Source organism: Mesorhizobium sp. M1312, from assembly GCF_040318115.1.
Lineage (GTDB): Bacteria > Pseudomonadota > Alphaproteobacteria > Rhizobiales > Rhizobiaceae > Mesorhizobium.
This window is the reverse complement of record NZ_JAMYLQ010000002.1, coordinates 112072-169742: the sequence shown is the minus strand read 5'-3', so window position 1 is coordinate 169742 and position 57671 is coordinate 112072. Positions and strand designations below refer to the sequence as shown.

Genomic DNA, 57671 nt, shown 5'->3' with positions numbered 1-57671 from the left:
GCTGGCTCAGCCATTCGGCGGCGCCCGGACCGTCGAAATTGAAGCGGGAAAAACCAGGCAGGTCCAAAATGCCGGCGGCATCGCGCACGGCGAGGCATTCTTCGCGGACGCGATGCTGCCAGGGCCCATCGCGGCGGAAGGTCAGCGTCGCGGCTTCCGAAACATCGTCGCCGGCCTGCGCGTACCAGGTGGCGCGCTCCCAGCCATTATAGGCGTCGAAGCAGGCGCCGAGCGCCTTGATGCGATCATGGATCGGCGACAGTTTGCGGTCGCGCCCAGCCGGCCAGGCATGGCGCGGAAACTGGATGGCGTATTCGTTGCCGTAGATTTCCATGCCCTTGGCGACGCAGTAATCCGGGGCCGAGGCAAAGCTGGTGAAGCGGCGCGGATCGCAGGACCACATGTCCCATTCGGTCTGCCCCTCAGTCACCAATTCGGCCAGCACCTTGCCGGCGCCGCCGCCCTGGGCGATGCCGAAGGTGAAGACGCAGGCCTCGAAGGCGTTCGGCACGCCGGGCATCGGGCCGATCAGCGGATTGCCGTCCGGCGCGTAGGGGATCGGGCCGTTGATGACCTTGGACAGGCCGGCGGTGCCGAGAATCGGCACGCGGGCAACGGCATCGGCCAGATAGTCCTCCAGCCGGTCGAGATCGTCGGGGAACAGCTGGAATGAAAAATCGTCTGGCATCGGGTCGTTGTGGCCGACCCAATGCGCACGGCAATTGCGCTCATAGGGGCCGAGATTCATGCCGTTCTTTTCCTGGCGCAGATAATAGGAGGTGTCGACATCGCGCAGCAGCGGCAGTTTCTTGCCTTGCTCCTTCGACCATGCGGCCAGTTCGGGGATTTCCTCGAACAGGATATATTGATGGCTCATCACCATCATCGGCACGTCGCGGCCGAACATCTTGCCGATCTCGGCGGCGCGGTAACCGGCGGCATTGACGACGATCTCGCAGCGGATCTCGCCCTGCGCGGTCTCGACCACCCACTCGTCCTTCTCGCGGCGCACGCCGGTGACTGGACAGAACCGGATGATCTTCGCACCCATGTCGCGGGCGCCCTTGGCCAGCGCCTGGGTCAGCTGCGCCGGATCGATATCGCCGTCGCTCGGATCGTAGAGCGCGCCCTTCAACTCATGCGTTTCGATGAACGGGTAGCGGCGCTTGATCTCGTCGAGCCCGACCACATCGATGTCCATGCCCTGATAGCGGCCCATGCCCTTGGCGCGCTGGAACTCCTGCATGCGCTCCTGCGTATGGGCAAGACGCAGCGAGCCGGTGACATGATAGTTCATGGGATAGTCGACTTCGTCGGCCAGCCCGCGATAAAGCTCCGTCGAATAGCGCTGCATGTTCATCAGCGACCACGACGAGGAGAAGGTCGGCACGTTGCCGGCTGCATGCCAGGTCGAGCCGGAGGTGAGCTCGCTCTTTTCCAGGAGCACGCAGTCGGTCCAGCCCGCCTTGGCGAGATGGTAGAGCGAGGAGGCGCCGACGACACCGCCTCCGATGATCACCACACGTGCCGTGGTCGGCAAACCGGCCATGCTCTTCTCCAAACCTCTAGTAAACAGGCGGCGAAACCACCCAGATGACTACCGCTGGCTCCGCTCCAGGATTGCGCCAGCGGAACGGCTTGCCGTCGAAGCGAAAGGAGTCGCCTTCGCCAAGCCGATGCCAGACGCCTGATATCTCGATGTCGAAGCTGCCGGAAGCGACATATCCGGCTTCCTCCGTCGGCCGGCGCGCCTCGGTCTTCAACTCCGCACCCGGCGCGAAGACCGAACGCAGCATCTCGAAGCTACCGCCGAGATCGGGCGAAAGAAGCTCCTCCACCAGGCCGGAATCGCTTGTGCCAAGCGTGCGGCGGCTGCCGGCGCGCACGACCACGCCGCGCTCGTTCTCGACGGGCACGTCGTGGCTGAAGAACAGGCTGACCGGCACGCCGAACAATTCCGCGAAGGCTCTGAGATCGCTGAGCGATGGTATCGACAGGCCGCGTTCGACCTGACTGACCCAGCCGACGGAGCGGCTGAGCTTCAGGCCGATCTCGACAAGCGTCAGCCCGCGCGCCCTACGCAGCGCCCTGATATCGCCGGCCAGCAGCCGTTCGCGGTTTTCCTGCTCCGATCTGACGGCGGTTGAGGGCAAAGCCATGGTGAAAATTTCTCTGGTGAAAATTTGGGGCAAATTTCATGAGAGATCAGGATCGTGAAAAAATCAAGAGGATTTTCATGAGGCCACAAGATTTGCTTGCACCGTTTCGGCGGTTCAGGCAAAGGCTCGGCCACGAACGGCGAGTGAGGGCGCCCGGTCGAGGCTTGCGATAGAGCGCCACGCGTCAAATTGGACCCGTAGTGGTGCTCTCTCATTTTCTGGACGGCGCATGATCCTTTCCGGAATCGATTCCGGTTTCCGGGTCACGCGCAAAGGGACGCCCATGCTGGAAAACAGGACTACAATTACAGATGGTGCAGCGATCGTAGACGAGGCGATCACGTCGCGCCGTTCGGTGCGCGCCTTTCTGCCCGATATGGTCGACGATGAGACGATCCGCGCCATTCTCTCGGTTGCCGCGCGCGCGCCTTCGGGCACCAACATGCAGCCCTGGCGGGTCTACGTCACCAAGGGCGAGGTCAAGCAGCGGATCACCGACGCCATCCTCAACTCCGGCATCCGCGCCGAAAAGGCCGAGTGGGATGAGTATCGCTACTATCCCGACCAGTTCTTCGAACCGTATCTCACCCGGCGGCGGGCCAACGGCTTCGGCCTCTACAGCGTGCTCGGCATCGGCCGGCGCGAAGTGGACAGGATGCGAGCGCAGCACGACCGCAACTTCGTCTTCTTCGATGCGCCGGTCGGCATGATCTTCACCGTCGACCGGCGGCTGAACAAGGGGTCGTGGATCGACTACGGCATGTTCCTGCAGAACATCATGGTGGCGGCGCGGGGCAGGGGCCTGCATACCTGCCCGCAGGCGGCCTTTGCACCCTATCACAAGCAGATCAGGCCGGTGCTCAACATTCCCGACGAGGAGATCGTCGTCTGCGGCATGGCGCTCGGCCGTGAGGACACATCCAAGCCCGAAAACGAGTTCCGCACCGACCGTGCGCCGCTGCAAGAGTGGGTGACGTTCGCCACGTGAGGCAACGATACGCCGTCTCGGTCTACTGTACCTCGTAACCGACTTCCTCGCTGGCATGGCAGAGCGCCTTCCAGAACGAGCGCGCAAACGAGCGGAATACATAGATGTCGAACTGGTCGGCGCCGGTGCGCTGGATCTGGGCGAAGACGTCATGATGCATGGTCGAGCGGCCGGCACCGACCGGGAACGCCGGCAGCGCGAAGTCGATGGCGAAGAATTTCGCCAGCACCCATTCGGCCTTCGGTCCGGCGATGCGGATCGCGGTGCGGCCGTGCGACAGGTCGGTCACCGTGCCGATCGCCGGGGTGACGACATTGGCAAAGGCCGATGCCAGGCCTTCTGCCTCATCGACCACAGTGAATTTTCCAGGCGCAAAGCCGAACACCGACCTCACGCCGTCGGTGCTGCCAGCGCCGGCGCCATCGGGCAGTGCAAGGCCGGTAACGGTGCGGATACCTGATATCAACTCCTTCTCCTGGCCCGGCCAGGCAACGAGCTGCAGGATCGATCCCGGCCTGGTTTCGGAGAGGATGACCTCGATGCCGTGTTCGAAATCGCCGTGCGAGCCGGTGCGCAGTTCCGGCTCAAGTGGAGCCGGCTCAAGCGGTGATTGGCGCTCAACCATGCATGCGGCTCCCGTCCGGATCAAAGAAGTGGTTGGAGACGATCTCGACCGGGCCGAACCGATTGCGCAGCGGATCGGAGATATGGGCGCGCGTGCCGCGCCGTGCCTTGCCGTCCTTGACCAAAGCGAGCGCGATGTACTTGCCGAGCGCCGGCGAATAGCAGCAAGCGGTGATGTGGCCGATGGAATCGTGCGGATTGGCTTCGTCAAGCGCCTCGACGATATGCGCGCCGCCGTTGAGCGGCTGGTTGTCCAGCGAAATCAGCCCGACGAGTTCCAGACGGCCGGGCGCGATCAAGCCCTCGCGATCCATCATCGCCGAGCCGATGAAGGGCTTCTTCTTGGACAGCATCCAGTCGAGATGCAGGTCGCGCGCCGTGGTGCGGCCGTCAATCTCGGCGCCGGTGACGTGGCCTTTCTCGATGCGCATCGTTCCCAGCGCCTCAAGCCCGTAAGTCACCAGTCCGAACGGCTTGCCGGCTTCGATCAACGCTTCCCAGACATGGGTACCGTAGCCGGCGCCGGAGTAAACCTCGAAGGCCATTTCGCCGGAGAAGGAAAGCCGGCAAATCATCACCGGCACGCCCGATATCTTGCCGTGCACGATGCCCATGAAAGGCAGGGCGGCGTTGTCGACGGCAGTGCCGGTGACGCAAGCGGCAAGAATGGCTCGCGCCTTTGGCCCGCCGATCGCCGCACCCGCCCATTCGTCGGTCACCGAAGTGACATGGACCATCAGCTCCGGCCAGATGACGTCGAGGAAATACTCCAGATGCTGCATCACCTTGCCGGCATTGGCCGTGGTGGTGGTCATCAAGAAGTCCTGTTGGCCGAGCCGCCATGTCGTGCCGTCGTCGAAGGCGAGGCCGTCCTCGCGCAGCATCAGCCCGTAGCGAGCCTTGCCGACGGCCAGCGTCGAAAACATGTTGGTGTAAACCCGGTCGAGGAATTCCGCGGCGTCCGGGCCCTGCACGGCGATCTTGCCCAGCGTCGAGACATCGACGATGCCGGCGCTCTCGCGCGTCGCCCTGGCTTCGCGCACATAGGCCTGCTCGATCGTCTCCCCTGAAAGCCCGCAGATCATCGGGCGATACCAGAGGCCGGCCGAATACATGGTCGCGCCGTTGGCGACGTGCCAATCATGCATCGGCGTCAGCCGCTCGGGCCTCAGGTCGCCGAACCGTTCCGCGGCCAGCGAGCCGATCGACACGGCCGAAAAAGGGGGACGAAAACGGGTCGTACCGACTTCGGGGATCGGCTTGCCCAACGCTTCGGCCATGATGGCTAGACCGGCTATGTTGGAGCTCTTGCCCTGGTCGGTCGCCATGCCGAGCGTGGTGTAACGCTTCAGATGCTCGACCGAGATGAAGCCTTCGCGATGCGCAAGCCGCACATCCTCCGCCGTCACGTCGTGCTGGAAATCGACGAAGCTTTTTCCGTCGGCCCTGATCTCGAACACCGGCGCCGGATCGGGATCGCCGGGTGCGGCTTCGACGACCGGCAAGGCCGCTGGCGTGCCCGTTCCACCCGCCGCGGAAAGGCCGGCGGCGCGGCCTTCGGCGATTGCCTCGGCGGTGGAAAAGCTGCCGGTGAAGGCGCCGGCGCCAATCCATCGCTGCGTCGCCTTCGGTGGCAGGAAGGCCTGCCGGGCGGCATTCCATTCCGCCTTGGCGCCGGCCTGACTGGCCAGATGGATGGTCGGCGACCAGCCTCCCGACATCAGCAGGCAGTCGACTTGAATGCTGCGCGGATCGCCGGCAAGCGCGCCGTTGACCATGTCGAAGCGCTGCACCTTGAGGCCGGACAGCGCCTTGCCGCCTTCGGTGGCGACCACGGCGTGACCAGCAAGGCTCTTGGCCTCCGCTTCATCGGCGAGCTCGCGCATCTCGCTCGAAAGCTCCGGCCGGACGTCGATGATGGCGACGATCGCCGCACCGGCTTTCTTCAGCGCAAGGGCGGAGCGATAGGCGCTGTCATTGTTGGTGAAGAGCGCAATCTTGTTGCCCGGCAGCACGCCGTACTCGTCGGCGTAGCGCTCTGCGGCATGCGCCAGCATCACACCCGGCCGGTCGTTGCCCGGAAACACCAGCGGCCGCTCGAAGGAGCCGGTGGCCAGCACCACCGATTTGGCGCGGATGGTCCAGTAGCGATGGCGCGGTTCGCCCTTGCCGGGCCTCTCCTTATGATCGGTGACCCGTTCGAGCGCGGCGAGCGTGTTGCCATCGTAGTAGCCCCAGACCGTGGTGCGCGGCAGCAGGCGGATATTGTCATAGCCTTCGAGCTGGCCGGCGGCTCGCGCTGCCCAATCGGCGGCCGGCATGCCGTCGATCGTCTCGCCCGACCAATTGGCCGAGCCGCCGAAATGCGGTTCGAGCTCGCTGAGGATGACACGCGCGCCCTGATCGGCCGCTGCCCTGGCGGCCATCAGTCCGGCCGGACCGGAGCCGACCACCAGCACATCGCAGAAGGCGTTCATCCGCTCATAACGTGCCGTGTCGGCAGCGGTCCCGGCGCGGCCGAGACCGGCGGCGCGGCGGATGAAATGCTCGCAGAACATCCAGAAACGCGTGCTCTTCAGCGGGCCGATCGCTGGTCCCATGAAAGTCTTGTAATAGAAGCCGGCGGACAGAAGCTTGCCGCCGAGCTGGTTGGCGGCGCTGACATCCCAGGCCAGCGATGGAAAGCGGTTCTGGCTGACAGCAGTCAGCCCGTCATAGATCTCGACCATGGTCGCGGCGATGTTGGGCTCTCGAACCTCGCCCCGCAGCACCGTCACCAGGGCATTCGGCTCCTCGACGCCTGATGTCAGCACGCCGCGCGGGCGGTGATATTTGAACGAGCGCCCGAACAGTGTGACGCCATTGGCCAGCAGCGCTGAGGCAAGCGTGTCGCCGGCATGGCCGGTGTAGGGCGCGCCGTCGAAGGTGAACCGGATGGTTCGCAGCCGGTCGATCCGGCCGCCGGCATCGGTGCGACGCGGGCTCATATCTTGCCCTCCGCCTTGTGCCGAGCCGCGCCTTTGTGCTCGCCGCGCGTGAAGGCGACGCTGGAGATCTCGTGTGTCAGCGTGTTGCGCACGACCCTGAGATGGGCGCGGCAGCCGCCGGAATGCTGCCAGATCTCGTTGTGGTCACCCGCCGGGTTCAACCTGTTGTAGACATAGGCGTTCCAGGCATCGAGGTCCTGCGAGGCAGGCTGAGGGCGCTCGCGGTTGCCGTCACCCTGATAGGTGAACTCGATGACGTCGCGCGGGCCGCAATAGGGGCAGGTGATGAGCATCGAGTTCCTACCTAATGCAGCCGCGGCGTCGCGCCCTGGCCCTTGTCGTCGATCATCAAGCCGCGATGGAAGCGATCTAGCGTGAAGGGCGCGTTGAAGTCGTGCGGTTCATCCTTGGCGATGGTCCAGGCAAAGCACCAGCCGGAGGCCGGCGTCGCCTTGAAGCCGCCGTAGCACCAGCCGCAATTGAGATACATGCCCGGCAGCGGACCGGTGGTGATGATCGGCGAACCGTCCATCGACATGTCGCAGACGCCGCCCCAGGAGCGCAGCATGCGGACGCGGGCGAGACCCGGAAATAGCGCCAGCATCTCGCTCATCACCTCATCGACAACAGGCAAACTGCCGCGCTGGGCGTAGCTGTTGTAGCCGTCGAGGTCGCCGCCGTAGACAAGGCCGCCCTTGTCCGACTGCGACATGTAGAAATGGCCCATGCCGAAGGTCAGGACGGTATCGATGAACGGCTTCAGCGACTCCGTCACGAAGGCCTGCAGCACATGGCTCTCGATTGGCATCGTATCGATGCCGGCGAGCCGCATGACTTGCCCGGTGCTGCCGGCCACCGCGACCGCCACCTTTTTGGCGCGGATCTCGCCGCGCGAGGTCGCGACGCCGATGATGCGGTCGCCGTCGCGCAGGAATCCGGTGACCTCGCAGTTTTCGATAATGTCGACGCCACGGCGGTCGGCACCGCGCGCATAGCCCCAGGCGACGGCATCGTGACGGGCGGTGCCGGCGCGCCGCTGCATCAGGCCGCCGACGATTGGGAAGCGCGCTGTGGCGGTGACGTCCAGCGCCGGCACCACGCGCGCGATCTCGGCCGTGGTCATCAGTTCGGCGTCGACGCCGAGATGGCGCATGGCGTTGCCGCGGCGGGCAAAATCGTCGAGCTGGGCGGGTGTGTGCGCGAGGTTGAGGCAGCCGCGCTGCGAGAACATGACGTTATAGTTGAGGTCGTGCGACAGGTTCTCCCACAGCTTCATCGAATGTTCGTAGAAGCGCGTGTTGGCAGGCAGCAAGTAGTTGGATCGGACGGCCGTCGTGTTGCGGCCGACATTGCCGGAGCCGAGCCAGCCTTTCTCCAGCACCGCGACATTGGTGATGCCGTGCTCCTTGGCGAGATAATAGGCAGTCGACAGGCCATGGCCGCCGCCGCCGATGACGATCACGTCATAGGACGCCTTCGGGGCCGGCTTGCGCCAGGCCGGTTTCCAGTCCTTGTTGCCGGTCAGCGCGTTTTTGAGAAGCGAGAAGGCCGAATATTCCGCCATTCTTTTTGTTATCCGTTCTGGCTTTTTTGTCGTCCGTTTTGGGCGATGCGGCACACTATAGAGCAGGCCGCTACCGCAAAGCCAATATTGCGCCATCGCTTTTCGACTGGCCGACGCCGAGATCGACGAGCAGAGCGGGACGGCTTGCTCCCCGGTATGAGCGTCTTTATCAAGGACGAGCTTTAGAACGCCTTGCCGCCTGTGAGTCGCCAAACGATCATGCTTTTCCGACTGCTCCGCTTCGTTCTGGTCCTGGCGATCGTTGCCTCGGCGCCGCTGTCGTTTGATGCGGCGGCGCAGGGGCTTGACCAGGCTGCCTCCGGGGTGGTCGCCGACCAGCAGAAAATCCTGCAGGACCTGACGACGAGGACCGACAATCTCGAAAAGAAAATCCAGGAGGACGGTGACGACGACGCCAGCCTTGTCGATATCCGCCTGCAGCTCGAGGAAATGTCACGAGGTGCGCTGAACAGTGCGCTTGCCTTCCGCCCGCGCCTTTCGGAGATCAACGCAAGGCTCGATCAGCTCGGGGCGCCGCCGGCCGCGGGCCAGCCGCCCGAACCCGAGATCGTGACCAGCGAACGCCAGGCGCTGGCGTCCGAAAAGGCCGAGATCAATGCTGTCATCGCCGCGGCGCAAAATCTGTCGATCCGTATCAGCGGCCTCATCGACAGGATCGCAAACATGCGCAGCGAGCTGTTTCGCAATCTGCTCACCAAGCGCTACGTGCTATCCGATGCGTTGAGCCCTAAGGTCATTTCCGATGCCAACGATGAATATGCCGGCTTCTACAAGGCGGTGTCGTCCTGGCTGACCTTCGCCTTCAAGTTCAAGTTCCAGGCCGTGCTGGCCGCGACCTTGACGGCACTTTCCCTGGCGGCGGTGCTTTTTGTCGGTGGGCGGCGCCTGTTCGGGCGCGTCTTCGAAGCTGACCCTTCCGTCGAAGATCCCTCCTATCTCAGCCGGCTGTCGGTGGCGTTCTGGTCGACATTGCTGCCGACGCTGGCGGTTGGCGTCTTCCTGGTCTCGACCGTCTTCTTTTTCAACTACTACAATGTATTGCGCGGCGACATTGGCGTTTTCCTGAATGCGCTGGTCGCGGTCATCGCGGTCGTGTTCTGCGTCAACCGGCTGGCCAATGCGGCGCTGGAGCCGCGGCTGCCGAACTGGCGGCTCATACCCGTTGAAACGGGTCCGGCCCGCTGGCTGGTGCGGCTGACGACCGCGATGGCGGTGGTGATCGGGGTCAACAATTTCCTGTCGGTCGTCAACGACAAGATGGGCTCACCGCTGTCGCTGACCATCGCCAGAAGTTTTGTCGCCACCATTATCGTCGGCGTCATCCTGATCCTGATGGGGCTGCTGAAACCGTTCAAGGCCGCCGACGGAAGCTGGCGTCCCTGGCCGATGTGGCTGCGCTACACGGCCGTCGCGCTCGGCGCTTTCACCATCGCCACGGCGTTGCTCGGCTATATCGGCCTCGCCATCTTCGTCTCGCTGCAGGTCGTGGTCACCGGAACCATTCTGGTCACCGCCTATATCGGCTTCCTGTCGGCGCGGGCGATCAGCGAGGAGGGCGGCTTTGCCAACACGTCGATCGGGCGCTGGCTATCGACCAATTCCAGTTATGAGGAGTCCGCGCTCGACCAGCTCGGCCTGGTCGTCAGCGTCGCCATCAACCTGATGATCGTGCTCGTATTCCTGCCGCTGATCCTGTTGATGTGGGGCTTCCAGCCCGGCGACATCCAAGCCTGGGGCTACAAGCTGGCGACGGGCCTCACCATCGGCTCGGTGACGATCTCGGTGACCGGAATCCTGAGCGGCATCGTTGTCTTCATCATCGGCTATTTCCTGACGCGCTGGTTCCAGGGCTGGCTCGACGGCTCGGTGATGGCGCGCGGCAAGGTCGATACCGGCGTGCGCAACTCGATCCGGCTGGCGGTCGGCTATGCCGGCGTCGCGCTCGCAGCACTCGTCGGCGTCTCGGCGGCGGGTATCGATCTCTCCAATCTGGCGCTTGTCGCCGGCGCCCTGTCCCTCGGTATCGGCTTTGGCCTGCAGAATGTCGTCTCCAACTTCGTCTCCGGTCTGATCCTTTTGGCCGAGCGGCCGTTCAAGGTCGGCGACTGGATCGTCGCCGGTGACATCAGCGGCACGGTCAAGAAGATCAGTGTTCGCGCTACCGAGATCGAGACGTTCCAGCGGCAGTCGGTGATCCTGCCCAATTCAAACCTGATCAACAATGCCGTCGGCAACTGGACGCACCGCAACAAGCTCGGTCGCATCGACATCAAGGTCGGCGTCGCCTACGGCAGCGACGTAAAACAGGCCCATGCTGCGCTCTTGGAGATTGCGCGCGGCCATCCGCTGGTGCTGAAGAATCCCGAACCCTTCGTGCTGTTCACCAATTTCGGGCCGGCCGCTCTCGAATTCGAAATCCGCGTGTTCCTGGCCGACGTGATGAACGGCAACGTCGTGCAGAACGACATCCGGTTTGCCGTCCTCGATGTGTTCGCCGACCAACATATCGAAATTCCATCGGCGCCGCGCGCCGTCGTCGAGACCAAGAAGCATGAGGCGTGGCCGATCGATGACGACAAGATCGAAGTCGATTTCGCCGAACAGGAGCAAGCGAAGGCGGAAGCCGTGGCCGAGGCGAAACGCCTGGCTAGATCCGGGCGTAAGGTCCGCAAGCCGGATCCCGATTAGGATCTATCAAGATTCAGCTGATGCCGGCTCTCGGCACAGCGAAAAGCAATTGCGGCATGAATGCGGCATTCAGTTGCCGTTCAGCTTGCATCTCATATAAGCTCACATGCAAAGGGCGAGAATGCCTTGCGAAATGCAACAGAGGCGGTGGAAACACCGATACTGCAAATGTGGAAGTCTCTCGTCGCCGCCATCGCTTTTCTTGCCGTGGACGGTTCAGCCTTCGCCGCCAGCGCGACCAATAAGGACGCCGAGACCCGCACACTGGTCGTGACCGAAGGCGGTGGCAAGACGGAGCTGGCGCTGGCCGCCGGCGAAACCGCGGAATTCTGCCCGACCGGCTGTTTCGTTACCATGCCGAATGGCGACCTCGAGGCGCTGACCGGTTCGGAAACGATCGAAATCTCGGGTGGCGTCGCCCGCATCAAGTAACCGCGCCAAGCAACGTTGACGACTTGTTTTCGAAGGCCGGGCAACTGCCCGGCCTTTTACCGTTTCGGGTCATCGAAACTTAACGATGAAGGGGAAATACCGTCACGCAAACCAAGCCAGGCTGGGCGTTTTAACGTTCGCTGCGCTGTTCCCCGATATATCGGGCCGAAGACGCCTAAGCACGGCGCGGGTTTTGGATCGGCGCATGATCCTTTCCGAAAAATCGGTTTTCGGGGTCAAGCGCTTTTAGGCAGGGCAACGGAAAATGGACGCGCGGTCGGACAGGAACGCAATTCCGCTTGCGGTCGATCTCGACGGCACGCTGATCGCGACGGACCTGTTGTGGGAAGGCCTGTTCATCCTTCTCAAGAAGAATCCGCTCTATATTTTCCTCGTGCCGTTCTGGCTCGCCGGCGGGCCGGCGCGGTTGAAGCAGGCCATCGCTCGGCGCATCGACATCGATCCCGCGTCGTTGCCTTACCGCGAGGCGCTGCTTCAGCGCCTTCGCACCGAACATGGCGGAAGGCCGCCAGATCGTGCTGGCGACCGGTACGCCGCGCAAATTCGCCGAGGCGATCGCCGCACATCTCGGGATATTCGATCGCGTCCTAGCGACCGACGGCCCCCACAACATGAGTTCAGGCAGAAAGCGCGCTTCGCTTGTCGCCGCCTATGGCGATGGCGGCTTCGACTATGCAGGCAACAGCCGGCACGACCTTAGGGTATTCGACGCCGCTCGCACGGCGATCGTCGTCGCGCCCGACCGTCATGCCGCGCGCTGGCAGGCCGCGCACGATGCCGAAATGATGCCGGCGCCGCAGCCGACTTTCAGAACCATCGTCAAGATGTTGCGCGTTCATCAGTGGCTGAAGAACTCGCTGATTGCGGTGCCGATGGTGCTGTCGCACGAATACTTCAACGCCGACATGATCTGGAAATGCTTGCTGGCATTCGTATCGTTCAGCGCAGTCGCTTCCGCCATCTACATCCTCAATGATTTCTTCGATCTCGCGCTCGACCGCAAACACCTGGCCAAGCGCAACCGGCCATTCGCCAGCGGCGCGCTGTCGATCCCGTTCGGCCTCGGTTCCATGATGGTGCTGCTGGCAATAGGCGTTGGTGCAGGGCTTCTGCTGCCGATCGAATTCCTCGGCGTGCTCGGCGGCTACATAGTCATCACCACCGCCTATTCGCTGTCGTTCAAGCGCATGCTGCTGATCGACGTGCTGACGCTGGCCGGTTTGTACACGATCCGCGTTCTGGCGGGCGCCGCGGCGACCGGCGTCGACGTCTCGTTCTGGCTGCTGGCCTTCTCGATCTTCTTTTTCCTGTCGCTGGCGCTGGTGAAGCGTTTCGTCGAGCTGCGCACGACCGCCATTTCGGCCGGCGAACGCATTGGCGGCCGCGGCTACCGCACCGAAGACCAGGAGATCGTTGCCCAGGCGGGCATGGCCTCGGCCTTTTCCTCGGCGCTGGTGCTGGCGCTCTATATGGACAGCGTTGCGGTGCGCGAACTCTATCCCCACCCGTGGCTGGTCTGGCCGCTGGCCCCGATCGTGCTTTACTTGACCATACGCGTTTGGATCCTCGCCCGCCGCGACGAGATGCACGACGATCCGGTCGTCTTCATCATCCGCGACTGGCGCAGTCAGATCGTGGTGCTCATCGGTGCCGTGTTTCTGGTCGCCGGAGGCTGGTAGGCGTGGCGAAGGAGCGATTCCAAAGCTTCGGCCTTGCCACGCCGCCGGCACTCGATGTGATCCCGGCGGACGAGGCTATTGCGCTGCTGAAGAGCGGCAAGACGACAAGAAACGCCTTGCTCGCCTATGGCAATGGCCGCTCCTACGGCGATTCCTGCCAGAATGGGGCCGGCACGGTCGTCGATATGCGGCCGCTGGACAGGATTCTTGCCTTCAATGCCGAGACCGGCGTGATCGAGGCCGAGGCCGGCGTTCTTCTGTCCGAAATCATCGCCCATGCAGCGCAATACGGCTTCTTTCCGGCGGTCGTTCCGGGCACACAGTTCGTCACGCTCGGCGGCGCCATCGCCAATGATGTTCACGGCAAGAACCATCACCGGCGCGGGACCTTCGGCCGCCATGTCGAATCCTTCATGCTGCTCAGATCGGACGGACAGGCCCATTACTGCTCGGCCACCGACAATGAACGCCTGTTTGCGGCGACGATCAGCGGCATGGGGCTGACCGGACTGATCCTGTCCGCATCGATCCGGCTGATGCGGGTGCCATCGCTCGATATCGTCGAGAAGGCGACGCCGTTCCGCGACCTCGGCGAATTCTTCGAGCTTGCGGAAGCGGCCGACCAGGCCAACGAATACGTCGTCGCCTGGATCGACCAGCTTGCCGGCTGCCACGGCCGCGGGCGCGGGTTGCTGTTCACCGGCAATCACGCCGAGCATGGCTCCCATGTGGCCTTGCGTGCCGGCGGAAATCTTTCGGTGCCGTTCCAGCCGCCGTTCAACGTGCTCAACCGGCCGTTCCTGACTGCCTTCAATGCCGCCTACCGGTGGAAGAAAGGCCGGTCCACGGCGCCGCGCCAGGTCGGCTACCAGGGTTTTTTCTTTCCGCTCGACGGCGTCGGTAACTGGAACCGGCTCTACGGACCGAACGGGCTTTTCCAGCATCAGAGCGTGGTGCCGGAAGAGGCCGCGCGCCGGGCCGTGCCGGCGCTGCTTGCGGCGGCAAAGCGGGCGGGGCAGGGCTCGTTCCTCACGGTTCTGAAGCGCTTCGGCTCGATTTGCTCGCCGGCACTGCTGTCGTTCCCACGACCGGGTTTCACGCTGACGCTGGATTTTCCCAACCGTGGCCGGGCGACGCTGGCGCTGCTGAAGGAGCTCGACCAGATCACAGTCGAGGCCGGTGGCGCAGTCAATCCTTACAAGGACGCTCGCATGGGCGTCGACGTTTTCGCCGCTTCCTTTCCGGAATGGCAAAGCCTCGAAGCCATCCGCGACCCCGCCTTCATGTCGAGTTTCTGGGGGCGGACGGCAAAAAAACTCGAAGCTCGGCACGAAACCGCCGAAGCCGCAGAATAGATAAATTAGAATAGGTCGTGGTTAGCGGATCGATAAGGCCAATATTTGCGTAGAACGTTTTGTGCTTCACGAAATGTTTGCAGGTTTGTAATAGAACGGCTGAAGGGTTGGCGTAAGGAACATGAGATACATCGTCTTCATTCTGTTCACGGTCATGACCAATGCCGCTGCGCAGCTCATGCTGAAGCAAGGCATGATGTCGCTCGGTCCGATCTCCTTCGAGGGCACCAATCCGTTGCTGAATCTATTGCAGATTGTCTTCAGCCCTTGGGTTTTCCTCGGCCTGTGCACCTTTGTCATCTCGATGGCGTCGCACCTCTATGTGCTGTCGAAGGTCGAGCTTAGCTTCGCCTATCCGTTCCTCAGTCTCGCCTATGTCGCGGTTGCGGTCTTCGCCTATTTCATCTTCCGCGAAGACCTCAATGCCTGGCGTGTCGCCGGCATCGCTTTCATCTGCGTCGGCACGGTGCTGATCGCCCAAAGTGGCCGGGACTTGGGTGATCAGGGACACGAGGGCGAGACCGCTTCCGTTTCCCCCGACAAGATACACACCAGCGGGGTCGTTCGATGAGACATGTGATCTTTGGCGGCGACGGTTTCGTCGGCCGCCACCTTGCCCCGAAACTTCTGACCGACGGCGAGGAGGTGGTCGTCGCCGACATCGCCAGGAGCGACCTGCCGCATTACCGTTCGGTCCGATATGTCAGGTGCGACGTCACCGATCCGGCCTCGGTCGCTTCGGTCGGGCTGAAGGCCGACGACATGGTCTACAATCTGTCAGCGAAAATGCTGTCGCCGATCCAGGTGCGCGCCAAGCGCCACGAGTTCTTCTTTCCGGTGAATTTCCACGGCACCGAGCACATCATGCAGGCGATGGACAGAGCCGGCGCGCCCAAGCTCGTCCATTACACGACCGACATGATCTACGGCCACACGGTCACCCAACCGATGACCGAGGAGCACCCGGTCGCGCCGCTCGGCGAATATGGCTGGTCGAAGCAGAAGACCGAGGAACTGGCCGCAGAATGGCGCAAGCGCGGCATGTCGATCTCGCTATTCCGGCCGCGCCTGATCATCGGCCCCGGCCGCCTCGGCGTCCTCGAAAAGCTGTTCAAGCTGATCGACTGGAACCTTCCGGTGCCGATGATCGGCTCGGGCAGGAACCCCTATCAGTTCATCTCGGTGTTCGACTGCGCTGAGGCGGCGCGCGCTGCCTGGAAGGCTGGAGTGCCTGATGAGGCCTATAATCTCGGCTCGCTCAACCCGCCGCCGGTCAGGAAATTGCTCGGCGACCTGATCAGGCACGCCGGTTCAAACTCGATCCTGATCCCCACACCGGGCTGGGCGGTCAAGCGCACGCTCGACCTGCTCGACCTCTTGAACATGCCGATCATGGATCCGGAGCAGTATCTGATCGCCGACGAGGATTGCGTGCTCGACGTGTCCAAGGCCGAACGCCAGCTCGGCTGGGTGCCGCAATATCGTGACGAGGACATGCTGATCGCCGCCTTCAGCGAATACCGCGCCAAGAAAGACGGTCATGCCGTCGCCGCCAAACATGTGCCCGCCGAATGAAGGGCCAGCAGGAGACTCTCGAGATGACCGTCATGACCAAGCCAGATCACACGACTGCGCGCGCCACGGTCAGTGCGCCGACGCTTTCGCCCGCCACCACCGCCAAGCCTGATCTGATCAGCGTCGAGCAGGCCAAGGAAATGGACGTCGCGCGCATGACCGACCTGTTCAAGGCGCATCTCAACCCCGGCCAGCTGCATTTCATGAAGCTGCTCGGCTTCCACAAGATCAAGATCGAGCGCGCCGAAGGCATGTTCTACATCGACCAGAACGGCCGCAGGATCCTGGATTTTTTCGGCGGCTTCGGCTCGCTGGCCTTCGGCCACAATCATCCGCGCCTTCTCGATGCGCGTAAAAAGTTCCAGGACGAGAAGCGGCAGGAGATCGCCATCGCCTTCATGTCGCAATATGCGGCCGCCCTGGCGCACAATCTCGCCAAATGCTCGCCCGGCGACCTCGACATGGTGTTTCTGGGCTCGTCCGGCTCGGAAGCCATGGAGGCGGCGGTGAAGCTCGCCGAGCGCGCCGCGGGCCCGAAGCGGCCGAAAATCGTCTATGCCGAGAATTCCTTCCACGGCAAGACCAAGGGCGTGCTGGCGATCACCGACGGCGCGCTCTACCGCGCCGACTTCAAGGTCGCCGACAACGTCGTGCGCATCCCGTTCGCCGACATCGAAGCGGTCGAGCGCACGTTCCGCTCTGACCCGGAGATCGGCGTCATCGTGCTCGAAACCATCCAGGGTGGTGGCGGCATTATCCAGGCGCCTGCCGAATACTGGCAGAAGCTGCGTGCGCTGTGCGACCAGTACGGTGTGCTGTGGGTCGCCGATGAAGTGCAGTGCGGCTATGGCCGCTCCGGCCGCTTCTATGCCTTCGAGCATTACGGCGTCGTTCCTGATGTGACGGCGCTGGCAAAATCGCTCGGCGGCGGCAAGGCCGCGGTCGGCGCGATGATCGCCAGGCGCGAGATCTACATGAAGGCCTATGGCACGCCGAAGACGGCGATGATCCACGCCATGGCCACCTTCGGCGGCATGGGCGAGGCCTGCGTCACCTCGATCGAGGCGCTCAACGTGCTTTACGACGACGGGCTGATCGACAACGCCGCCGTGACCGGCGACTACCTCCTGCAACGCCTGCAGGCGCTGAGGGAGAAATATCCGAAGATCATCAAGGAGGTCCGCGGCAAAGGCTTGATGGTCGGGCTGGAGTTCCGCGACTTTTCGCAGACCCTGCCGATGGTGCTGCGGCCGGTGGTCAGCGTGCTCGACGAGAAGCTGAAGGGATCCTTGTCCGGTTTCGTTGGAGCGCTGCTGCTGCGCGACTACGACGTGCTCATTGCCTTCACCGAGTACAACCGCAACGTCATCCGTCTCGAACCGCCGCTGATCTGCCAGCGCGAACATGTCGACCGCTTTGTCGAGGCGCTCGACAGCCTGTTGTCGCGCGGCATCGTGTCGATCGTGAAGGATTTCGTCAAAAGCCAGGTCCGCTAGCCAGGTCCGCTGAGCGAAACCATGCTGACCAAATCTCCCGTTCCGACAAACCTGCTCGACCGGCTCACCGAGGCCGGTCTGGCATGGGGCGAGGGCACCTATGCGCGTCTTGCCGCGCCGATCGGAGCGGCGAGCTTTGTGCTCTACATCCTGTTGGCCGCCGTGACGGCATGGTTCATGCCCGACGCCAATTGGGACATGCTGCCCTATCTGGCGATCGCCGAGGAGGGCACCTATCGCGATGTGCAGGTGCTGCACGACTATGCCTATGGCACGGTTAGGGACGGTGTGTCGGCGAGCGACTACAAGACACTGATCGATGATGGCGGCGGCTTCCGCAGCCATATGGCCGGAAATGCCGTCGACTTCCATTCGTTGCTCGGCATGTATCGGGTCAAGTTCCTCTACGCCGAGATCCTTTCGATAATGAGTTCGGTGATGTCGCCAGTCGAGGCGATGCGGCTGTTACAGGTATTGTCGGTGCTGCTGTTCGGCGCGATCGCGCTGCTCTGGCTGCGGTCCGAAGGCGCGCTGGCGCTGGCGCCGGTCGCCGGCGCGGTGCTGATGATGGCTGAATTCGGCGACGCGGCGCGCGCCGCGACGCCGGATCTGCTGTGCTCGGCGCTGTTCCTCGGCGGGCTTTTTGCCTATGTGCGCGGTCGCGAGGTGGCCACCGCAATACTGCTCTTCCTCGCCTTCATGGCGCGGCCCGACAACATCGTCTTTCTTGCCGTCTTCGCCATGTTGCTGGTCGCCTTCCAAAGGCGTGGGGCGCGCTGGCCGGCTTCGCCGCTTCCCTGGCCGCCTATTTCGCCATCTCGCATTGGGCGCAGCATCCCGGCTGGTGGCCGCATCTGTGGTTCTCCAGCATCGAGCAGCACTACAATATGGACGGCTTCGATCCGCCGTTCTCGGCTGCCGCCTATCTCCGGGCTTTTGCCGCCTCCCTGGTCCGCGCCATCAGCCTGAACAGCTGGGTCGGCATCTCGGTGCTGGCGCTGGCGGGGTGGTATGCAGCCAGTCGCGCCGGCTTCAAGCTCGACCGCCGCGCCGGCATCCTGTTTGCGGCATTGGTGCTCGGAGTGCTGGCGAAGTTCGCCGTCTTCCCGATCCACGACACCCGCATCTATTTTCCCAACCTAATCCCGCCGTTCCTGCTGCTCGCCAGCCCCTTGATGGCGCTGTGGGCGAACATCAAAGGGTGTCGCCCCGCAATGTTGCACCTCCCTCCTGTCGATAAACCATGAGTTCCGTCTCCAGCCTGGCGCGCATCATTTTCCCTTGAGGCAGCTGATCTCAAACTAGTTTCTGCGCATGATCCCAGCGAAAATCGGTTCCGATTTTTCGGGGGCATACGCCGGGGTCGCGCCGCACCTGCAGCGTGTCGCAAACAGGCGGTAGCACGATGGCCGTCGCCTGCATATTGTGCGCCGATCAAGCGGGCGCCTAGGCCCGCAGCAGCATTTTGGAGTCGCGGGCAATGGCAGGGTTTCCGGAAAAGGCGAAGGTCGTCATCGTCGGGCTGGGCGGCATTGTCGGTGCATCGGTCGCCCACCACCTGATCGAGCGCGGATGGGACGACATCGTCGGCATCGACAAATCAGGCATCCCGACCGATATCGGCTCGACAGCGCACGCCTCCGACTTCTGCTACACGACCAGCCATGATTTCCTGTCCTGCTGGACGACGCTCTACTCCATCGATTTCTACGAAAAGATGGGCCATTACGCCCGCATCGGCGGCCTTGAGGTCGCCCGCGTTGGCGACGACGCCCGCATGGAGGAGATCAAGCGCAAGATCGCCTCGGCAAAGGCTTTCGGCACGCGTGCCCGCCTGATCGAACCGGCCGAGATCAAGCTGAAGTTCCCGCTGATCGAAGAAGAGATGGTGCAGGGCGGCCTATGGGATCCCGATGCCGGTCTCGTCATCCCGCGCTCGCAAACGGTCGCCGGCAAGCTGGTCGACCAGGCGGAAGCCTCCGGCAAACTCAAGGCATTCGCGAACACGCCGGCCAGGTCGCTTATCGTCGAGAATGGTCGCATCAAGGGCGTGGTGACTGATCGCGGCACCGTCGAAGCCGATTACGTGATTGTGTGCGCGGGAATCTGGGGCCGGTTGATCTCGGAAATGGTGGGCGAGGACCTGCCGGTCATGCCGATCGACCATCCGCTCACCTTCTTCGGGCCGTGTACCGAGTTCGCCGGCACCGGCAAGGAGATCGGCTGGCCGCTGCTGCGCGACCAGGGCAACTCGGCTTACATGCGCGACACCGGCGATCCCAAAACCGCTGAAGGCGGGCAGATCGAGTGGGGCTATTACGAAGAGACCAATCCGCGCCTTTGCCATCCGCGCGACCTTCTGGAGAAGAACCAGGCGCGTCTTTCGCCCTCGCAGCGCGACCTCGACATGGAACAGATCCTGGCGCCGCTCGAGCGCGCCATGGAACTGACGCCGATCCTGGGCGAACTGGGCTACAATGAGAGCCATTCCTTCAACGGGCTTCTGCAGGTGACGGCAGACGGAGGCCCCTCCATGGGCGAGAGCCAGAAGGTGCGGGGCCTCTGGTATGCCGTCGCGATCTGGGTCAAGGACGGCCCCGGCATGGGCAAGCTCATCGCCGACTGGATGACGGACGGCCGGACGTCGATCGACCACCACGCCATCGACTATTCGCGCTTCTATCAGCACCAGACTCAAGAGCAGTTCATCTGGGACCGCTGCACCGAAACGGCGATGAAGGTCTACAACCCGGCGGTCCATCCGCGCGAGCCGTTCTCCAAGGCCCGCAACGTCCGCCGCTCACCGTTCTGGGAGCGAGAGAAGGAACTCGGCGGCTATTTCATGGAACTGGGCGGCTGGGAGCGCGCCCATGGCTATGCAGCCAACGAGCATTTGCTCGAGAAATACGGCAACCGGGTGCCAGTGCGCGAAAACGAGTGGGACAACCGCCATTTCTGGCGTGTCTCCAATGCCGAGCATCTCGCCATGAGCGAGGATTGCGGCATCGTCAATCTGTCGCATTTCGCCATGTACGACGTGGAGGGCCCGGATCATGTCGCGCTGATGGAATGGCTGTGCGCGGCCAAGATCGGCGGCGACGGCAATATCGGCAAAGGGATCTACACGCATTTCCTCGACGATGAAGGCATGGTGCGCGCCGACCTGACCGTCATCCGGATGGCCGATCGCTGCCGTGTCATCGACGGCGCCGATGCGGGCCCGCGCGACTTCCACTACATGCGGCGGACGGCAGAAGACAAAGGGTTCGACGTCACCATCACCGATGTGACTGAGAAGTACGTGACCGTCGGCATCTGGGGTCCGAACGCCCGGGCAACATTGAGCAAGGTAGTGGAAGAGCCGGATGGCCTGACGCCAGAGAATTTCCCCTTTGCGGCGATCAAGCCTGTCAGGATCGCCGGCAAGGACGTGACCGCTTTCCGCATCTCCTATGTCGGCGAGCAGGGCTGGGAACTGCACATGCGATACGAAGACGGCCTGGCCGTATGGGACGCATTGCGTTCGACCGGCGTGATGGCGTTTGGCGTCGAGACCTATGCCAACAGCCGCCGCATGGAGAAGAGCCTGCGCCTGCAGAATGCCGACCTTCTGACCGAGTACAATCTGCTGGAGGCCGATCTTGCCCGACCGAAGGTCAAGGAAGCTGATTTCAGCGGCAAGGCAAAGCATCTGGAATATCGCGCCCGCGCGCATCAGCCGGCCATGCTTTGCACGCTTGTCATGACGGACAATGTCGACCCCAAAGGGGTTGCCCGTTATCCCGTCGGCACGATGCCGGTGATGGACCCGCAAACGGGTGAGACGCTGGTCGACGAACTCGGCCGCCGGTCGTTCACGACCTCGATTGCCTACGGCCCGACCATCGGCAAGAACATTGCGCTCGCCTATCTGCCCTGGGCGTATTGCCAGGAGGGCCGCAAGCTGACTGTCGAACATTTCGGCGAGAAATACCCGGTCGAAGTGGCCGCTGTCGGCTACAGACCGCTCTACGATCCGGAGAACCTCAATCCACGCAGCTAAGCGCTGGTTATCTGCTTCCACAATGGACGGTGAGAGGCGGACTCGCAAAAATGTGAACGCAAAGACTTAAAGCGTGTCGCGTCTGAGGGGAGTCATGCGACGCGCTTTAAGTTCTTGTTTTTATGCATGTCGTTACCCCAAAACCGCTGCGCATTTTTGGGCGACATGTATTAGCCCGGCGCTGGGCTTTTCGCTTTGTGGCGCGACGATTATCGCTTACCTTGCGGCATGTCTGCTTTTCCTCGTGCAGGACATCTCCTTTCAGGCGCCGCTGCACTGGCGCTGATGCTGGGGCTGGCGCCGGAATCCCGCGCCGCCGAACCCGTCGACATCGAACTGGTGCTGGCGGTCGACGTTTCGCTGTCGATGTCGCCGGCGGAACTCGAAATCCAGCGGCGCGGCTATGTCGCGGCGCTGACGCACGACACGGTACTGCAGGCCATCGCTGATGGCGCCTATGGCAAGATTGCCGTCACCTATGTCGAATGGGCCGGCACGACCTGGCAGCATGTCATCGTGCCGTGGACGGTGATCGCCAATCGTGCCGACGCCGAGCGGGTGGTCGAACAGCTCTCCGCCCATGCGCCCAACAGCGCCCGGCGAACCTCGATTTCCGGTGCCTTGCAATTCGGCAGCGATCTCTTCGCCGAAAGCGGCTTTCAGGGCATCAAGCGCGTCATCGACATTTCAGGCGACGGCCCCAACAATCAAGGTGCTCCCGTCGACGTGGTTCGTGACGGGTTGGTCAAGCAAGGCATCACTATCAACGGCCTGCCGCTGATGACCCGGAACGGCTTCACCAGCGTCTACGACGTCAACTATCTCGACCGCTACTACACCGACTGCGTCATCGGTGGGCCCGGCGCGTTCATGATCCCGGTCAATGAGTGGACGCAGTTTCCCGAAGCGATCCGCCGCAAGCTGGTGCTCGAGCTTGCCGGGCCTGCCTCACAGCAATGGGCGGCGGAAGAAGCGGCGCATCCGCCGGTGGTGCTGGCGCAAGACATGCCGGCCACCGACTGTCAGGTCGGCGAGAAAATGTGGCGCGACCGAAGCTGGATGTTCGACAGCCGCTAGAGTGGCGAGCATTCCCCGCCGGCGGCCACACATTCAAGATATTGCCTTGTCTACGCGACCAGCAATTGCTTGCGATCGACGCGCTCCTGCTGCGGCGAGCGCGCATAGAGCTCGCGGTAGCATTTCGAGAAATGCGAGGCGGAGACGAAGCCGCAAGCGACTGCCACTTCGACCACCGGCATCGATGATTGGATCAGCAAGTGCCGGGCCCGGTCGAGGCGGATTTCCAGATAATAGCGGGCAGGGGATCGTCCCATTTCGGTGCGGAACAGGCGCTCGATCTGGCGGCGCGACAGGTCGACATGATCGGCGATCTCGATCAGCGACAGCGGCTCGGACAGGTTTGCTTCCATCAATTCGATGATGGTCAGCACTTTGGAGTTCTGCACGCCAAGGCGCGCACGCAGCGGCAGGCGCTGGCGATCGGTCGGGCTGCGTACGCGGTCCGTCAAAACCTGCTCGCACACCCGGTTGACGAGGTTGTCGTCGAAATCGTCGCCGATCAGCTTCAGCATCATGTCGAGCGCCGCGGTGCCGCCGGCGCAGGTGTAGATGTTCTGGTCGATTTCGAAAAGGTCGGCAAAGACATTGGCCTTCGGGAACGCCTCGGAAAAGCCCGGCAGGTTCTCCCAATGAATGGCGCAGCGCTTGTTGGACAACAGGCCGGCGGCGGCCAGTATATGTGCGCCAGTGCACAAGCCGCCGATGGCGACGCCGCGGTTGTATTCCTCGCGCAGCCAAGCGAAGGCCGATCTGTTCTGGTAGCGCTCGACATTGATGCCGCTGCAAACGACCGCCATGTTAGGCCGTTCGGGGCCGGACATCTTCTTGCGTTCATCCTCCAGCGAGGTGTTGACGGCGCATTCGACGCCGTTCGAGGCGCGCACCGGCTTGCCGTCGATGCTGGCGAGCCGCCAGCGGTAGGCCTCGTAGCCGAGCATCCGGTTGGCCGAGCGCAACGGATCGAGCGCCGTTGCAAAGGCGATCATGGTGAAATCGGGGACCAGGAAGAATACAAACGATCGCCTGATCGGATGATTTACGACGTTCACAGAGTTAACCCTCACGCTGCAATGGCGCGAACAGGATGTCGCGATCAGCATAGCGACATCAGGAAAAACCTTTCCTGTCAATCGGCTAGGCGGCAACGGAAGGACTTTATTTGCGACACGGGTCGCAAATGGGCAATCGCTATGCGGTGACGGATCCAACATGCCGCCGGATTAAGCAGGTATGCCGCATATGGTTGGCGCATGACAGAATACGCCGCCTCGGCAAAACCGAAGCGGCGCTGTGGTCAACTTCGAAGCAGCAGCAGTGAGCCGCTTGCGAGCTTGTCAGATCAGGCGACGAAGCCGAGGCGCGCGGCAGCCATGGCGCCGGTCTGGCCCGGCATGGTGTTGGCAAGGCGCTGGCGCTCCAGCGCGGTCGTCAGGTTCATTTCACGGCGTGAAAAAAGGCGGGCAAAAAGCTTCATCATCATCTCCATTCGGTTGCTCAGACGGGTCGCCTTCGCTTGATGGAGTGGGGCAGCTCGTTGGCTGGCGCTGATATAGGCTTACGTGAGGGGAAACTAAATCGCAAAAGCGAAGCACTTGATATGAAAAGCGACACCGAATGCGACAAATTTGGGCAACTGCCAAGATTTGTGATCACTTACAAGGCGTTAGCTCGAAATGTCGGCTGCTATGCAGCCTGTTCATATGCGCCATGCAACGGCGACATGGCTTCAAAAGACATTTGATTGCAAACAAAAAGGCCTGCCGGGCATGGTCCTACGCGGCAGGCCTTCAGCTTTGAATACACACGGAATACACACGATCTATTTTGCTCCACCAGCCCAGGATCCAACGCCGTAGCGCGTGCCGGTCTTGGTGTCGGCGGCTTCAGGCCAGCCGATATCCTTCTGCAGTTCGATCGGCAGAGAGCGGATTGCGCGTTCGGTCTGGTAGCGGGCGCGAGCCGCGCTGAATTCGGTCGCGATGCGGCCGATAGATGACAGGATGGACATTTCATTCTCCTTTACGTTGAGCCGGCAATTTGCCGGTCGCTCCGCATACGAAGCGCTACACCAGGTTTGTTTCAGCTTCATTTCGTGTCGATTGCAGGTCCGTTTCGGGTCGTTTCAAGGCCGCTTTCGATACGTGTGCCTTCGATGGAGTTGACTATCCCACCAAAGTGATGTTCAATCAAACGAAATGGAATGATAGTTTGCATCAGAAAAATTGAAGGTCGATCCCGATGAATGCCCCACTCAATCATCCGTTGCCGCTGCTCGATCTCGACGTCTTGCGCACCTTTGTGGCGATCGCCGAAACCGGCAGTTTCACCACCGCGGCCAATGCCGTCTTCCGCACGCCGTCGGCTGTTTCCATGCAGATCAAGAAGCTGGAGGACATTCTCGGTCGCTCGGTGTTCGCACGCGACGCGCGCTCAGTGACGCTGACCACGGATGGCGAGATGCTGCTCGGCTACGCCCGCCGGCTTCTGTCGATCAACCGCGAGGTGGTGTCGAAATTCATCATCCCCGACATTGTCGGGGTTGTGCGGCTCGGTTCGCCAGATGACTATGGCGAGCGCGTGCTGCCGCATGTGCTGAAGCGTTTTGCGCAGTCGCATCCCTCTATCGCGGTCGACGTGACCATCGACCAGAGCAGCAATCTGCGCCGGCGCATGGACGACCGGGCGCTCGACATCACGCTGCTCACCAATTCCTATAAGACCAGCGCGCTCGGCGCCGAGGTGCTGCTAACTGAACCGATCGTCTGGGCCGGCGCCAAGGGCGGCTGCGCGCATCTGCGCGAGCCATTGCCGGTCTCCTTGTGGGAAGAGGGCTGCGCCTGGCGGGCCGGGGCGCTCGAGGCGCTCGGCCGAGAGGGCCGCAATTATCGCGTCGCCTACATGAGCGCGCATACGGCCGGCCAGCGCGCGGCAATCATGTCCGACCTCGCGGTGGCGCCGCTGCCGAAATCATTCCTCGGCAGCGACATGGTCGAGCTCTGCCCGAAGGACGGCATGCCCGATATCGGCACCTACAATCTGGCCATGGTCGTGGCGCCGGACGCCAGCGCGCCGGTGAAGGCCGTCGCCGACCATATCCGCGCGACCTTCGAAGTGTTCAGGGAAACCGGGAAATTTTGATTCAGGATCGCAACGGCGTAGCCAGGTTGTGAGCGGTGACGCCGCGATCTGTCTTTTGCAGCGCCAATTCGCCGGCTTTGGCGTGATAGCTTTCGGTGTCGCTGGTTAAAAACGTCACGATGCTGTCCCGCGCGCGCCGAGCTTCTGGCATGTCGATCAGCGGCCAGACGTGGAACATGCCTGGCTCGTGCACGACCTCTATCTCCACACCGGCGGCACGGGCCTTTTGCGCGAAGATTAGGTTGTCGGGGGTCAGCATGTCACGCGAACCGGTCAGAAGCAGCGTTTTCGGCAACACAGAGAGGTCACCGTAAAGCGGACTGATGCGCCAGTCGCTGGGATCTATGCCGGCACTATAGAGCCGGACCGCCTCCAGCCCGCCAGGAATTCCCAACCAGGGGTCGTAGCGTTCTGCCTCGAACACTTCGGGGTTGGCGAGCGACACGTCGAGGCCGGGCGAAATCAGCACATGGCGCGACGGCAAGGGCAGGGAGGCTTCCGCGGCCATCATAGTCAGCACCACGGCCATGTTGCCGCCGGCGGAATCGCCCATGAAGACGATGTCCTGCGCTTCCGTTTCGTCGAGCATCTGACGGTAGACCTTGCCGACCATGCCGAACATGGCGTGGAAATCGTGTTCGGGAGCAATGGGATAGATCGGCACCGTGATGCCGAAGCCCAGCCGGTTGGCCATATCCGCGATCAGTCCCCAGTGATAGGGCGTGATTTGAAAGACATAGGCGCCGCCATGCAGGTAGAGGATTCGCTTTCGCTCGCCGGTCTTTGGCGCGATCTCATACACGGGAAAGCCGTCCACGCTGCGAGTCGCGATCTCGAAACGCGATCGCAGCGATGCGGGCGGCTGATGGTTCTCCGTCTTGCGCGCGTAGGCAATCCAGCGCTGCAGGTTTTCCGGGCTGGAGAATGCTTTCTTGCGGCTATACCTGAGCACGAAGGAAACGACGTGGCTTTTGAAACTGGGCATGCGGACACACGGACTTCGGCTGAGCCGACTAAGAGAAACCCTCGCTATCGAAAATCGTGCCTTCGCTCGGAATGTCAAGATTTGCGCTGAGACAACACGGCGGTGTGATCTGGCTGGCAATCAAGGCCAGCATCTGGGCGTGGCTCGCCGTAACACTCAGCGCCGGAGCAGCAGTGCGGCGCGCAGCCAACGGTCGCTTGCCGCCGGAGCCGCATTACGGCTCCGGCGCTTGGCCAGCAGCTTGCTTTTGTTGGCGAAGGTCATCAGCGCGCCGAACCCAGAAGCAGGGCCGAGAAGGTGACCTGCGGGTCTTCGCGCGGCGACACGGGCCAGCCGATGTCCCTCTGAATTTCGGGCGGTAGGCTGTTCATGGCCCGGACGGACTTGTTCCTGCTGTGCGCGTGCTTGATGGCCGCACCATAGCGGCCGAGGCTTTCGAACATCGACATCTTCATCTCCCTTGGAGTGCTGCGGCGGCCGAAAGTATTTCCTGCCTGCCGTTCGATGCCGGTTACATGCGCCGCACATGTATCTGGTGGATTTCACGAAAACAGCGCCTTGTTTCAGTTTAGGCTGATCCGGAAACATTTGCATACAAACGAGAATGAGGGCGAAGTGCAGCTTTTAGCATCGGGATACTACCCGCGGCCGCGCCGCGCCGCGTGGCCCTCGCGCGAACGCCGCCGCGGGGCGGCATCGCCGGCAATGCCGTCCTCGCTGACGGTCTTGCGCGGCGGCAGTTTCACAGCCGCCGATAGCTTCGGGAACGGGTCGACCTTATTCGGCAGCGCCATGGCGTAGACGAAATGCTCCTGGAATCTCGGCTCCAGCGCGGTCTCGATCTTCTCGATCCGGCTCACCGTTTCCTCGATCTCGCGGCGATAGCCGCGGTTCAAGAGTGCCATGCGCGCGCCGGCACCGGCGGCGTTGCCGACGGCCGAGACCTTGTCGAGATCGCAGTCGGGGATCAGTCCCAGCACCATGGCGTATTTCGGATCGATGAACGAGCCAAAGGCGCCGGCGAAGTGGATGCGGTCGACATGATCAGTATGCTGCTTTTCCATCAACAGCTTGGTGCCGGCATAGAGCGCGGCCTTGGCGAGTTGGATGGCGCGCACGTCGGTCTGGGTGATGGTGATCCTGGGCTCGCCCTCCTTCAGCACGTAGGAGAAGGTGCGGCCATTGGCGGTGACCCGCGGCGAGCGGGCGGAGAGCCCGCCATCGACGACGCCGTCCTCGGAGATGATGCCGGCCAGATACATTTCGGCGACCACCTCGATGATGCCTGAGCCGCAGATACCGGTGACGCCGGTTGCCTGCACGCTGTCGAGGAAGCCGGGTTCGTCGGACCACAGTTCCGAGCCGATGACGCGGTATTTCGGCTCCAGTGTGTCGGGATCGATGCGGACGCGCTCGATGGCGCCGGGAGCGGCGCGCTGGCCGCCCGAGATTTCCGCGCCCTCGAAGGCCGGACCGGTGGGCGAGGAGGCCGCCACGACCCGCTGGCGATTGCCGAGCACGATCTCGGCATTGGTGCCGACGTCGACGATCAGCATCATCTCGTCCTGGCGGTGAGGGCCCTCCGACAGTGTCACCGCGGCCGCATCGGCGCCGACATGGCCGGCGATGCAAGGCAGCATGTAGAGCCTGGCGCCCTGGTTGAGCTTCAGGCCGATATCCGACGCCTTGATGTGCACGGCACCCGAGACGGCCAGCGCGAAGGGCGCGCCGCCGAGTTCGGTCGGGTCGATGCCGAGGAACAGATGGTGCATGATCGGATTGCCGACGAAGACGGAATCCAGGATGTCGTTGCGCTGGACGTTGCCTTCCGCGCAAACCTTGTCGACGAGACCCGAGATCGCCTCGCGCACCGAGACCGTCATGCCTTCGCGACCGTCCGGGTTCATCATCACATAGGAAACGCGGCTCATCAGATCCTCGCCGAAGCGGATCTGCGGGTTCGACGTGCCCGACGAGGCGGCGACGCGGCCCGACAGCAGCGACACCAGATGCATGGCGATGGTGGTCGAACCGATATCGCAGGCAAGCCCGTAGGCCTCGTTCTTGAGGCCGGGCCACAAAGAGATGACCCGCGCGGTCTCGCTGTCGGCATCCTTGTGAATGGCGGCGGTCGCGGTCCAATTGCCTTTGCGCAAGATGCCTTGCACCTGCGGCAGCAGATGGAAATCGAAATCGAGGCTCTTGAGCCCCCAGTCGTTCATCAGCGCGATCTTCAGGCGATCGAGATCGCCTAGCGGCCTGTGCATGTCGGGCTCTTCGATCTCGACATAGCACATGTGGATTGCCGAATCGCGGGCAATGACCCTGGTGTCGGCGTCCTTGCGGATGGTCTGCGCGTTGATGACCGTGTCCTGCGGCACGTCGACGACGAGATCGCCGAGGATCTGCGCCGAGCAGGACAGCCGGCGGCGTTCGGGAAGGCCGCGCACGCGTTCATAGCGCTCCTCTTTGGCGCCCTTGGGCGAGATGTGGTCATTGGAAGAGACGATCTTGTGCTTGGCGAAATTGCCTTCCTGCACCTCGACTTGGCAGCGCCCGCAAGTGGCGCGTCCGCCGCACACGCTCTCGACATAGACGCCGAGCTGGCGTGCGGCATCGAGCACCGGCGTGCCGACCGGAAACCGCCCGCGCTTGCCGGACGGCATGAACAGCACGAGCGGATCGGTGATGTTGGCAGGAGAGTTCACGATTGCGCGCTTATCCTCGGGCCATCCGGGCTTCACGGCCGCCGCGCCGGCGGCCGCCATTGCCATTGCCTTCGCCCGGCGCATTGACTTGTGTGGGCGCCGCGATCGCCTGGCCGCCTTCGGCCGGCTTGTAGTCCTTGTAGGTCCTGATCCAGTTGGTGCAGTTCTCGTCGGTGCCGTTCAGCACGTTGGCGCCGCGCACCGCTTCCATCTCCTGCGGCCGCACCGGGTTCATGATCGCCGAGGTCATGCCGGCGCCGATCACCATCGGGATGAAGGCAGCATTGATGCCGTGGCGGTGCGGCAGGCCGAACGAGATGTTTGACAGGCCGCAGGTGGTGTTGACCTTGAGCTCTTCACGCAGCCGGCGCAGGAGGGCAAAGACCTGGCGGCCGGCATCGCCCAGCGCGCCGATCGGCATGACCAGCGGATCGACGACCACGTCATGCGCCGGAATGCCGAAATCGGCGCAGCGCTCGACGATCTTCTTGGCGACGGCGAAGCGCACATCCGGATCCATCGAAATGCCTGTCTCGTCGTTGGAAATGGCGACGACCGGAACATTGTATTTCTTGATCAACGGCAGGATGGCTTCGAGCTTTTCTTCCTCGCCGGTGACGGAATTGACCAGCGGCCGGCCCTTGGCGACCTTGAGCGCCGCTTCGATCGCGGCGGTCACCGAACTGTCGATCGACAGCGGCAGATCGACCAGCCCCTGCACGATCTCCAGCGTCTGCACCAGCAGGCCGGGTTCGGTCTCGTTCGGGTTGACCGAGGTGACGCCTGCATTGACGTCGAGCATAGTCGCGCCGCAGGCGGCCTGTTCCAGCGCGTCCCTGATGACGGTATCGAAATTGCCCGCGATCATCTCGGCCGCGAGCTTCTTGCGCCCGGTCGGATTGATGCGCTCACCAATCACGCAGAAGGGCTGGTCGAAGCCGATGATGATTTCTCGTGTCGCCGAGGCGACGATCGTCCGGGTCATGAAATCTCTCCCTCGTGATATAAAGACTTCTTTATATCGTTTCTGATTTCGATCAAGCGAATGGTGACCGTCCGCGCCATCAATGCGCGGTCTTGACCATGTCGACCTGCGTTTCGGTGATCTCGTCGTGCAATATGTGGTCGAGCCGGTCGGCGACGAGCTGGTCATCGCGGCGAATTTCGCGTTTCCAGGGCTGACGCCCCTTCAGCACGCCCGATTCATCGACGATCTCGGCGACATATTCCTCCTGGCGATAGGCCATCACATGGACGCCGGAGACGCCGGGAATTTCTTTCACCTCGTTGATGATGTCGGTGCAGAGCTGCTTGCCTTCCTTCTTCTGGTCCTGGGCGCCTTCCAGCCGCTTGACGATCGAATCGGGGATATGAATGCCCGGCACGTTGGAGCGGATCCATTTGGCGGTCTTGGCCGAGGCCAGCGGCCCGACGCCACACAGGATAAAGCATTTTTCCGTGAAACCGAGATCGCGGACCTGCTGCATGTAGGTGCGGAACATCGGCACGTCGAAGCAGTACTGGCTCTGCACGAACTGTGCACCGGCGGCGATCTTCTTGCCCAGCCGGTAGGGGCGGAAATCGATCGGCGGCGCGAAAGGGTTGATCGCCGCACCGAGGAAAAGCTGCGGCGGCGTCGTCAGCTTTCGGCCGGACAGGAACTTGCCGTTGTCGCGCATGATGCGGCAGGTTTCGAGCAGCGACATGCAGTCGAGATCAAATACCGGCTTGGCGCCTGGCTGGTCTCCGGCCTGCACACCGTCGCCGGTCAGGCACAGCATGTTGGCGACGCCCATCGCCGCGCCGCCCAGCACGTCGCCCTGGATGGCGATGCGGTTCCTGTCGCGGCAGGCGATCTGCATGATCGGGGCATAACCCATACGGGTCAGCAGCGCACAGATGCCGACGGACGACATGTGGCAGTTGGCGCCCGACGCGTCGACGGCGTTGATGGCGTCGACCCAGCCGTCGAAGATTTTGGCGCGGTTGTAGACGTCTTCCGGATCGGCGCTGTCGGGCGGGTTGAGCTCGGTCGTCACGGCGAACTCGCCGCGCCTCAGGACGCGCTCCAGCCGGCCGCGCGAGGTGTGGCCGGGCAGGGGATCGAGCGGCAGATGGATGCCGGCCGGGTTCTCGTCGGGCTGGCGGCCGATCATGCCGGTGCCCCAGGGTTGGGAGTGTTGCGCGAGGCTTCGCGCGCGGCGGCAGCCTGTGCTGTCACCCGCAGCCAGGCCGAGGTTTCGCGCAGTGACTGATCGACCGGCTTCTGCACGTCAAGGATCCTGTCGCCATGCACCATGTTGCGTGAACCTTCCCAGGCCTTAACCCAGACGCAGGGCATGTCAGGCTCGACCTCGCAATTGCCATTGGCGCGCACACCGCCGCAAGGGCCATTGCGCAATTGCTTGGGGCAATTCATCGGGCACGACATGCCGGTAGAAGAAAGGATGCACTGGCCGCACATGCGGCAGTCGAACATAAAACCCTTGACGCGTTTTTCGACAAATTTGATCGGACCTTCGACCCGGCCGTAACCGATGCGCTTCCACAGCGGATGGAGGAGCAAAAACATGTCGGAGAACCTGGCGTAGAACCATTCGAGCAGTCGCGAGTGGCGGACGGACCACAGCCTGACCGCGAAGGAGCGCTGCACGCGCCGCTGCGGCGACACGTCGGCCGGCTTGTAGTCGGATTTCGGCGCTGCCTTCTTGACCAGAGTGGCCTGGGTAATCGCCGGGGTCGTTTCAGACATCTTCTTTCCCGCCCGCTTTAACCAGAGCGACCAGCCGTTCGCGGTCGTATTTCGCGTCGATGTCTTGAAGGGCTTTTTCGGCCTCGCCTTCAAGATCATCGCTGACCGGCACGGGGTCGGCCTTGCGCCATTCGGCCAAGTAGTCGTCGGTGCCGCCGGCGCCGGTGCGCATCGCACACATGTCGATCGCCTCGGTGAAACGCAGCGGCAGTTCGCGCTTGGCGTTCTGCCGGCCTTTCTTGACGATGACCTGGGCGGGGATGTCGCGCCAGTAGACGACGATCAGATCGGCCATGAATTCCTACTTCCCGTAGAGCGCCGTGCGTCCAATCGGAAAGGACGCTCTACCATTTTGACTCAGCCGCATCGTGCTTACGGGGACCGACTCCGATCTCTGGGCCGATGCAGCGGTTCCGAGCATTGCCGGAAGCGCTGTTGGGCTGCTTGTTATGGGACGACGCGCGCGCATTCAAAAGCGACGCAATTGGCGGCCGCAAAAAGAAACGCGAAAATATTCGATGTTTGGCTTGGTTTTGATCAGCCGGCGCGACGATCGAAGCTGCCGACAAGCTTCCTGTGGAAGCGGACATAGCCTCGCTCGGTCGTGCGCAGATGTTCGGCGACAATCTGATGGAAACGCGGCAGGCGGTGAAAGGGAACGGCCGGATAGGAGTGATGCTCGGAATGGTATGGCATGTTCCACGCCACGAAGCGCACCAGCTTTGTGGTAAAGGTGGTGCGGGTGTTTTCGAGCATGTTGGCCACATGCGGGCACAGCGCATGCTCGGCCAGCAGATAGGCCCGCAAGAAGGGCTGGCCGACCAGCACCGGCACAATCCAGACCCGCAGCAGCAGCGTCGACTGCACGGCAAGGGATGCCACGAGCAGCACCGCATAGCCCATCAGGAACCAGCGTGCTTCCGAAATCACCTTGTCGCGGCCCTTTTCCGGCACGAAGATGTCGCGGTTGCGGCCGGCCGCGTTGACGACGATCACGCGCGCCATGCCGCTCCAATAGGGGACCCCGGAGAGATAGCGCAGGTACTGGGCAATGGTCTCCGGTTTCGGCGCCATCAGTTCGGGATCATTGTCCGGATCGTGCGTGTGGCGATGGTGCGCGAAATGGAAATAGCGAAACCACGCCGGCGGCAGCAGGATCAGGAAACCGGTCACGGTGGCGATGGTGCGATTGAGCCACGCCGTCCTGAAAGCGGTTTCGTGGATGGTCTCGTGCAACAGCGTGAAGAAGAAGACGATCAGGATCCCCTGCGGCAGTATAAGAATGGGCCAGAATGGGATGCGGGCGGCGATCAGCGCGCCCAGCACGACAACCAGCCAGCCATGGACAGCCAGCCGGACACTGCCGGGCCCATCCAGCTTAGCAGTGAGGTCGCGACGATCCTCGACCGACAGACCGGCGATGATTGTGCGGTGGTCGATTTCGCTCATGGGGGCAAGCTTATCGCCGGCGCGCTGTCCGGTAAATCGGGCTTCATTACCAGACGCCGGTTTTTACGCCGGTCCAGTACCATTGTTTCGAAGGCAGGCTGCGACGTGTCGCCCGTAAAGACATAGTCTTAGCGCGTGGGATGCTAGACCGTCGGGTTAATCCTGATGATCGGGTTGGATGTCAGGGCCGCGGGCTCAGCGCTCGAATTCAAGGATGTCGAGCTTCGATTCGTAATAGGGTGCCGGGAACTCGATGCGCCATTCGTTGACGCTGTTGCGAAAGGCATAGCCGACCTGATCGCTTTGCGGTCCGCTGCCATAGGGTTTTGCCGGATCGTCGTTGACAGAAAGGGAGCCGAGATAGATCGAGCGCTTTTCGCCGTCGTCGAAGAAACGCCCCTTGGTGCGCTGCGAGCCGGTGATTTTTTCCAGCATCCAGCCCGAACCATCGTCGCTCACCTTGCACTTGAACCAGCCATAGATGACGAGCGGGCTCAGCCCGCCGACCTTGATGGTGCGGCATTGCCAGTTGCCGGTGAGGTCCTTGTCGGAAAACGAGACCAGCGGCTTTGCCAGCAGGGCGTCGAGCTGCTCGACCTCGGCGGCGTCGCCCGCCCTGGCTTCGTCAAGGGCTGCCTTGCGCGTCTCGTCATATTTGTCGAGTCGCACCTTGTCGGCGGGCGTGATCAGCTTCTGCACCTCGCCATCGGCGAGCGCTGGCAGGGCGAAGCAGACAACGCCTGCGGCGATCAGGAAGCGAACGATCATCGGTGCGTTTCCTAGTCGAAAGCTGGAACAGCCTGTTTTCTCGTTTGGCATACAACTTATCCGTTCGCGGTGACCTGTCATCTGTGCTTAACAGCGATCAGCTTAAAAATCGTGGTTTCGCCGATGCGGATATTGCTTACCGGATCGTCAGGCTGGCTGGGCAGCGCGCTTGCGCCGCGGCCCATGTCGCGGCGCTGGAGAAGGCGTCACAACTGGGCTTCGACATCTTCATCGTCTCGGCGCCAACGCCGTTCCGGCCCGATGATTGCCAGGCATTGATCGCCGACGCCCCCTCGGTCGTTGCGCGCTATTTTCCGGAGTTTCCGGCGCTCTATGTGCGAAAGGGCTGGACGATGTTTTCCTCGATCGACCGTGTCTACGACGCCTCGACGGCGCGGGACAGGCTGGGCTTCGTCTGCAAGACGAGCTTTGCCGATGTGCTTGCCGCGCTCGCAGCGGAAGAAGGGGCCGCCTGATCGAAACGGTCAGCCGTGTGCGGCGGCGCTGGCCAGCTCCGTCGTCAGGTCGCCATAGCCGGTCGAGCGGCGCTCATAGGCGAGGCCGAGCATTTTCGCGGCTTTCTCGGCGACCTGGTCGAGTTCCGGATCGTCGGTCTGGGCGATATAGACCAGCTTCTCGTAATTGCCGAAATAGTCTTTGATCAGCTCCGGATGCCGGTCGAGGCCGAGGGGCTTCATGAAGAAGGCGTCGAACTGCCGGCACAGGAAGTCGGTCATATAGAATGACATCATGTCGTCGTCGGCGACCTTCGCATAGGCATCCATGCCCTGATAGAAGGCAAAGCAATGCGGCCCGGCCATGCGCTCGACGCCATGCTTCTCGCAGACGCGGTCAAGCAGGCCGCCGGTGCCGCAATCGGCGTAGCCGACGAAGATGTTTCTATAGCCGTCAGCCTTGGCTTTTTCGATTGCCTTGTCCATAGCCGGCGCGATGCGGTCCGGGTAGAAATGGAACTCCGCTGGCAAGCAGGTCAGGTCGAGATGGTCGAGCCCCAGCTGCTCCTTGACGGCCAGAACTTCGCGCGCAATCATCCCGCAGGCGATGACAAGCAGCCTGTCGCCTTGATCGGATTGCTGTTTTCGCGCGGCGCTCATGGAACCAGTTTAACCGATCTTCGTTGCTGTCGGGCAAATCTATTTATTGAGGGAGACACCATTCATGAAACTGTTACGCATCGCGCCGATTGCCATTATCGCTTGCGCCTTGGCTCTTTCAGCCTGCGCCAATACCGTTCGCGGCGTCGGCAGGGACGTCAAATCGACCGCAAACGCAGTTGAGGACACGGTCGAGAATCCCTGATCCGCAGTTTCACCAAAGCGCGTCGCGATCAACCCTAATTCAAGCGAGGCGCGCGTTGAGTCCTTGTAACATCTGGGAACAACAAAGCCGCGCTGCAAGGGCGCGGCTTTGTCTTATGTGTTTATTGTGCATGCCGAATTCGCCCAGATGAGGCCGAAGCGGACGTCGTGTCCCCTATTGCAATTTTTTTGTCGGGGCGGGCACGAAAAGTTGACTTTTCGAATGGGGGATATGCCGTTAGTTTTCCTGCACCCTCAACAACGAAGATAGGAGCAATAGGATGAAGACCGCTCTCTTAGTTGTCGCCGCTTTTGGCCTTTCAATGTCCGGCGCCGCAGCGGAATGTGTTGGCCACAACAAAACGACGGCTTCCGTAGATCCGCAAACCAAAGCTGCAAGCGTGGATCAGCAGACCAAAGTCGCGAGCGTCGCGAACACGCCGACAACCGCCGACACGCCGATCCTGAAAAAGGAAGAGGCGAAAGAATCAGAATAGGCGCTTCAACCCGCCCGATCCTACCATAGCACCCTAGCCGCTAGCGCCGAAGGCTGTCATTCGCAGCGGCCAGCAGCGTTGAGCCGTCAACTAACGGTGTCGTTCTCTGGCGTGACACTGAATGCCGAAGGCCAGTCAAGTGGCTGGCAACATCCGCAACGATTGCGGCCATGCAACTGGCCTTAATGCAACAGACTCCTATAGCGTACAGGCGACCTCCACAGCGGGCTTCGAAATCTGGGTGGCGGTGTCGTTCGTACAGAAATTCGTAAACGGGCCGGCGCAACGAACGCCGACCCTTAGGCAGTAAGAGCGCGGGGCTTTAGCGCGTCAGGTTCCGACGCCCGTCTCTCGTTGCAGGTGCCGACCGGCGAGGCTTCCAACGCGGCGCACAGGTCGGTGAAACGTCGGATGACCCAGCCACCAATCGCCAGGATCACAAGTATCGCTGCTACGGCAATGATGCCGACAAGGATCGAATATTCGACCATGGCAGCGCTAAAGCCGATCGGCCGCGCATGGCGGGAGTGCAGGTTTTAACGTCACCGACCGATACCGACTTCATCACAATGAACGGCGACAATCTCAAAGAGTCAGGGCATGACCGGCGCATCGGAATTCTGCTGGATCGAACAGATGTGTTGGCTGGGAAATAGCACAATTAGGCGCTCCGCGAAGGTAATCGCTGAGGCTGAGTGCGCCGAACGCGCCGCAAAGACGGCAAGATTGAAATCGCTTCGCATGGCAACTCAGGGTGACCTGAAGGTTTCGTTCCCGGAGGAGCTCGATTGCTCGCTGCTTGTCGCGGCACTGACTCGAGGCGAATCATCGGGGCAAGCCTTTCAGCCGTCTCAATGATGGCTTTGGCAAGGGCCTTCGCCTTCATGGACAGGCTCGGAACCGAATAGCAACAAAACTGCTTCCTCGCTCGGCAACACGCCGGCTGGGCGGGTCTGTTCAATAGCCCATGCGAACCAGTTTGAGGGCGGCCCAGGCCGCTGCGGATGGTCTCTTGGACTCCATGCTGGCCCACCATGTCACGGCGCGGCTTCTTGCGGGCTCAGTCAAATATGCGGGACAACGCTCTTCGCTCTAGCGGCGCCGGCCCAGCGGCTTGGTTGCGAGGGGGACTGGCAGCTGGAGGCCGCTGGGCCTTGACCAGCAGCGAGCTTAAGAGGAGGCGCTGTGCTGGCTGACCAAAATTTGCGCTCAAGGCAACGGAATAGCATCATTCGAACGAACACTGTTCGTCAGTATGTTCCTCATGCCGAACATGCGGAGGGCGCTCAATCTGCTCAACGGCAGGCCAGCGGACTATGAGGAGCCGCATTTTGCCGCCATGTCGAGAGGCTGACGAACCTATTGTTTCGGTCGGCAGCGGCTCATGGTCGGGGAGATGATGATGCAGCACCTCGCCAAGGTTCCGCTTGTCGAACGTCTGGCCACAACGGGGCAGGTAGGACGGCCCGACAGCCAATCGGGGGTGACCAGCGGGCCGCCGGGCTAACCAGCGGGCAATTGGGTCCGTTCGCCGGGCAGTGGGCCCCCGCTTAGCCCGCTGCAGATCGGACCGCGGCCCGATCGGCCCCGCTCAGAGGAGGAGCGCGGGCTTCTCCTTCTCAGTACGATGCGCCAGATGAGGGGAGGCCGGCACCGCTTGGGGGGCGTTGGGGTAGATTGCCTTGTAGGGCGCCGGCCGGGCGGCGTTGGGGTCCGCCGCACGAATAAGCTAACAGAGGTTGGGATCCTGGGTATGGCGTGATCGCGGAAGTACCGTGCTTGCAACGGCTAGCCGGCCAGCGCCATGCCGACGGCAATGCGTATGCCGATCGAGAAATCCAGTGGCGAGCTTGCCGACGAGGTCAATGGGACAAAGGCGCCGAGGGCACCGCGCCAGTCCCTCGGGAAATTGGCTAAAAGCTCAGGCCGACGCGCGGACGTTGTGCTTGCGCTTCATGAAGTCCTTGGCGGTCTCGACCGCCACGGCCGCGTCGCGGCAGTAGGCGTCGGCGCCGACCGCCTTGCCGAACTCCTCGTTGAGCGGCGCGCCGCCGACCAGCACGACATAGTCGTCGCGGATGCCCTTTTCCTTCATCGTATCGATGACGACCTTCATGTAGGGCATGGTCGTGGTCAAAAGCGCCGACATGCCGATGATGTCAGGCTGGTGCTGTTCGATGGCGTCGAGATATTTTTCCACCGCATTGTTGATGCCGAGGTCGATGACGTCGAAGCCTGCGCCCTCCATCATCATGCCGACAAGGTTTTTGCCGATGTCGTGGATATCGCCCTTGACCGTGCCGATCACCATCTTGCCCTGCTTAGGCGCGCCGGTGGCGACGAGCAGCGGACGCAGGATGAACATGCCCGCCTTCATCGCATTGGCGGACAACAGCACTTCCGGCACGAACAGGATCCCGTCGCGAAAATCCTCGCCGACGATGCGCATGCCTTCGACCAGTGCCTCGGTCAGCACCTTGTAGGGCGCCCAGCCGCGATCGAGAAGGATGTTGGTGCCTTCCTCGATCTCTTCCTTCAGCCCGTCATAAAGGTCGTCGTGCATCTGCTGCACGAGTTCGTCGTCGGAAAGCTCGGAAAGGATGATCTCGTCGTCGGCCATTTTTAATCCAGCTCCTTGCCGCACAGATGCAATTGCGGGGCCTCAAATATCACGTCAATACCTAACCCGCTACAGGCTTGCGTCCATAGCTGATTTGCGACTTCCCGCAAAAGGAAAGCGACTGCAAATCTATTGGAATTCTTGTCGATTTTGCGACAGGCGTTGGCGCTGGCGAGCCGTTTCGAATAGGGTGCATGACTACGATCCGGCCAGAAGCCGCGATATGCGGCCGTGATAATTGCGCCAGAACAAAAGTCAGGGAAGAACGATCATGAGTGAGAACGCGCCGGTCGACCAGGAAGCGTCAAACGCGCGGCGCGGACGCGCCGCCAGCGGTGGTGCCGCTGCCCGGCGGGCAGCGCGCTCGGGTGGCGGCCCCGGCACCCAACTCACCTACATCAAGCGCAAGATCAACGTCTATGAGGTGCTGGACGAGGAAGGGCTGGCGCTGATCGAGAAGAACACCGACACGGTGCTCGAGGAGATCGGCATCATCTTTCGCGACGACGCGGAGGCGCTGCAGCTGTGGAAAGAGGCCGGCGCCGACGTCAAGGGCGAGCGCGTGCATTTCCCGAAGGGGCTCTGCCGCTCACTTTTGAAAACCGCGCCATCCGTCTACACCCAGCATGCCCGCAATGCCGAACGTTCGGTGCAGATCGGTGGCAACGCCACCGTCTTCGCGCCGGTCTACGGCCCGCCCTTCGTGCGCGACCTCGATGGCGTCAGGCGCTATGCGACAATCGAGGATTTCCGGAATTTCGTGAAGCTCGCCTATATGGCGCCGTCGATCCATCATTCGGGCGGCACGGTGTGCGAGCCGGTCGACGTGCCGGTCAACAAGCGCCATCTCGACATGATCTACAGCCACATCAAATATTCGGACAAGCCGTTTATGGGCTCGGTCACTGCGCCGGAGCGCGCCGAGGACACGGTGGCGATGGCCAAGATCGTGTTCGGCGACGATTTCGTCGAGAACAACACGGTGCTGACCAGCTTGATCAACGCCAATTCGCCGATGGTGTTCGACGAGACTATGCTGGGTGCGCTGAAAGTCTATTCGCGTCACAACCAGGCCTGCATCGTCACGCCGTTCATTCTCGCCGGCGCAATGAGCCCGGTGACGGTCGCCGGCACGCTGACGCAGGTTCTGGCCGAAGTGCTGGCCGGCGCGTCGTTCACGCAGCTGATCCGGCCTGGCGCACCGGTGCTGTTCGGCACCTTCGCCTCGTCGATTTCGATGCAATCGGGCGCGCCGACCTTCGGCACGCCGGAGCCGTCGCTGGTTTCTTATGGTGCGGCGCAGCTCGCCCGCCGGCTTGGCCTGCCGTTCCGCACCGGCGGCTCGCTGTGTGCTTCGAAGATACCGGACGCGCAGGCGGCTTATGAGAGCGCTAACACGCTGAACTCAACGATCCTCGCCGGCACCAATTTCGTGCTGCATTCGGCCGGCTGGCTCGAAGGCGGACTCGCCTCCTGCTACGAAAAATTCATGATGGACATCGACCAGCTCGGCATGACGCAGAAATTCTCCGAAGGCGTCGACCTGTCGGAAAACGGTCAGGCGATGGACGCCATCCGCCAGGTCGGCCCGGGCAGCCACTATCTCGGCTGTGACCACACCCAGGCCAATTTCCAGACCGCCTTCTACCGTTCCAACATCGCCGACAACAATTCCTACGAGCAGTGGCTGGCCGAGGGCGAAAAAACCGCACCGCAGCGCGCCAACGAACTCGCTCGCCGCTGGCTGGAAAGCTATGAGGCGCCGCATCTCGATCAGGGCATCGACGATGGGCTAAAGGACTTCATCGGCAGGAAGAAGGCGTCGATGGCCGACGCTTTCACCTGAAAGGAGCCCGAGTCAGGCGGGGCTAAAGTCGCCAACATCATCCACAAGGAAGTCTGGCGGAGCGCCTTCTCCGACCCGGACAGGAAGGGGTGAGTCCTGCGCGCAGCATGATCGAAACCGTCGCGGCAGTGCTTTCCGCCCACGGCCTCATCCTGCGCGGCGGCTTCAATTTTGCAGGTGATGAAATTCCTCCACCTGGCCTCTCCAGCGCTGCCGCCAGGTCCGTGCTGCTGGTGGGGCAGGCGGGCGCTGCGCCGTGGCCGCATTTCCTGCGCTGGAAAGAAAGCCAATCAGGGATCATCGCCGATCCGCTGGACACATGGTCGCGCGAAGTGATCGGCGCAATAGCGGTGACATTCGGGGCGCGCGCCGCTTCGCCCTCCGACACACCGTATCTGCCGTTCCAGCAATGGGCGATGCGGGCGGAGGGCTTGCGGCCGTCGCCGCTCGGCATCCTCATGCATCCGCAATACGGGCTCTGGCATGCTTATCGCGGCGCGCTGCTGTTCGAGGACGAGATCGCGCTTCCAGAACCCCGTGACGTGATTCACCTTTGCGATACATGTCTGGAAAAGCCCTGCCTGAAATCCTGTCCGGTCGACGCCTATTCCGCGGATGGTTTCGCGCACGAAATCTGTCTGGCGCATGTGCGTGGGCAAAACGGCGCGCCTTGCCGAACCGGCGGCTGTCTCGACCGCAACGCCTGTCCCCATGGTGCCGACTACCGCTATCCGCCACAGGTTCAGGCCTTCCATATGGCAGCGTTCGCGGGTCGGTAGCGTCGCCGAATGCCGCATGCAATCGTGAAGAGGTTGCCTCATTGCGACTTGTTCTGTTGGCCTGCGTGGATATGTATCGCGCGACAATCAGAAGGAGTGGGTGATGGCGAAGCGGGGCATTCAGATCAAAACCAGCGACGGCTTGGCAAAAGCCGGGCTGTTCCGCTCGGCGGCGGCCAAGGCCGCAATCATCCTCTATATGAGACGCTTTTGGCCCGCGGCCAGCGCTCGACCAGATGGCGGAACGGCTTGCAGGCGATAATTACGCGGTATTGGTCCCGGACCTTTTCTACGGCAACGCGCCCTACGGCCCTTTCGAGGCCAAGACCGCATTCAGTGACGAGAAGCGCAAGGCCATCATCACAGGTCTCCTCAGCGGCACGACACAGGACATGACCATCCGCGACAGCGGCGCTTTCCTCGATGTGCTCGACGCCGAAGGGGTGACCGGACCTGTCGGCAGCGTCGGCTATTGCATGGGCGGAGCGCGAGCGCTGAATGCTGCCGCGGCCTATCCCGACCGCATCGTTGCCGCCGCCAGTTTCCATGGCGGCAATCTGGCGAGCGATGCTGCCGACAGCCCGCATCGGAAGGCCGCGTCGATCAAGGCGCGGGTTTAGGTCGGCACGGCTGGTGTGGACCGCAGCTTCCCACCCGAACAGTCGGCGCGGCTGGCCGAAGCGCTGCGCGCGGCTGAAGTCGACCACGTCATCGAAAACTATGCCGGCATGGCGCATGGCTGGTGCGTGCCGGACCACAGCGCCTTCGATGCTACCGGCGCCGAGCGCCACTGGAAACGATTGGCGATGCTGTTCAACGAAACACTGGGCTGAGGTTCGCTGGAGCCGGCGACATAGTCTCGAAACATAGCTCCTGAATATCGGCGGCAGTCGTTTGATCAGGAGGCATAATGCGGGTTTCTCTCACAGGCAAGGTTCTAGGCTTTTGCCTGTTGACCAGCGCGACGGTCCTGCCAGCCTTTGCCGATCAAGCAAAATGTTCCTGCCGGAACCTGCGCAGCGTTCAGGAAGAACTGAAGAACGCCGAGTATGAGGCGATGTTCTTCGCCGATATGGCGGCGAAGCTCAAGGCGGTCGAGGATCCGCTGATCGAGGCGCACAAGAACCCGACCCATCCCGATTCAGATGTTAACATCCAAGACCGATCGTCCAGGGCGCGCGCCGACATCATGCGCACGTTCAAGCTTCCTCACAACCCAGCCTACGCCTACTCGGGTCCTTTGACCGTAGACATGAAGTTTGGCAGCTGCGAGCAGAAGCCGGTCGATCTTGAGGCACTGCGCGCCGGCTCGCAGTGCAAGGAAATCGCCGACATCACGCTTGCTCACGAGGCCGCGCACAGGGAGAGATGCGCAAGGGCAACCGCTGCGGTCTATTGGGACAGGTTGCCCAGTCAGATCGCCGCCGAAGAAGCCGAACGCTATCGGGAGCAGGCCAACGCCATGCGGGCGCAGCTCAAGCGCATCGTGGATGAGGGGACAATCACCGTGGAAGCGAAGATGGAACCCCGCATCAAGGGTCAACAGTTCGATGTCACCTACTCCTTTGTGATGCCGTCGATCGAGATGGAGGGCAAGAGCTCGCCCGGGTCGGACAGTTGGACGGTGAACGGAAAGGGCAAACAATCCGGCAAGATCAAGAACGCGAAGATTGGCGGCATGACGTGCAAATCGAGCGGGCAACTCAATGATGACGTCGATATGGCTCTCGATACGGATGGCTTTGTTATGAACCTCAAGAGCAAGTCGACAGGCAGGCCCGGCGACGTAAAGCTTCGCTGCATGGGCGGCTACGGCATGTCGATGCGTCCTCAAGGCGAAGCCGGTAGTGGCGAGGTGTTTGCAGCAGAACGCTTTGCGAGCGAGGCGGACATCTCGCAAGATGTCAGCACGATGCCGTTTGCCAACATCGTGACACAGGGCGGCATGTCGGTCAGCGGCAAGCACACGGTCATCGTGCGCCTGGTCTGTCCCGGAGAGTGAGGAGCACCCATGGTTGGTGTCCTCGAAGGCGGTTTGTCTTTTTCTTTCCACCACCCCAAGGAATCGCCATTGGCATTCGTCCAACAGGCAAATGATGGCGATGATGCTGGATGAAAGCGAAGCCTCCGACGCCGAGCTGATCGGGCGGGCGAAGGGTGGAGACAGGGGGGCTTTCGGCAAATTGCTCGAAAGGCACTATGATTTCGTCTATCGCGCCGCCTATCGCTGGTGCGGGAAGAAGGCCGACGCCGAGGATATCGCCCAGGAAGTCTGCGTCCGGCTCGGCCGGGCGATCCGCGATTATCATGGCAACGGCGCCTTCACCACCTGGCTCTACACCATGACGCTGAATGTGGCACGCGACATGATGCGCAAGACCGTCCGCGAGACGATCAAGACCGAAGCCTACGGAGCTTACGAGCTGATCTCGGGAGAAGCCTCGGCTGAGCCCGAAGATCCAGCCGAGGCGCTTTGGGCGGCGGTGCGGACGCTACCGGACAAGCAGCGCGACGCGGTGCTGCTCGTCTATGGCGAAGGGCTGAGCCACGCACTCGCTTCCGAGGCGATGGGGATCTCGGAGACGACGGTTTCCTGGCACATCCATGAAGCGAAGAAACGGTTGAAGACGCTCATGCTTTCAGCCGGGGAAGTGTGATCATGGTCGACGACAACGAACTCAACAGGCTGCGCGACATTGCAGCACCGGCACCGGGTACCGACGCGAAGGCGCGTGCCTTAGAGGCCGCTATGCGGGCTTACGACCTGGACGAAAAAACTTCACCTGCCGCCCAAGGATCGGCGAAAGGGCTTCGTCTCACAGAGCGAGCACAAAAGCTCTGGAGCGAAATCATGCAAAAGAAACTCTTCGCCACCCCGGCCATTGCTGGGCTCGTCGCCCTGCCGATAGCCGGATACGCCACCATCTATCTGCTGCAGAAACAGCCGTTCCCTTCCGGTGGGGACGAGAAGATCACCGAAACGCTGGCTGACAAACCAGTGGCTAAAGCGCCGGTGAGGCCGCTCACCGTAACCGAGGCCGACAAGCCGCAGAAAGCCGATGCCGATGCCGAAAGCCGCGATGCAGCCGAGGCGCTTGTCGCGCCGGCATCGCCGCCGAAGCCCGAATCGAACGCGATGGGTGGCCTGATGCAGCAGGATATGCTGGCTCGCAATGCGCCCGAGCCCTCGCCTCGCGAGGCGTTGGCTGGCGGTTCAAGTACCGCGGCTCTTGCAGCCGATGGCGCCGCGCGGGTTGGCCGTGTGCCCGGTACTGTGGCCCAATCCAAGTTGATGGCTCAGCCTTCGACCGCACCGGCTGACCAGATGCCGCTGCCGGAGCAAAACCGCGACCGCGTCGAGGATTTCAAGACCAATCCGGTGCGTGCCGCGCTCGAAGACCCGGTCTCGACCTTTTCGATCGATGTCGACACCGCTTCCTATTCCTTCGTGCGGCGTTCGCTGAAGGAAGGTTTCCTGCCGCAGGCCGACACTGTTCGCGTCGAGGAGATGATCAACTACTTCCCCTATGATTGGAAAGGACCAGACTCTGCCTCGACGCCGTTCAACTCGACCGTCAGCGTCATGCCGACGCCGTGGAACGAGCGCACCAGGCTGATGCATGTCGCCATCAAGGGTTTCGACGTCAAGCCGGCCGAGCACCCCAAGGCCAATCTGGTCTTCCTGATCGACGTGTCGGGCTCGATGAACGAGCAGGACAAGTTGCCGCTCCTGCAGTCGGCATTCCGGCTTCTGGTCAACAAATTGAGGCCCGACGACACGGTTTCGATCGTCACCTATGCGGGTGACGCCGGCACTGTCCTCGAGCCGACCAGGGTTTCGGAGAAGGACAAGATCCTCAATGCCATCGACACGTTGGCGCCCGGCGGCAGCACGGCCGGCGAGGCGGGTATCAAGGAAGCCTATAGGCTGGCGCAGAAATCCTTTGTCAACGACGGGATCAATCGCGTGATGCTCGCCACCGACGGCGACTTCAATGTCGGCCAGACCGACGACGACGATCTGAAGCGGTTGATCGAAAAGGAGCGCAAGACCGGCGTGTTCCTGTCGGTGTTCGGTTTCGGTCGCGGCAATCTGAACGATCAGATGATGCAGACCATCGCCCAGAACGGCAACGGCACCGCCGCCTATATCGACACTTTGGCCGAGGCGGAGAAGGTGCTGGTCGAGGATGCGTCTTCGACGCTGTTCACCATCGCCAAGGACGTGAAGATCCAGGTCGAGTTCAACCCGCAAAAAGTCTCGGAATACCGGCTGATCGGCTACGAGACCCGCGCCTTGAATCGCGAGGATTTCAACAACGACGGCGTCGATGCCGGCGAGATCGGCTCCGGCCATTCGGTCACCGCGATCTACGAGATCACGCCGAAAGGCAACGGCGGCGAGCAAATCGATCCGCTGCGCTACGGCCAGGCTTCGGTGAACAATGGCGGCGTCGCCAATGCCGACGAATACGCCTTCGTGAAAATCCGCTACAAGCTGCCGAACGAGGATGCGTCGAAGCTGATCACCACGCCGGTGACATCAGCCAACGAAGTAGTAAGCTTCGACGAAGCCAGCACCGACCAGCGGTTCTCCGTCGCCGTCGCGGCCTTCGGTCAGAAGTTGCGCGACGACGACGCGACCGCGAAGTTCGGCTACGACAAGATCATGGAGATTGCCACTGCCGCCCGGGGAACCGACCCGTTCGGGTACAGGTCCGAGTTCCTCTCGCTTGTGCGTCTTGCCTCGGCACTCGGGGGCAATCGGTAATGACGGCCGGTTTCTTTCAGACGGGATCGTTCTGATACGGGAACCCACGGGCGGGTGAGGCAAGCCGGCAAGGGAAACCTTGCCGGTTTTTCCACATTGTAATTCCGACATTGATCGTGACGCCGCGTCGAAAATGCCGAGTAGCCGATAGAGCGTCAGGCGCGGCTGCGCCGGCGCTCGCGGCGGGCTTCGCTGGTCTCGACTGTGTTGACTGTTGCCTGCTTGTTGCGCATCGGGCCGATGCGCTCGACGATTTTTTCGATGCTCGGGCGATCCGACCTGGTGTGCGCGTCGAGCGCCTTGCGCATGGCGGCTAGATGGGCGAACGAGGTGCCACAGCAGCCACCAACGATTTTGGCGCCGGCATCGACGGCCAGCCTGGCATAGTCGGCCATCAGTTCGGGCGTGCCGGAATAGCGGATTTCGGCGCCGCGAAATTCCGGAATGCCGCAATTGCCCTTGACGATGACCGTCGCCTCCGGCTTCGCCTCGGTCATGTCGAGCAGTGACGCGAGAATGTCGGAGGCGCCGACGCCGCAATTGGCGCCGACACCGAGCGGCGCCTGCGGCAGCCCGTCGGCGACGCCGTGGATATCCTTCGGCAACAGCCCCATCATGGTGCGACCGGCGGTGTCGAAGGAGCCGGTGTAGGTGTAGGGCAGGCCAACGCGGATCGCTGCTTCGGCTGCGGCGCGGATTTCGTCCGGCGCCGACATGGTTTCGATCCAGGCGACTTCGGCGCCGCCGGCCTTCAGGCCCTCGATCTGTTCGGCAAAGGCCTCGACCGCCTCGTCATAGGTCATGGCGCCGAGCGGCACCAGCAACTCGCCGGTCGGGCCGACCGAGCCCGCCACGATGACCTTGCGGCCGGCTTTATCGGCGACAGCGCGGGCGATCTCGGCGGCGCGCTTGTTCAGCGCATGCACGCGGTCTTGCGCATGGTGCAGCTTCAGCCGGTGGCGAGTGCCGCCGAAGGAGTTGGTGAGAATGATGTCGGCGCCGGCATCGACGAAGTTCTGGTGCAGGCTGGTGATGGTGTCCGGTGCGGTCTCGTTCAGCAACTCTGGAGCCTCGCCGGCCTCGAGCCCCATGGCGAACAGATTGGTGCCGGTGGCGCCATCGGCGAGCAGAACGCCCTTTTCGGCAAGCAGCGCGTCAATTGGATTGGTCATTGGAAATACGCCTTCCGGGAATTCCAAGCAGACTTCGCTCCCGCTACGTCTGCTTAGGTTTTGTATTGCCGCAGGTTCTCGTCGCAAAACCGTGAGGCACCTTTGCGGAACCTGCTTAGTCGAGATAAGGAAATAAAGAAATCTTTATATGACGTCAATGTCGGCGCGGTAAACAAGCCATCAAAATCGCATCTCTGCCAGCCTTTGCGTAAAGCTGGCCGCCTCATGGGCGTTGATGTCGGCGGCGCGGATTAGATTGTCGAAATGGCTAGTCAGCGTGCGGACCGGCTGGGTCGCGTTCAGCACCAGATACATGTCGCCGACATAGATGGCGGCACGATAGGGCCCGAATATGGTGTAGGGGATCGAGTAGCGCATCCGTCCGTCATAGAGAAACAGGCGGAAGGTGGGATAAAGGTCGTCGAGCAGCGTCGCCATGTGAAGAAGCTGCTGGTGGCGGTCGGCCTCAGGGAAACGGTCCCAGACGCCCAGCCCACGCGCAAAGATCTCCAGCGTGTGGCGCGGCATGCAGACTTCCATGTCGGTTTCCGGCCGCCGGTTGTAGTCGATGCGGTACTGCGTCTCACCGGCCTGGGCCTCGCGGCTCTTGTTGGCAATACCTGCCTCGTAGTCGATGAGCGCCTCGGTGCGCAGAAGATCGGGAATGCCGGCCGGCACGTAACGGATCTTCGTGCCGGCGGCCTCGGCATGCCACCTTGCCAGCAGCGTGCGGTCGAAACCGTCGGGCGCTTCCTCGATCTCCAGACTCTCGCGGATTTCACCGGTGACGCCTTCGTCCTGGCTGAGGCCGAGCAGCCAGTCGAGCGATACCTTGAATTCGGCGGCGATGTTGAGCAGCGTTTCGGCGCGGGGAAGGCGTGTCGAGGCGCCGGACAGCAGCTGCGAAAGCGCCGAACGGTCGATGCCCACCGCCGTCGCGAAGGCGGATTGGTTCAAGTCGGATCGTGTCAGGAGCATTTTCAGACGCTCCCGAAAGATCGTCGACAGGTCGCGTTTGTCCATATCGTCATTCCGGCCATTGGGAGGAAAAAATTTCGCCGAGTTCGCCAAGGTGGCACCTCAGGCGTAAATGAATCCGCCAGCTCGTTTACAATAAATAACATATGCGGCTGAAAATGCGCAATCGCAACATTTTGTGCGCTTTGTCGCGTTGCAGCATCTCAATGCTCCTGACACAATACTGTCAGGAATCAAAAACGGTTCCGGGCGACTGGAAGGGCAGTGGTCGATCCATGACGAGCATGAATAACAGACGACGCAATGCACCGGCGATCGAATGGCCGACCGTGTTTCTCGCGTTTTTCTGTTACGGCACCTGGCTCGCAGCCGGCCTGTTCCTGTGGCCGTCCTATCCGCTGCTGGTGCTCGTCGTTCTGGCCTTGATGGCTGCGCTGCAGTCCTCGCTTGCGCACGAAGTCCTGCACGGCCATCCGACCCGCAATGCACAGCTCAACGAAGCTTTCGTCTTCCTGCCAATCGGTGTCGTCTGGCCGTTCCGTCGGTTCAAGACCATCCATCTACGCCATCATGCCGACGAACGGCTGACCGATCCGCTTGACGATCCTGAAAGCTACTACAAGGCGTTGTGGCATCATGATGAATTGCCGCCGGCGATGAAGTTCCTGCTGAAAATCAACAACACCATGATCGGCCGCCTCGTGCTCGGCCCGTGGCTGTCGTGCACCGGCTTCTTCATCGACGATGCCAAGCAGATGCTTGCCGGCGACAAGGTGATCCGCAAGGCATGGCTGCTGCACGCCATCGGCCTGGCCGTGGTGCTGCCGGTCGTGCAGTTTGGTTTCGGCATTCCGCTGTGGCTCTACGTCCTGGTGCCGGTGTGGCTCGGCCAATCGCTGATCTCGATCCGCACCTTCGCCGAGCATCAGTGGTCGGAGCATCCGGAAGGCCGCACGGTGATCGTCGAGCGTTCGCCGCTGTCGTTGCTGTTTCTCAACAACAATTTGCATTTCGTCCATCACAAGAGCCCGACGGTGGCTTGGTACCGGTTGCCGAAGCTGTTTCGCGAGCGCCGTGACGAGTGGCTGCGGATGAACAATGGCTACGCCTATCCGAACTATTTCTCGCTGCTCAAGGCTTATGCGTTCAAGGCGAAGGAGCCGATCGTCCACCCGGTGCTGCGGCGCACGCCGGAACCGGGCCGGGCGTTCAAGCCGCGCGTCAGGGCGCCGCGCAGCCTCAATGGGCTTGGCAGTGCGCCGGTGCCCGCCGAGCCGCCGAAAGAATGAATTTTGCGGCATCGCCGGCGGCGATGCCCAGGTGTGCGTCTATGGTCTCGTCAGTTTCTCAGCGTAACGACCGAAATCCCGGCATGAGCAATTTCGTTGCCGCCTTGCCGATGTATGACTGGCCCGAAATGCGGAGCGAGGTCGATGCCCAATGGGCACGGCTGCGTGATGCCTTCCGGCAAAGCGGCATCGACGCGCCGCAGACCATCGCTCGCGTCAATGCCGATCTGTGGCCTGTAGACGGCGGCATCCGTGACGCCGCCGGAAAGGTCATCGCGCCCGATCCGGCGACGCTGCCGCCGGACGAACTGGATTTTCACGGGCTTTGGCTGCATCCGGCGCTGCTGCTCGCACAGACCTGCTGGGGGCCGATGGAACTCGGGCTCGCGACGCATGTTCAACTGATCGGCCAACCGCACTACGACGCATTCGAGGGCGGGCAGAGTGAACTCTATTCGAGCGCGCTCGTGATGCGTGGAGGTGAAGCGCCAACGGTTGGCTCACCGTCCGACGGCAGCCCTCTCATCCCGCTCGATATCCTACGTGGCAAGCACTTTGCCTTCAACAGCCTCGATTCCATGTCGGGCATCATCGCGCTGACGCGGGACCTGGCGGCGATGGGCGAAAGCCTGGACATCTTCTCTGAGCGCAGCGAAAGCGGTGGCCACCGCGCCTCGATCGTCGCCATTGCCGAGGGCAAGGCCGATGTCGCGGCCATCGACTGCCAGAGCTGGGCGCTGGCGCGGCGTTTCGAGCCTGCAGCGGAAGCGGTAACGGCCGTCGGTTGGACAAGGCGGCGCAAAGGCCTGCCGTTCATCACCGCCAGAACGACACCGGAAAAGATCGTGATGGCGTTGCGCGAGGCTGTCGCGGCGCTCGCATAAAACAATCAGCCGCCGAGCAGCCGCTCGTCGAGCGGATAGGTCGAAAGCTGCTCGTTGCCGGTTTCGGTGATCAGGATCTGTTCCTCGATCTTGACACCCTCGTGACCGCCAAGCCGGCCGATATAACTCTCGACGCAAAGCACCATGCCTGACACGAGCACGCCGTCGGGCGTGTCTTCAGTCCAGTCGATCGCATGCGGCAGCGTTGGGTATTCGTCGGCCAGCCCGACGCCGTGATAGAGCACGCCGTAGCGCGTCGGGAAACAATCTCCGGGCGGCACCACCGAGCGTTCGACAAGGTCGCGGAAGGACATGCCCGGCTGCATCAGGCGGGTGTTGTGGGCGATCTGGTCGGCGGCGATGCGAAACAGGTCGCGTTGCTCGTTGGACGGCTCGGTGTCGCCGCAAAGCCAGGTGCGCGACAGGTCGGCACAGAAACCGTAGGGGCCGATCAGGTCGGTATCGAAAGCGACGAGATCGCCGGCTTCGATCGTTCGCGACGAGCATTCCTGGAACCAGGGATTGGTGCGCGGGCCTGACGTCAGGAGCCGGGTTTCGACCCATTCGCCGCCACGCGCGATGTTGCCGCGGTGGAGTTCGGCCCACAGTTCGTTTTCGGAAATGCCTGGCCTCAATGCTGCTTCCATCTCGCCCATCGCCGCCTGGCAAGCGACGATCGATCGGCGCATGGCCAGGATTTCGTCGGGCGATTTGATCAGACGTGCATTTTCCATCAGCGCTTCGCCATTGCCGATCGAGATGCCGAGGCGGGCGAGTTCTTCGACGCCCTCGGGATTGATGTGATCGACGGCGATGCGGCTGACACCGCCGCCATGCTCCCTAATCAGATCGGCGATACCGGCCGCCCAGCGGCGGACTTTTTGCGCGGTCAGTTCGCCGCTGTAGAGATACATCCACGACACTGCCGGCCGCACCTCGTCGACGACGCCGGAGTGGTCGGAAAGGTGCTCGCAGGAAAAATAATCGAACAGCACCACCGGGCCTTCGGTGGCAACGAAACAATGTCTTGTCGGATTGTGCGCGACCCAGAGCTGCATATTGGTCGAGTCGGTCGCATAGCGGATGTTGATCGGATCGTAGAGCAGGGCTCCCGCATAGTCGCGGCGCTTCAGCTCGGCGCGGATGCGGTCGAGCCGGTACTGACGCATAGTGGGCAGGTTAGGGGCAGCAATGGCGGCGGCCTGCCACTCGGCTTCCGCCAGCGCGCCATAGCCAAGCACATGCTGGTTGAGCTCAGCGGCCTTCTGCCGCGACTTCAGGCGCAACACATCGATGGAGCCCGCTTCGTCCGGCTCGAACGGTATGATCTTGCGATGACGAGGAGGCCGATCAGTCGGGTTCCTGTCCACCCTCAGCTCCTTTGCTGACGCCTTCGGGCGCCGTGGCTTTTTCCGCAGCCGTTCTCTTCAATCTGATGTACGCGCCGGGCCGGGCAGACTTGTCGGTGCTAGGCAATAGCGCAACCATGATTTGCTTTGGTTGGCCGTCCGGCTCATAGCCGGCTTTTTTGAGCTGCTCCAAAATGACGGGCCGCGGATCGTCGCGGTCAAGCCAGACGAGTACGGCCGGCTCTTGCATCAGCCTGTCGAAATTCGGTACTTCCTGGTTAAGCGTGACCAATTTTTCGTCGACCAGCCGCAGGTTTCCGACCCATGCACCGTCGGATATTGCGGTTTTCACCGCCCCGTCGGCAGTCAGCTGGCGATAGAGGGCCGGGTAATCCACCCGGATCATCCGCGAGAGACCACTGGTCCCGTTTATCTGGAAGTACCAAGTGGCGGGCGCGAGCAGAACGGCGATGATTGCTCCGGCCGCGATCACCAGGAGCTGGGCGTCCCTGCCGCGTGGTGAGAGCCGTTCCATATAAGCGGCCATCGCCAGCGGCAAGATGACCAGGACCGGCACCAGCCAACGGGCCTTGACCTCGGTCACGCCGGTGGCCAGCACAAGTACCGCCAACATGGCCAAGCCGAGCGCCAAGGTACGCCACAAAAGAATTTCCCTGGTCGGAGCTTTGGGGTGACGCTCGGAGAAACGAAACCCCGTCAGCGCGAAAGCCAGCGCGGAAACAAGCACCGGCAAGACAGCGAAATTGAAGGTCCCCATGATAAACTTGCCGGCGCCGGTGGCCGCGGCCGTCATGCGCGCCTGCTGTAGGTCTATTCCGAACTTCTCGCCTCTCGCCAGCAAATCGGCAGGATGCATGAGGCTCCAATATGTGGTTGGCGCCAGCACCAATATCGCGACGGCAACGCTGATTGCGAATTTCGGATCGAGGATCGCGCCGCGCAACTCGCGCAGCGATAACACCGCCGCAACAAGGGCTAACACCAGGAATACGTCGTTGTATTTGGCAAGAATTGCCGCAGCCGTTGCCAACCCAAACACCGCATAGGCGATCGCGCTTCGCCGCTCGATCAGATAAGCCATCGCGAGCAGGAGCAGCGCGCAAAAGCCGACAACGGCGACCGAATGCGACAAGGCCCGCTGCGATTCCCAGGCGATTTGCGGGATTGTGAAAAGTCCCAGCATGGCCGCCGCTGCCGTCGCTTTCGTGTAGCCGAACCGTCGCATGGCGGCGAACACGCTGCAGGCGGCGAGGAACAGCACGGAGTATTTGACGAGCTTCAGCGTGAAAATATTGGTGCCGAAAATTTGCGCGGCCAGCCAGTTGATCCATGTGTAGAGAGGCGGCTGCGAGCCGCCATATCCAGCCCAAAGATATGGAAGATAAATCAGCTGCTCCGCGTCATCGACGCCGACGCCAGTTCCTGCCCACGTGGCCAGAACGGACAGTATGGCGGTTTGCAAGGCCAAATAAGCGGCGACCATGACGATCGCCGCCGGGAAGGGGCCAATCCTGCTCTCGGCAAGCCATTCGTCCCATTTCATCGAATACTTCAACGAGTTCTCATCGCCCGTGCCAGTTGCCGCCGGCTCCGCTAGCATGAAGACCATGCCCCGCACAATGTGGCAGCCCTGAGCTGCCGGAGCGGCGGGCAGGCAAGTCGAATCGCACCATCGCTCTCTCTTTTGTTCTAGCATCGGATTTCCCCAAATCGGTCCCACCCCTGGGTCAAGCGCGAGGGCTGGCCTTTGGGTCCGGTGCTCTAGGTCCGCATCTTCTCGCCGCTGGGGTCGAAAGGCGGCTCGACATTGATGCGGGCCGGGCGCCGGCTTCCGAGGATTTCGATCTCGAACAGTCCGGCGCTCTCGTTCCCGGCCAAGGCCGCTGGCACATAGCCTTGCGCCATCGATTTCTGGGCGTAATGGGCATAGCCGCCGGAGGTGACCCAGCCGACCACGCGCCAGTCGCCGTCGACGATGCCGCGCACGGCCGAAGCGCCTTCCGCGGCCTTGGAGCCGCGCACTTCCTTGCCGTCCGTATCGAAACGCGGCGCGCCATAGCCATGCGGCTTTTCCACCGTGCCGTAGTCCTTGCCGCCGACCTTGGCCCAGATCGGTTCGTCGCCCATGACGTCGGCATCCGCGGCATCGACGATGAAGGAGACACGGCGCAGTTTTGGTCCTTCCGCCTGCTCCCTGGCCGCCGCTTCACGTCCGATGAAGTCGTTCTTCTCCAGCTTGACGAAGCGGTCCATCGCGCCTTCGAACGGCCCGTAGATCGGGCGCAGTTCGCGGAACCAAGTCGGGAAATTCTTTTCCAGTCGCATCGAGAGCAGGGCGCGCATGCCAAAATCGATAAGACCAAACTCTTCGCCGGCATCCTTGATCGCCTTGTAGACCAGGCGCTGATAGGCCGGCGCCATCCAGATCTCGTAGCCGAGATCGCCGGTATAGGTGATGCGATTGACCATGCAGGGCGCGCCGCCGACCGCCATTTCGCGGAAATCCATGAAGCGGAAAGCCTTGGTCGAGATGTCGACATCGACCAGCTTCTGCAGCAGGTCGCGTGATTTCGGCCCGGCGATCGACAAGCCGACCAGCGTCTGGTCGAAGCGGTGAAGACGGACGCTACCATCCTTCGGCAGGTGCTTCTCGAACCAGCGCATATGATACTTCTGCGCCGCCGACGAGCTCCAGATCATGAAGCGCTCTTCACCCGCCTTGGCGATGGTGAAGTCGCCGATGAGCCTGCCGAATTCGTTGAGCATCGGCGTCAGCACGATGCGGCCGCTCTTCGGCATGCGGTTGGTCATCAGCCGGTTGAGGAAGTCTTCGGCTCCCGGCCCGGACACTTCGTATTTGGCGAAATTGGCGATCTCGGTGACGCCGACCTTCTCGCGGGTGGTGCGCACTTCCTCGCCGATCGGCCCGAAATCGTTGGAGCGATGGAAGGAAACGATGTCCTTCGGCTCGGAGCCTTTCGGCGCGAACCAGAGCGGGGTTTCGAGGCCCCAGCTATCCCCCATGACGGCGTTGTTGGCCAGCATCGTGTCGTAGAGCGGGGTTGTCTGGGCCGGCCGTGCCGCCGGCAATTCCTCGTTGGGAAAGCGGATGGAGAAACGGCGCGAATAGTTTTCGCGCACCTTGGCGTTGGTGTAGCGCAGCGTCGCCCATTCGCCGAAGCGGGCGACGTCCATGCCCCAGACGTCGAAGCCGGGGTCGCCATTGACCATCCAGTTCGACAGCGCCAGCCCGACTCCGCCGCCCTGCGAGAAACCGGCCATGACGGCGCAGGCGCACCAGAAATTGGTCAGGCCCTGCACCGGGCCGACGAGCGGATTGCCGTCCAGCGCGAAGGTGAAGGGACCGTTGATGATCTGCTTGATGCCGGCCTTCTCAATGCCGGGAAAATGCTTGAAGCCGATTTCGAGCGACGGCGCGATGCGGTCGATGTCGGGCTGCAGTAATTCGTGGCCGAAATCCCACGGCGTGTTGACCGGAGACCACGGCTTGCAGGCTTTTTCATAGGTGCCGAGCAGGATGCCGTTGCGTTCCTGGCGGGTGTAGATCTCGCCCTTGAAGTCCATAACCCCGATCATTTCGCGGCCGGTCGACTTGTTGAATTCCTCGACCTCCGGCATCGGCTCGGTCAAAAGGTACATATGCTCCATTGCCAGCAGCGGCAGCTCGACACCGACCATGCGGCCGATTTCGCGCGCCCACAGGCCGCCGCAGTTGACGACATGCTCGGCCTTGACCGTGCCTTGCTCGGTAACGACGTTCCAGGTGCCGTCGACTTCCTGCGTCAGCTCGACGACGCGGTTACGCAGCACGATCTCGGCACCGAGCTTCCTGGCGGCCTTGGCGTAGGCGTGGGTGGTGCCGGAAGGGTCGAGATGGCCTTCGACCGGATCCCACATGGCGCCGACGAAATTCGTCTCGTCCATCAGCGGGAACATCGCCTTGGCCTCTGACGGCGTGATCAATTCGGTGTCCATGCCGAGATAGCGGCCCTTGGCGTGGGCAAGGCGCAGGAAGTCCATGCGCTCGGGGGTGTCGGCCATCATCACCCCGCCGGTCAGGTGCAGCGAACAGGACTGGCCGGAAAGCTCTTCGATCTCCCTGTAGAGCTGCACCGTATAGGCCTGCAGCTTGGCGACATTGGGATCGCCGTTGAGTGTATGGAAGCCGCCCGCCGCATGCCAGGACGAGCCGGAGGTGAGCTCCGAGCGCTCGATCAGCATGATGTCGGTCCAGCCGGCCTTGGCCAGATGGTAGAGCACGGAGCAGCCGACGACACCACCGCCGATGACAACCGCTTTTGCATGAGATTTCATGAATATAGTTCCGTTTTTGAAGAGATTGAATCGAGTGAGCGGGGCGTGAAAACAAAGCGGAGAAGGGCGGCGGCTGGAATAATCTCACGCCCTTCTTCTACCCCGTCGACCGGGGGAGAGGTGTCGAGCGAAGCTCGACGGAGTGGGGGTCGACTGTTCATCAAACCAATACAGATGGTCAAAAATCGGTCGGTGCGCCGCCTTCGGACCGGCGTTTGTCGACGAAGGCGTTGAGCTCCTCGCGGATAGCCGGGTCCATGTAGGGCTCTTCATAGGAGGCCAGCCGCGCCTTCCACACCCGATTGGCTTTTTCGATAGCTGTCGGCGACCCGGCTTCCGCCCAGGTCTCGAAATTGCGCCAGTCGGAGATGATAGGCGAATAGAAGGCAGTCTTGTAGCGGTCCTGGGTATGCTGGGTGCCGAAGAAATGGCCGCCCGGACCGACGGACTGGATGGCGTCGAAGCCGAGAGCCTCCTCGGAGAGGTCGAGCGGGGTCAGGAACTCGGCCACCATCTGCAGCAGATCGATGTCCAGAATGGTCTTCTCGTAGGAGCAGCGCAGGCCGCCTTCCAGCCAGCCGGCCGCATGCATCATCAGATTGCCGCCGCCCTGGATGGCGCCCCACAGCGAGAACACGCTTTCATAGGCCGCCTGCGCGTCGACCGTGTTGGCGGCGCAGGTGTTGGAGGTGCGGTAAGGGATGTTGTAGCGGCGGGCGAGCTGGCCGCCGACCAATTGCGCCTTCATGTATTCCGGCGTGCCGAAGGCCGGCGCGCCCGACTTCATGTCGACGTTGGAGGTGAAGCCGCCATAGCCGACGGGCGCGCCCTTGCGAACCATCTGGGCGAAGGCAATGCCGGACAGCGCTTCGGCATTCTGCTGCACCAGCGCGCCGGCGATGGTCACCGGCGCCATGGCGCCCGACAGGGTGAACGGCGTCACGATGACGACCTGGCCCTTGCTCGACATCTGGATGATGCCTTCCATCATCGGCACGTCGAGCTTGAGCGGCGAATTGGTATTGATGATGGTGAACACCGATGGCTCTTCAAGAAGCTGTTCGTCGCTGATGCCGCGCGCGATCCTGGTGATCTCGATGCCGTCGACATTGCGCTCCTTGCCGAGCGAATAGATGTGGAACACCTTGTCCGTGAGCACGCTCAAATCGCGGATGCATTCGAGGTGGCGGACGGACGGATGGATGTCGATCGGCTCGACCGGATAGCCGCCCGTGCAATTGAGGATGTTGTGCATCTGCGCAAGCTTGAGGAAGTTGCGGTAGTCCTGCTGGTTGCCCGG

Annotated in this window: 47 protein-coding genes and 3 pseudogenes (2 of these 50 only partly in view); 23 read left to right on the top strand and 27 right to left on the bottom strand. The window is 62.2% G+C overall.

Annotation, left to right across the window (positions count from 1 at the left end; all coding sequences use genetic code 11):
• Together NKH36_RS03515 and NKH36_RS03510 are read right to left on the bottom strand one after the other, a co-directional pair.
• A protein-coding gene (locus tag NKH36_RS03515; RefSeq protein ID WP_352960077.1) for a GcvT family protein crosses the window boundary here: on the bottom strand, positions 1 to 1549 show its 5' portion. It extends 905 nt beyond the left edge of the window; only the first 1549 of its 2454 coding nucleotides appear in the window; its start codon is at positions 1547 to 1549; the stop codon falls past the left edge of the window.
• A gap of 16 nt (positions 1550 to 1565) precedes the next feature.
• The gene (locus tag NKH36_RS03510; protein ID WP_352960075.1) at positions 1566 to 2159 is read right to left on the bottom strand and encodes a helix-turn-helix domain-containing protein; all 594 of its coding nucleotides are present in this window, start codon (positions 2157 to 2159) and stop codon (positions 1566 to 1568) included.
• Between the two features lie 283 nt (positions 2160 to 2442).
• Between NKH36_RS03510 and NKH36_RS03505 the strand changes: the two genes are divergently transcribed.
• Positions 2443 to 3147: a nitroreductase gene (locus NKH36_RS03505; RefSeq protein ID WP_352960631.1), complete on the top strand. Its 705-nt coding sequence runs from the start codon at positions 2443 to 2445 to the stop codon at positions 3145 to 3147.
• 22 nt (positions 3148 to 3169) lie between these two features.
• Here the strand turns inward: NKH36_RS03505 and NKH36_RS03500 are convergent, their stop codons facing one another.
• Genes NKH36_RS03500 through NKH36_RS03485 form a run of 4 tightly spaced genes read right to left on the bottom strand, consistent with a single transcriptional unit; the run spans position 3170 to position 8322 of the window.
• A complete protein-coding gene (locus NKH36_RS03500; RefSeq protein ID WP_352960073.1) occupies positions 3170 to 3772 on the bottom strand; it encodes a sarcosine oxidase subunit gamma in 603 nt (200 codons plus the stop codon).
• On the bottom strand, positions 3765 to 6758 hold the full coding sequence (locus tag NKH36_RS03495; RefSeq protein ID WP_352960071.1) for a sarcosine oxidase subunit alpha: 2994 nt from the start codon (positions 6756 to 6758) through the stop codon (positions 3765 to 3767). The genes NKH36_RS03500 and NKH36_RS03495 overlap by 8 nt, the downstream gene beginning before the upstream one ends.
• Positions 6755 to 7051, bottom strand: a complete 297-nt coding sequence (locus NKH36_RS03490) for a sarcosine oxidase subunit delta (RefSeq protein ID WP_352960069.1) — start codon at positions 7049 to 7051, stop codon at positions 6755 to 6757. Before NKH36_RS03490 ends, NKH36_RS03495 begins: the two co-directional genes overlap by 4 nt.
• Before the next feature lie 11 nt (positions 7052 to 7062).
• Complete coding sequence (locus NKH36_RS03485) at positions 7063 to 8322, bottom strand: sarcosine oxidase subunit beta (RefSeq protein ID WP_352960067.1); 1260 nt, start codon at positions 8320 to 8322, stop codon at positions 7063 to 7065.
• Between the two features lie 219 nt (positions 8323 to 8541).
• Here NKH36_RS03485 and NKH36_RS03480 point away from each other — a divergent pair, with 219 nt between their 5' ends.
• From NKH36_RS03480 to NKH36_RS03435, 10 genes and pseudogenes are all read left to right on the top strand, one after another.
• Positions 8542 to 11031, top strand: coding sequence for a mechanosensitive ion channel domain-containing protein (locus NKH36_RS03480; RefSeq protein ID WP_352960066.1), 2490 nt, complete (start codon positions 8542 to 8544; stop codon positions 11029 to 11031).
• A gap of 168 nt (positions 11032 to 11199) precedes the next feature.
• Positions 11200 to 11463: a hypothetical protein gene (locus NKH36_RS03475; protein WP_352960064.1), complete on the top strand. Its 264-nt coding sequence runs from the start codon at positions 11200 to 11202 to the stop codon at positions 11461 to 11463.
• 265 nt (positions 11464 to 11728) lie between these two features.
• A pseudogene (locus NKH36_RS03470) lies at positions 11729 to 13163 on the top strand (UbiA family prenyltransferase).
• Positions 13164 to 13165: 2 nt separating this feature from the next.
• A complete protein-coding gene (locus tag NKH36_RS03465) occupies positions 13166 to 14518 on the top strand; it encodes an FAD-binding oxidoreductase (protein WP_352960062.1) in 1353 nt (450 codons plus the stop codon).
• 121 nt (positions 14519 to 14639) lie between these two features.
• Positions 14640 to 15089, top strand: a complete 450-nt coding sequence (locus tag NKH36_RS03460) for an EamA family transporter (protein WP_352960060.1) — start codon at positions 14640 to 14642, stop codon at positions 15087 to 15089.
• Complete coding sequence (locus NKH36_RS03455) at positions 15086 to 16093, top strand: NAD-dependent epimerase/dehydratase family protein (RefSeq protein ID WP_352960058.1); 1008 nt, start codon at positions 15086 to 15088, stop codon at positions 16091 to 16093. The genes NKH36_RS03460 and NKH36_RS03455 overlap by 4 nt, the downstream gene beginning before the upstream one ends.
• A 23-nt stretch (positions 16094 to 16116) precedes the next feature.
• On the top strand, positions 16117 to 17589 hold the full coding sequence (locus tag NKH36_RS03450; protein WP_352960056.1) for an aspartate aminotransferase family protein: 1473 nt from the start codon (positions 16117 to 16119) through the stop codon (positions 17587 to 17589).
• Positions 17590 to 17610: 21 nt separating this feature from the next.
• Positions 17611 to 18836: pseudogene (locus NKH36_RS03445) on the top strand (hypothetical protein).
• A gap of 233 nt (positions 18837 to 19069) precedes the next feature.
• Positions 19070 to 21631 carry a GcvT family protein gene (locus NKH36_RS03440; RefSeq protein ID WP_352960054.1) on the top strand — a complete coding sequence of 854 codons (2562 nt, stop codon included), beginning with the start codon at positions 19070 to 19072 and terminating at the stop codon, positions 21629 to 21631.
• Positions 21632 to 21859: 228 nt separating this feature from the next.
• Entirely contained in the window at positions 21860 to 22708 is an 849-nt protein-coding gene (locus NKH36_RS03435; RefSeq protein WP_352960052.1) for a DUF1194 domain-containing protein, read from the top strand.
• A gap of 50 nt (positions 22709 to 22758) precedes the next feature.
• Here the strand turns inward: NKH36_RS03435 and NKH36_RS03430 are convergent, their stop codons facing one another.
• From NKH36_RS03430 to NKH36_RS03420, 3 genes are all read right to left on the bottom strand, one after another.
• Positions 22759 to 23760, bottom strand: coding sequence for a GlxA family transcriptional regulator (locus NKH36_RS03430; RefSeq protein ID WP_029351952.1), 1002 nt, complete (start codon positions 23758 to 23760; stop codon positions 22759 to 22761).
• A gap of 290 nt (positions 23761 to 24050) precedes the next feature.
• A complete protein-coding gene (locus tag NKH36_RS03425; protein WP_352960050.1) occupies positions 24051 to 24185 on the bottom strand; it encodes a hypothetical protein in 135 nt (44 codons plus the stop codon).
• Between the two features lie 345 nt (positions 24186 to 24530).
• Complete coding sequence (locus NKH36_RS03420) at positions 24531 to 24719, bottom strand: hypothetical protein (RefSeq protein ID WP_029351950.1); 189 nt, start codon at positions 24717 to 24719, stop codon at positions 24531 to 24533.
• A gap of 230 nt (positions 24720 to 24949) precedes the next feature.
• On the opposite strand from NKH36_RS03420, the gene NKH36_RS03415 reads away from it, so the two are divergent.
• On the top strand, positions 24950 to 25849 hold the full coding sequence (locus tag NKH36_RS03415; protein ID WP_029351948.1) for a LysR substrate-binding domain-containing protein: 900 nt from the start codon (positions 24950 to 24952) through the stop codon (positions 25847 to 25849).
• Position 25850: 1 nt separating this feature from the next.
• Here NKH36_RS03415 and NKH36_RS03410 read toward each other — a convergent pair whose 3' ends face one another.
• The 9 genes from NKH36_RS03410 to NKH36_RS03370 all read right to left on the bottom strand — a co-directional run bounded on the left by NKH36_RS03410 (position 25851) and on the right by NKH36_RS03370 (position 34511).
• Positions 25851 to 26834 (bottom strand): alpha/beta hydrolase, encoded by a 984-nt coding sequence (locus NKH36_RS03410; RefSeq protein WP_352960048.1) that lies wholly within the window; start codon positions 26832 to 26834, stop codon positions 25851 to 25853.
• A gap of 263 nt (positions 26835 to 27097) precedes the next feature.
• Positions 27098 to 27283: a hypothetical protein gene (locus NKH36_RS03405; protein WP_352960046.1), complete on the bottom strand. Its 186-nt coding sequence runs from the start codon at positions 27281 to 27283 to the stop codon at positions 27098 to 27100.
• Between the two features lie 189 nt (positions 27284 to 27472).
• Positions 27473 to 29602, bottom strand: a complete 2130-nt coding sequence (locus NKH36_RS03400) for an ASKHA domain-containing protein (protein ID WP_352960629.1) — start codon at positions 29600 to 29602, stop codon at positions 27473 to 27475.
• Positions 29553 to 30527, bottom strand: a complete 975-nt coding sequence (locus NKH36_RS03395; protein ID WP_352960044.1) for a methyltetrahydrofolate cobalamin methyltransferase — start codon at positions 30525 to 30527, stop codon at positions 29553 to 29555. The genes NKH36_RS03400 and NKH36_RS03395 overlap by 50 nt, the downstream gene beginning before the upstream one ends.
• A 79-nt stretch (positions 30528 to 30606) precedes the next feature.
• The gene (locus NKH36_RS03390; protein WP_352960042.1) at positions 30607 to 31698 is read right to left on the bottom strand and encodes a methylenetetrahydrofolate reductase; all 1092 of its coding nucleotides are present in this window, start codon (positions 31696 to 31698) and stop codon (positions 30607 to 30609) included.
• Positions 31695 to 32294, bottom strand: coding sequence for a methylenetetrahydrofolate reductase C-terminal domain-containing protein (locus tag NKH36_RS03385; protein WP_352960040.1), 600 nt, complete (start codon positions 32292 to 32294; stop codon positions 31695 to 31697). The genes NKH36_RS03390 and NKH36_RS03385 overlap by 4 nt, the downstream gene beginning before the upstream one ends.
• A complete protein-coding gene (locus NKH36_RS03380) occupies positions 32287 to 32589 on the bottom strand; it encodes a virulence factor (protein ID WP_095521910.1) in 303 nt (100 codons plus the stop codon). Before NKH36_RS03380 ends, NKH36_RS03385 begins: the two co-directional genes overlap by 8 nt.
• 242 nt (positions 32590 to 32831) lie before the next feature.
• Positions 32832 to 33743, bottom strand: a complete 912-nt coding sequence (locus tag NKH36_RS03375; RefSeq protein WP_352960037.1) for a fatty acid desaturase — start codon at positions 33741 to 33743, stop codon at positions 32832 to 32834.
• A 195-nt stretch (positions 33744 to 33938) separates the two neighbouring features.
• On the bottom strand, positions 33939 to 34511 hold the full coding sequence (locus NKH36_RS03370; protein WP_352960035.1) for a DUF4893 domain-containing protein: 573 nt from the start codon (positions 34509 to 34511) through the stop codon (positions 33939 to 33941).
• A gap of 83 nt (positions 34512 to 34594) precedes the next feature.
• Between NKH36_RS03370 and NKH36_RS03365 the strand changes: the two genes are divergently transcribed.
• Entirely contained in the window at positions 34595 to 34987 is a 393-nt protein-coding gene (locus NKH36_RS03365) for a hypothetical protein (RefSeq protein WP_352960033.1), read from the top strand.
• 9 nt (positions 34988 to 34996) lie between these two features.
• Here the strand turns inward: NKH36_RS03365 and NKH36_RS03360 are convergent, their stop codons facing one another.
• Entirely contained in the window at positions 34997 to 35626 is a 630-nt protein-coding gene (locus NKH36_RS03360) for a DUF1638 domain-containing protein (RefSeq protein ID WP_352960031.1), read from the bottom strand.
• Positions 35627 to 35690: 64 nt separating this feature from the next.
• Between NKH36_RS03360 and NKH36_RS03355 the strand changes: the two genes are divergently transcribed.
• Both NKH36_RS03355 and NKH36_RS03350 read left to right on the top strand, forming a co-directional pair.
• The gene (locus tag NKH36_RS03355) at positions 35691 to 35831 is read left to right on the top strand and encodes an EncA/B family entericidin (protein ID WP_254021938.1); all 141 of its coding nucleotides are present in this window, start codon (positions 35691 to 35693) and stop codon (positions 35829 to 35831) included.
• A gap of 280 nt (positions 35832 to 36111) precedes the next feature.
• Complete coding sequence (locus tag NKH36_RS03350) at positions 36112 to 36327, top strand: hypothetical protein (protein WP_352960029.1); 216 nt, start codon at positions 36112 to 36114, stop codon at positions 36325 to 36327.
• A 299-nt stretch (positions 36328 to 36626) separates the two neighbouring features.
• On the opposite strand, the gene NKH36_RS03345 is transcribed toward NKH36_RS03350, so the two are convergent.
• Complete coding sequence (locus NKH36_RS03345; RefSeq protein ID WP_352960027.1) at positions 36627 to 36818, bottom strand: Flp family type IVb pilin; 192 nt, start codon at positions 36816 to 36818, stop codon at positions 36627 to 36629.
• A 1430-nt stretch (positions 36819 to 38248) separates the two neighbouring features.
• Complete coding sequence (locus tag NKH36_RS03340) at positions 38249 to 38947, bottom strand: cobalamin B12-binding domain-containing protein (protein ID WP_352960025.1); 699 nt, start codon at positions 38945 to 38947, stop codon at positions 38249 to 38251.
• A 271-nt stretch (positions 38948 to 39218) separates the two neighbouring features.
• Here NKH36_RS03340 and NKH36_RS03335 point away from each other — a divergent pair, with 271 nt between their 5' ends.
• From NKH36_RS03335 to NKH36_RS03310, 6 genes and pseudogenes are all read left to right on the top strand, one after another.
• The gene (locus NKH36_RS03335; RefSeq protein WP_352960023.1) at positions 39219 to 40793 is read left to right on the top strand and encodes a trimethylamine methyltransferase family protein; all 1575 of its coding nucleotides are present in this window, start codon (positions 39219 to 39221) and stop codon (positions 40791 to 40793) included.
• 107 nt (positions 40794 to 40900) lie between these two features.
• On the top strand, positions 40901 to 41572 hold the full coding sequence (locus tag NKH36_RS03330; RefSeq protein ID WP_352960021.1) for a hypothetical protein: 672 nt from the start codon (positions 40901 to 40903) through the stop codon (positions 41570 to 41572).
• 103 nt (positions 41573 to 41675) lie between these two features.
• Positions 41676 to 42405 (top strand): annotated as a pseudogene (locus NKH36_RS03325) (dienelactone hydrolase family protein).
• Positions 42406 to 42482: 77 nt separating this feature from the next.
• Positions 42483 to 43574, top strand: a complete 1092-nt coding sequence (locus tag NKH36_RS03320) for a hypothetical protein (protein WP_352960019.1) — start codon at positions 42483 to 42485, stop codon at positions 43572 to 43574.
• A 94-nt stretch (positions 43575 to 43668) separates the two neighbouring features.
• On the top strand, positions 43669 to 44229 hold the full coding sequence (locus NKH36_RS03315; protein WP_352960017.1) for an RNA polymerase sigma factor: 561 nt from the start codon (positions 43669 to 43671) through the stop codon (positions 44227 to 44229).
• Positions 44230 to 44231: 2 nt separating this feature from the next.
• Positions 44232 to 46343 (top strand): vWA domain-containing protein, encoded by a 2112-nt coding sequence (locus NKH36_RS03310; RefSeq protein WP_352960015.1) that lies wholly within the window; start codon positions 44232 to 44234, stop codon positions 46341 to 46343.
• A gap of 155 nt (positions 46344 to 46498) precedes the next feature.
• On the opposite strand, the gene bmt is transcribed toward NKH36_RS03310, so the two are convergent.
• On the bottom strand, positions 46499 to 47515 hold the full coding sequence (gene bmt / locus NKH36_RS03305) for a betaine--homocysteine S-methyltransferase (RefSeq protein ID WP_352960013.1): 1017 nt from the start codon (positions 47513 to 47515) through the stop codon (positions 46499 to 46501).
• Positions 47516 to 47695: 180 nt separating this feature from the next.
• The gene (locus NKH36_RS03300) at positions 47696 to 48538 is read right to left on the bottom strand and encodes a helix-turn-helix domain-containing protein (RefSeq protein WP_352960011.1); all 843 of its coding nucleotides are present in this window, start codon (positions 48536 to 48538) and stop codon (positions 47696 to 47698) included.
• A gap of 230 nt (positions 48539 to 48768) precedes the next feature.
• Here NKH36_RS03300 and NKH36_RS03295 point away from each other — a divergent pair, with 230 nt between their 5' ends.
• Together NKH36_RS03295 and NKH36_RS03290 are read left to right on the top strand one after the other, a co-directional pair.
• Entirely contained in the window at positions 48769 to 49782 is a 1014-nt protein-coding gene (locus NKH36_RS03295; protein ID WP_352960009.1) for a fatty acid desaturase, read from the top strand.
• An 83-nt stretch (positions 49783 to 49865) separates the two neighbouring features.
• Positions 49866 to 50666: a phosphate/phosphite/phosphonate ABC transporter substrate-binding protein gene (locus tag NKH36_RS03290; protein WP_352960007.1), complete on the top strand. Its 801-nt coding sequence runs from the start codon at positions 49866 to 49868 to the stop codon at positions 50664 to 50666.
• Positions 50667 to 50671: 5 nt separating this feature from the next.
• On the opposite strand, the gene NKH36_RS03285 is transcribed toward NKH36_RS03290, so the two are convergent.
• The 4 genes from NKH36_RS03285 to NKH36_RS03270 form a co-directional block, all read right to left on the bottom strand.
• Positions 50672 to 52036: a M24 family metallopeptidase gene (locus NKH36_RS03285; RefSeq protein ID WP_352960005.1), complete on the bottom strand. Its 1365-nt coding sequence runs from the start codon at positions 52034 to 52036 to the stop codon at positions 50672 to 50674.
• Positions 52017 to 53519, bottom strand: a complete 1503-nt coding sequence (locus tag NKH36_RS03280; RefSeq protein WP_352960003.1) for an ArnT family glycosyltransferase — start codon at positions 53517 to 53519, stop codon at positions 52017 to 52019. Before NKH36_RS03280 ends, NKH36_RS03285 begins: the two co-directional genes overlap by 20 nt.
• 278 nt (positions 53520 to 53797) lie before the next feature.
• Entirely contained in the window at positions 53798 to 56371 is a 2574-nt protein-coding gene (locus NKH36_RS03275; RefSeq protein WP_352960001.1) for a GcvT family protein, read from the bottom strand.
• A gap of 178 nt (positions 56372 to 56549) precedes the next feature.
• On the bottom strand, positions 56550 to 57671 hold the 3' portion of the coding sequence (locus tag NKH36_RS03270; protein WP_352960000.1) for a trimethylamine methyltransferase family protein. The gene runs 456 nt beyond the window's last position; 1122 of the gene's 1578 nt are visible here — the last part of the coding sequence; its start codon lies off the right edge, out of view; it ends in the stop codon at positions 56550 to 56552.

Coding starts and splice junctions, on each gene's coding strand:
- NKH36_RS03295 (WP_352960009.1), top strand. CDS start 48,769: ATGACGAGCATGAATAACAGACGACGCAATGCACCGGCGATCGAATGG.
- NKH36_RS03320 (WP_352960019.1), top strand. CDS start 42,483: ATGCGGGTTTCTCTCACAGGCAAGGTTCTAGGCTTTTGCCTGTTGACC.
- NKH36_RS03395 (WP_352960044.1), bottom strand. CDS start 30,527: ATGACCCGGACGATCGTCGCCTCGGCGACACGAGAAATCATCATCGGC.
- NKH36_RS03425 (WP_352960050.1), bottom strand. CDS start 24,185: ATGAAGCTTTTTGCCCGCCTTTTTTCACGCCGTGAAATGAACCTGACG.
- NKH36_RS03390 (WP_352960042.1), bottom strand. CDS start 31,698: ATGATCGGCCGCCAGCCCGACGAGAACCCGGCCGGCATCCATCTGCCG.
- NKH36_RS03380 (WP_095521910.1), bottom strand. CDS start 32,589: ATGGCCGATCTGATCGTCGTCTACTGGCGCGACATCCCCGCCCAGGTC.
- NKH36_RS03360 (WP_352960031.1), bottom strand. CDS start 35,626: ATGAGCGCCGCGCGAAAACAGCAATCCGATCAAGGCGACAGGCTGCTT.
- NKH36_RS03345 (WP_352960027.1), bottom strand. CDS start 36,818: ATGGTCGAATATTCGATCCTTGTCGGCATCATTGCCGTAGCAGCGATA.
- NKH36_RS03475 (WP_352960064.1), top strand. CDS start 11,200: ATGTGGAAGTCTCTCGTCGCCGCCATCGCTTTTCTTGCCGTGGACGGT.
- NKH36_RS03415 (WP_029351948.1), top strand. CDS start 24,950: ATGAATGCCCCACTCAATCATCCGTTGCCGCTGCTCGATCTCGACGTC.
- NKH36_RS03505 (WP_352960631.1), top strand. CDS start 2,443: ATGCTGGAAAACAGGACTACAATTACAGATGGTGCAGCGATCGTAGAC.
- NKH36_RS03330 (WP_352960021.1), top strand. CDS start 40,901: ATGATCGAAACCGTCGCGGCAGTGCTTTCCGCCCACGGCCTCATCCTG.
- NKH36_RS03435 (WP_352960052.1), top strand. CDS start 21,860: ATGTCTGCTTTTCCTCGTGCAGGACATCTCCTTTCAGGCGCCGCTGCA.
- NKH36_RS03460 (WP_352960060.1), top strand. CDS start 14,640: ATGAGATACATCGTCTTCATTCTGTTCACGGTCATGACCAATGCCGCT.
- NKH36_RS03400 (WP_352960629.1), bottom strand. CDS start 29,602: ATGGCGGCCGCCGGCGCGGCGGCCGTGAAGCCCGGATGGCCCGAGGAT.
- NKH36_RS03410 (WP_352960048.1), bottom strand. CDS start 26,834: ATGCCCAGTTTCAAAAGCCACGTCGTTTCCTTCGTGCTCAGGTATAGC.
- NKH36_RS03485 (WP_352960067.1), bottom strand. CDS start 8,322: ATGGCGGAATATTCGGCCTTCTCGCTTCTCAAAAACGCGCTGACCGGC.
- NKH36_RS03420 (WP_029351950.1), bottom strand. CDS start 24,719: ATGTCCATCCTGTCATCTATCGGCCGCATCGCGACCGAATTCAGCGCG.
- NKH36_RS03310 (WP_352960015.1), top strand. CDS start 44,232: ATGGTCGACGACAACGAACTCAACAGGCTGCGCGACATTGCAGCACCG.
- NKH36_RS03290 (WP_352960007.1), top strand. CDS start 49,866: ATGAGCAATTTCGTTGCCGCCTTGCCGATGTATGACTGGCCCGAAATG.
- NKH36_RS03405 (WP_352960046.1), bottom strand. CDS start 27,283: ATGTCGATGTTCGAAAGCCTCGGCCGCTATGGTGCGGCCATCAAGCAC.
- NKH36_RS03355 (WP_254021938.1), top strand. CDS start 35,691: ATGAAACTGTTACGCATCGCGCCGATTGCCATTATCGCTTGCGCCTTG.
- NKH36_RS03440 (WP_352960054.1), top strand. CDS start 19,070: ATGGCAGGGTTTCCGGAAAAGGCGAAGGTCGTCATCGTCGGGCTGGGC.
- NKH36_RS03495 (WP_352960071.1), bottom strand. CDS start 6,758: ATGAGCCCGCGTCGCACCGATGCCGGCGGCCGGATCGACCGGCTGCGA.
- NKH36_RS03350 (WP_352960029.1), top strand. CDS start 36,112: ATGAAGACCGCTCTCTTAGTTGTCGCCGCTTTTGGCCTTTCAATGTCC.
- NKH36_RS03385 (WP_352960040.1), bottom strand. CDS start 32,294: ATGTCTGAAACGACCCCGGCGATTACCCAGGCCACTCTGGTCAAGAAG.
- NKH36_RS03450 (WP_352960056.1), top strand. CDS start 16,117: ATGACCGTCATGACCAAGCCAGATCACACGACTGCGCGCGCCACGGTC.
- NKH36_RS03500 (WP_352960073.1), bottom strand. CDS start 3,772: ATGGTTGAGCGCCAATCACCGCTTGAGCCGGCTCCACTTGAGCCGGAA.
- NKH36_RS03315 (WP_352960017.1), top strand. CDS start 43,669: ATGGCGATGATGCTGGATGAAAGCGAAGCCTCCGACGCCGAGCTGATC.
- NKH36_RS03375 (WP_352960037.1), bottom strand. CDS start 33,743: ATGAGCGAAATCGACCACCGCACAATCATCGCCGGTCTGTCGGTCGAG.
- NKH36_RS03340 (WP_352960025.1), bottom strand. CDS start 38,947: ATGGCCGACGACGAGATCATCCTTTCCGAGCTTTCCGACGACGAACTC.
- bmt (WP_352960013.1), bottom strand. CDS start 47,515: ATGACCAATCCAATTGACGCGCTGCTTGCCGAAAAGGGCGTTCTGCTC.
- NKH36_RS03275 (WP_352960001.1), bottom strand. CDS start 56,371: ATGAAATCTCATGCAAAAGCGGTTGTCATCGGCGGTGGTGTCGTCGGC.
- NKH36_RS03300 (WP_352960011.1), bottom strand. CDS start 48,538: ATGGACAAACGCGACCTGTCGACGATCTTTCGGGAGCGTCTGAAAATG.
- NKH36_RS03490 (WP_352960069.1), bottom strand. CDS start 7,051: ATGCTCATCACCTGCCCCTATTGCGGCCCGCGCGACGTCATCGAGTTC.
- NKH36_RS03370 (WP_352960035.1), bottom strand. CDS start 34,511: ATGATCGTTCGCTTCCTGATCGCCGCAGGCGTTGTCTGCTTCGCCCTG.
- NKH36_RS03335 (WP_352960023.1), top strand. CDS start 39,219: ATGAGTGAGAACGCGCCGGTCGACCAGGAAGCGTCAAACGCGCGGCGC.
- NKH36_RS03480 (WP_352960066.1), top strand. CDS start 8,542: ATGCTTTTCCGACTGCTCCGCTTCGTTCTGGTCCTGGCGATCGTTGCC.
- NKH36_RS03455 (WP_352960058.1), top strand. CDS start 15,086: ATGAGACATGTGATCTTTGGCGGCGACGGTTTCGTCGGCCGCCACCTT.
- NKH36_RS03280 (WP_352960003.1), bottom strand. CDS start 53,519: ATGGTCGCCGCTTATTTGGCCTTGCAAACCGCCATACTGTCCGTTCTG.
- NKH36_RS03510 (WP_352960075.1), bottom strand. CDS start 2,159: ATGGCTTTGCCCTCAACCGCCGTCAGATCGGAGCAGGAAAACCGCGAA.